This is a genomic window from Mucilaginibacter sp. P4_D1 (genome assembly GCF_056401935.1).
This window is the reverse complement of sequence record NZ_JBFUIJ010000017.1, coordinates 1-57,671: the sequence shown is the minus strand read 5'-3', so window position 1 is coordinate 57,671 and position 57,671 is coordinate 1. Positions and strand designations below refer to the sequence as shown.

General features: G+C 42.2%; 45 protein-coding genes and 1 tRNA gene (1 of these 46 running past the window's edge). 18 read left to right on the top strand and 28 right to left on the bottom strand.

Going from position 1 to position 57,671, the window contains the following annotated elements:
- The 3 genes from dcd to AC1DV1_RS16310 all read left to right on the top strand — a co-directional run.
- Positions 1 to 252: the 3' end of a dCTP deaminase gene (gene dcd / locus AC1DV1_RS16320; RefSeq protein WP_477361036.1), read on the top strand. The gene continues 285 nt to the left of window position 1, outside the view; only the last 252 of its 537 coding nucleotides appear in the window; its start codon lies off the left edge, out of view; it ends in the stop codon at positions 250 to 252.
- Between the two features lie 300 nt (positions 253 to 552).
- Entirely contained in the window at positions 553 to 3,273 is a 2,721-nt protein-coding gene (locus AC1DV1_RS16315; protein ID WP_477361034.1) for a TonB-dependent receptor, read from the top strand.
- Positions 3,274 to 3,336: 63 nt separating this feature from the next.
- Entirely contained in the window at positions 3,337 to 5,760 is a 2,424-nt protein-coding gene (locus tag AC1DV1_RS16310; protein WP_477361031.1) for a carboxypeptidase-like regulatory domain-containing protein, read from the top strand.
- Between the two features lie 99 nt (positions 5,761 to 5,859).
- Here the strand turns inward: AC1DV1_RS16310 and AC1DV1_RS16305 are convergent, their stop codons facing one another.
- Positions 5,860 to 7,287, bottom strand: coding sequence for an L-serine ammonia-lyase (locus tag AC1DV1_RS16305; protein WP_477361029.1), 1,428 nt, complete (start codon positions 7,285 to 7,287; stop codon positions 5,860 to 5,862).
- 129 nt (positions 7,288 to 7,416) lie between these two features.
- Between AC1DV1_RS16305 and AC1DV1_RS16300 the strand changes: the two genes are divergently transcribed.
- Entirely contained in the window at positions 7,417 to 7,884 is a 468-nt protein-coding gene (locus AC1DV1_RS16300; protein WP_477361027.1) for a DUF5684 domain-containing protein, read from the top strand.
- On the top strand, positions 7,884 to 8,249 hold the full coding sequence (locus AC1DV1_RS16295; protein ID WP_477361025.1) for a DUF2752 domain-containing protein: 366 nt from the start codon (positions 7,884 to 7,886) through the stop codon (positions 8,247 to 8,249). Before AC1DV1_RS16300 ends, AC1DV1_RS16295 begins: the two co-directional genes overlap by 1 nt.
- On the opposite strand, the gene AC1DV1_RS16290 is transcribed toward AC1DV1_RS16295, so the two are convergent.
- Complete coding sequence (locus tag AC1DV1_RS16290) at positions 8,231 to 8,974, bottom strand: RDD family protein (RefSeq protein WP_274209930.1); 744 nt, start codon at positions 8,972 to 8,974, stop codon at positions 8,231 to 8,233. The genes AC1DV1_RS16295 and AC1DV1_RS16290 overlap by 19 nt on opposite strands.
- A 93-nt stretch (positions 8,975 to 9,067) precedes the next feature.
- Between AC1DV1_RS16290 and AC1DV1_RS16285 the strand changes: the two genes are divergently transcribed.
- Genes AC1DV1_RS16285 through AC1DV1_RS16255 form a run of 7 tightly spaced genes read left to right on the top strand, consistent with a single transcriptional unit; the run spans position 9,068 to position 16,349 of the window.
- The gene (locus AC1DV1_RS16285) at positions 9,068 to 10,030 is read left to right on the top strand and encodes a stage II sporulation protein M (protein ID WP_477361023.1); all 963 of its coding nucleotides are present in this window, start codon (positions 9,068 to 9,070) and stop codon (positions 10,028 to 10,030) included.
- Positions 10,014 to 10,910, top strand: a complete 897-nt coding sequence (locus AC1DV1_RS16280; protein WP_477361021.1) for a hypothetical protein — start codon at positions 10,014 to 10,016, stop codon at positions 10,908 to 10,910. The genes AC1DV1_RS16285 and AC1DV1_RS16280 overlap by 17 nt, the downstream gene beginning before the upstream one ends.
- A complete protein-coding gene (locus AC1DV1_RS16275) occupies positions 10,897 to 11,679 on the top strand; it encodes a hypothetical protein (protein WP_477361019.1) in 783 nt (260 codons plus the stop codon). Before AC1DV1_RS16280 ends, AC1DV1_RS16275 begins: the two co-directional genes overlap by 14 nt.
- Positions 11,676 to 12,860, top strand: coding sequence for a DUF4350 domain-containing protein (locus AC1DV1_RS16270; protein WP_477361017.1), 1,185 nt, complete (start codon positions 11,676 to 11,678; stop codon positions 12,858 to 12,860). Before AC1DV1_RS16275 ends, AC1DV1_RS16270 begins: the two co-directional genes overlap by 4 nt.
- Positions 12,850 to 13,827 (top strand): AAA family ATPase, encoded by a 978-nt coding sequence (locus AC1DV1_RS16265; protein WP_090641457.1) that lies wholly within the window; start codon positions 12,850 to 12,852, stop codon positions 13,825 to 13,827. Before AC1DV1_RS16270 ends, AC1DV1_RS16265 begins: the two co-directional genes overlap by 11 nt.
- Before the next feature lie 10 nt (positions 13,828 to 13,837).
- A complete protein-coding gene (locus tag AC1DV1_RS16260) occupies positions 13,838 to 15,184 on the top strand; it encodes a DUF58 domain-containing protein (protein ID WP_477361015.1) in 1,347 nt (448 codons plus the stop codon).
- Between the two features lie 4 nt (positions 15,185 to 15,188).
- Complete coding sequence (locus AC1DV1_RS16255) at positions 15,189 to 16,349, top strand: hypothetical protein (RefSeq protein ID WP_477361013.1); 1,161 nt, start codon at positions 15,189 to 15,191, stop codon at positions 16,347 to 16,349.
- Between the two features lie 88 nt (positions 16,350 to 16,437).
- Here AC1DV1_RS16255 and AC1DV1_RS16250 read toward each other — a convergent pair whose 3' ends face one another.
- From AC1DV1_RS16250 to AC1DV1_RS16210, 9 genes are all read right to left on the bottom strand, one after another.
- Positions 16,438 to 17,226, bottom strand: coding sequence for a mechanosensitive ion channel family protein (locus tag AC1DV1_RS16250; RefSeq protein WP_477361011.1), 789 nt, complete (start codon positions 17,224 to 17,226; stop codon positions 16,438 to 16,440).
- A gap of 368 nt (positions 17,227 to 17,594) precedes the next feature.
- Positions 17,595 to 19,226 (bottom strand): chaperonin GroEL, encoded by a 1,632-nt coding sequence (gene groL / locus AC1DV1_RS16245; protein ID WP_477361009.1) that lies wholly within the window; start codon positions 19,224 to 19,226, stop codon positions 17,595 to 17,597.
- Between the two features lie 170 nt (positions 19,227 to 19,396).
- Positions 19,397 to 19,672: a co-chaperone GroES gene (gene groES / locus AC1DV1_RS16240; RefSeq protein ID WP_090641441.1), complete on the bottom strand. Its 276-nt coding sequence runs from the start codon at positions 19,670 to 19,672 to the stop codon at positions 19,397 to 19,399.
- Positions 19,673 to 19,913: 241 nt separating this feature from the next.
- Positions 19,914 to 20,258, bottom strand: coding sequence for a preprotein translocase subunit SecG (gene secG / locus AC1DV1_RS16235; protein WP_477361006.1), 345 nt, complete (start codon positions 20,256 to 20,258; stop codon positions 19,914 to 19,916).
- A 13-nt stretch (positions 20,259 to 20,271) separates the two neighbouring features.
- The gene (locus AC1DV1_RS16230; protein ID WP_477361004.1) at positions 20,272 to 21,729 is read right to left on the bottom strand and encodes a hypothetical protein; all 1,458 of its coding nucleotides are present in this window, start codon (positions 21,727 to 21,729) and stop codon (positions 20,272 to 20,274) included.
- Between the two features lie 21 nt (positions 21,730 to 21,750).
- Positions 21,751 to 22,260, bottom strand: a complete 510-nt coding sequence (lptE, locus tag AC1DV1_RS16225; protein ID WP_477361002.1) for an LPS assembly lipoprotein LptE — start codon at positions 22,258 to 22,260, stop codon at positions 21,751 to 21,753.
- Positions 22,261 to 22,264: 4 nt separating this feature from the next.
- The gene (locus AC1DV1_RS16220) at positions 22,265 to 23,518 is read right to left on the bottom strand and encodes a sigma-54 interaction domain-containing protein (RefSeq protein ID WP_477361000.1); all 1,254 of its coding nucleotides are present in this window, start codon (positions 23,516 to 23,518) and stop codon (positions 22,265 to 22,267) included.
- Positions 23,519 to 23,545: 27 nt separating this feature from the next.
- Positions 23,546 to 23,926, bottom strand: a complete 381-nt coding sequence (locus tag AC1DV1_RS16215; RefSeq protein ID WP_477360998.1) for a four helix bundle protein — start codon at positions 23,924 to 23,926, stop codon at positions 23,546 to 23,548.
- Between the two features lie 40 nt (positions 23,927 to 23,966).
- On the bottom strand, positions 23,967 to 25,472 hold the full coding sequence (locus AC1DV1_RS16210; protein ID WP_477360996.1) for a MiaB/RimO family radical SAM methylthiotransferase: 1,506 nt from the start codon (positions 25,470 to 25,472) through the stop codon (positions 23,967 to 23,969).
- A 153-nt stretch (positions 25,473 to 25,625) separates the two neighbouring features.
- Between AC1DV1_RS16210 and AC1DV1_RS16205 the strand changes: the two genes are divergently transcribed.
- Positions 25,626 to 27,431 carry a hypothetical protein gene (locus AC1DV1_RS16205; protein WP_477360994.1) on the top strand — a complete coding sequence of 602 codons (1,806 nt, stop codon included), beginning with the start codon at positions 25,626 to 25,628 and terminating at the stop codon, positions 27,429 to 27,431.
- Positions 27,432 to 27,527: 96 nt separating this feature from the next.
- On the opposite strand, the gene sov is transcribed toward AC1DV1_RS16205, so the two are convergent.
- The 14 genes from sov to AC1DV1_RS16135 form a co-directional block, all read right to left on the bottom strand.
- The gene (sov, locus tag AC1DV1_RS16200) at positions 27,528 to 34,556 is read right to left on the bottom strand and encodes a T9SS outer membrane translocon Sov/SprA (protein ID WP_477361198.1); all 7,029 of its coding nucleotides are present in this window, start codon (positions 34,554 to 34,556) and stop codon (positions 27,528 to 27,530) included.
- A 34-nt stretch (positions 34,557 to 34,590) separates the two neighbouring features.
- Positions 34,591 to 35,175 carry a Holliday junction branch migration protein RuvA gene (gene ruvA / locus AC1DV1_RS16195; protein ID WP_477360992.1) on the bottom strand — a complete coding sequence of 195 codons (585 nt, stop codon included), beginning with the start codon at positions 35,173 to 35,175 and terminating at the stop codon, positions 34,591 to 34,593.
- Between the two features lie 35 nt (positions 35,176 to 35,210).
- Entirely contained in the window at positions 35,211 to 37,487 is a 2,277-nt protein-coding gene (locus AC1DV1_RS16190; protein WP_477360990.1) for an NADP-dependent malic enzyme, read from the bottom strand.
- Between the two features lie 118 nt (positions 37,488 to 37,605).
- Entirely contained in the window at positions 37,606 to 38,892 is a 1,287-nt protein-coding gene (locus AC1DV1_RS16185) for a lytic transglycosylase domain-containing protein (RefSeq protein ID WP_477360988.1), read from the bottom strand.
- Positions 38,893 to 38,956: 64 nt separating this feature from the next.
- Complete coding sequence (gatA, locus tag AC1DV1_RS16180; RefSeq protein WP_477360986.1) at positions 38,957 to 40,381, bottom strand: Asp-tRNA(Asn)/Glu-tRNA(Gln) amidotransferase subunit GatA; 1,425 nt, start codon at positions 40,379 to 40,381, stop codon at positions 38,957 to 38,959.
- A gap of 100 nt (positions 40,382 to 40,481) precedes the next feature.
- The gene (gene tatA, locus AC1DV1_RS16175) at positions 40,482 to 40,649 is read right to left on the bottom strand and encodes a twin-arginine translocase TatA/TatE family subunit (protein WP_147055904.1); all 168 of its coding nucleotides are present in this window, start codon (positions 40,647 to 40,649) and stop codon (positions 40,482 to 40,484) included.
- 77 nt (positions 40,650 to 40,726) lie between these two features.
- Entirely contained in the window at positions 40,727 to 41,152 is a 426-nt protein-coding gene (locus AC1DV1_RS16170; protein WP_477360984.1) for a Sec-independent protein translocase subunit TatA/TatB, read from the bottom strand.
- A gap of 218 nt (positions 41,153 to 41,370) precedes the next feature.
- Positions 41,371 to 42,654, bottom strand: coding sequence for a murein hydrolase activator EnvC family protein (locus AC1DV1_RS16165; protein ID WP_477360982.1), 1,284 nt, complete (start codon positions 42,652 to 42,654; stop codon positions 41,371 to 41,373).
- Positions 42,655 to 42,670: 16 nt separating this feature from the next.
- Positions 42,671 to 43,459: a lipoprotein insertase outer membrane protein LolB1 gene (gene lolB1, locus AC1DV1_RS16160; protein WP_477360980.1), complete on the bottom strand. Its 789-nt coding sequence runs from the start codon at positions 43,457 to 43,459 to the stop codon at positions 42,671 to 42,673.
- Positions 43,437 to 45,110, bottom strand: coding sequence for a tetratricopeptide repeat protein (locus AC1DV1_RS16155; RefSeq protein WP_477360979.1), 1,674 nt, complete (start codon positions 45,108 to 45,110; stop codon positions 43,437 to 43,439). Before AC1DV1_RS16155 ends, lolB1 begins: the two co-directional genes overlap by 23 nt.
- A 177-nt stretch (positions 45,111 to 45,287) precedes the next feature.
- On the bottom strand, positions 45,288 to 45,722 hold the full coding sequence (dut, locus tag AC1DV1_RS16150) for a dUTP diphosphatase (protein ID WP_477360977.1): 435 nt from the start codon (positions 45,720 to 45,722) through the stop codon (positions 45,288 to 45,290).
- On the bottom strand, positions 45,719 to 47,218 hold the full coding sequence (locus tag AC1DV1_RS16145; RefSeq protein WP_477360975.1) for a polysaccharide biosynthesis protein: 1,500 nt from the start codon (positions 47,216 to 47,218) through the stop codon (positions 45,719 to 45,721). Before AC1DV1_RS16145 ends, dut begins: the two co-directional genes overlap by 4 nt.
- Before the next feature lie 39 nt (positions 47,219 to 47,257).
- A complete protein-coding gene (locus AC1DV1_RS16140; protein WP_477360973.1) occupies positions 47,258 to 47,536 on the bottom strand; it encodes an acylphosphatase in 279 nt (92 codons plus the stop codon).
- A gap of 113 nt (positions 47,537 to 47,649) precedes the next feature.
- Positions 47,650 to 48,816 (bottom strand): amidohydrolase family protein, encoded by a 1,167-nt coding sequence (locus AC1DV1_RS16135; RefSeq protein ID WP_477360971.1) that lies wholly within the window; start codon positions 48,814 to 48,816, stop codon positions 47,650 to 47,652.
- Between the two features lie 162 nt (positions 48,817 to 48,978).
- On the opposite strand from AC1DV1_RS16135, the gene rlmN reads away from it, so the two are divergent.
- Positions 48,979 to 50,040, top strand: a complete 1,062-nt coding sequence (gene rlmN, locus AC1DV1_RS16130) for a dual-specificity RNA methyltransferase RlmN (RefSeq protein WP_477361195.1) — start codon at positions 48,979 to 48,981, stop codon at positions 50,038 to 50,040.
- Positions 50,041 to 50,064: 24 nt separating this feature from the next.
- Positions 50,065 to 50,763 carry a ComF family protein gene (locus AC1DV1_RS16125; protein ID WP_477360969.1) on the top strand — a complete coding sequence of 233 codons (699 nt, stop codon included), beginning with the start codon at positions 50,065 to 50,067 and terminating at the stop codon, positions 50,761 to 50,763.
- Between the two features lie 112 nt (positions 50,764 to 50,875).
- Here the strand turns inward: AC1DV1_RS16125 and AC1DV1_RS16120 are convergent, their stop codons facing one another.
- Both AC1DV1_RS16120 and glyA read right to left on the bottom strand, forming a co-directional pair.
- The gene (locus AC1DV1_RS16120; RefSeq protein WP_477360967.1) at positions 50,876 to 54,007 is read right to left on the bottom strand and encodes a PAS domain S-box protein; all 3,132 of its coding nucleotides are present in this window, start codon (positions 54,005 to 54,007) and stop codon (positions 50,876 to 50,878) included.
- Positions 54,008 to 55,294 (bottom strand): serine hydroxymethyltransferase, encoded by a 1,287-nt coding sequence (glyA, locus tag AC1DV1_RS16115; RefSeq protein WP_477360965.1) that lies wholly within the window; start codon positions 55,292 to 55,294, stop codon positions 54,008 to 54,010.
- A 571-nt stretch (positions 55,295 to 55,865) separates the two neighbouring features.
- Here glyA and AC1DV1_RS16110 point away from each other — a divergent pair.
- The 3 genes from AC1DV1_RS16110 to AC1DV1_RS16100 all read left to right on the top strand — a co-directional run bounded on the left by AC1DV1_RS16110 (position 55,866) and on the right by AC1DV1_RS16100 (position 57,463).
- Positions 55,866 to 56,399, top strand: coding sequence for an N-acetyltransferase family protein (locus AC1DV1_RS16110; RefSeq protein ID WP_477360963.1), 534 nt, complete (start codon positions 55,866 to 55,868; stop codon positions 56,397 to 56,399).
- Between the two features lie 55 nt (positions 56,400 to 56,454).
- A tRNA-Ala gene (locus tag AC1DV1_RS16105) sits at positions 56,455 to 56,528 on the top strand.
- A gap of 95 nt (positions 56,529 to 56,623) precedes the next feature.
- Positions 56,624 to 57,463, top strand: a complete 840-nt coding sequence (locus tag AC1DV1_RS16100) for a phage integrase N-terminal SAM-like domain-containing protein (RefSeq protein WP_477360961.1) — start codon at positions 56,624 to 56,626, stop codon at positions 57,461 to 57,463.
- A 98-nt stretch (positions 57,464 to 57,561) separates the two neighbouring features.
- Here AC1DV1_RS16100 and AC1DV1_RS16095 read toward each other — a convergent pair whose 3' ends face one another.
- The gene (locus AC1DV1_RS16095; RefSeq protein WP_477361193.1) at positions 57,562 to 57,657 is read right to left on the bottom strand and encodes a hypothetical protein; all 96 of its coding nucleotides are present in this window, start codon (positions 57,655 to 57,657) and stop codon (positions 57,562 to 57,564) included.
- Positions 57,658 to 57,671: the final 14 nt, after the last annotated feature.

Below are 57,671 nucleotides of genomic sequence, written 5' to 3'. Positions count from 1 at the left end.
AGCACCGGCCGCTTGGGTATTGATATACACGCCACAGCCGGCAAAGGCGATGTTGGTTTTTGCAACACCTGGACACTTGAAATATCATGCGCCCAACCCGTGCGCGTATACGCCGGCATGCCCATTGGCCAGCTGATATATTTTGTTGTTGAAGGCGAAATTGAAACCCTGTATAACACCAAAAACAACGCCAAATACAACAACCCTACCACCCGCCCGGTTGAAAGTATGATGTGGAAGAATAAGTTTTAGGACGTTGTAAGTTGGACGTGGTACGTTGGACGTTTTTTTGGGCTAATTAACCTTTAGTCGTAAGAAATATGTTCGCTTTTTTTTCTGACTGATTAAACCTTTACCTAAACCAACAGTCAAACCGCCAACTATCCAAAACCTTTACCCATGAAAAACAAAAACCATAACTTTAAGCTCCGTTCTTTCAACGTAAAACTTATAACGTAATACGTAAAACCTAAACCGCCTGCCTCCCTTCCCGTAACACACTTGTTATAATATTATTATAATATTTTCCGTAGATTGAAAATTATTTACCTGATGAAAAACAAACGTCTTTTTACCGGTTTATTGATAACTGTTATTGCTACAGCTATATTGAGTTTTAAAGGGCCGGGCGAAGAGCTGCTGCACAAAATGGTCGACCAGCTTTATAAATGGCGGGCCGAGCATCCGCAGGAAAAAGTTTACCTGCAATTTGATAAACCAGGTTATGCCATTGGCGATGACATCTGGTTTAAAGCTTATGTAACTATCGGCAGCAAACACCAGCTCTCGGCACTAAGTGAGATTTTGAATGTAGACCTGATTGACGAAAACGACTCTGTAAAACGAAGCATCAAACTCCCGCTTATCAGCGGCCTGGCCAGCGGCGATTTTGCCCTTGCCGATTCGATGAAAGAAGGCAACTACCGCATTCGCGCTTATACCAACTGGATGCGTAACGAAAGCGATGTTTATTTTTTTGATAAAACCATCACCGTTACAAATAGCATCAGCAATAACGTTTTTACTAAAACTGCGTTTACTTATTCCACTCAAAACGGCAAACAAAAGGTAAGCGCACTTATTAGCTATAGCAACATTAACGGCGAACCTTATGTGGCTAAAGAGGTAAGCTATCACATACAACTAAACGGGAAAACCGTTTTTAAAGGCAAGGGGATTACTGATGATAAAGGCAATATTGATGCAAGCTTTATAAATACAACTAACGATTTAGCCGCCACCGGCCAAATACTAACCACCATTAAATATGCCGAGAAGAAAATGGCCGAGAAAGCCATTGCCATAAAGGCAGTATCCAACAAAATTGATGTTCAGTTTTTTCCCGAAGGCGGCAGCCTTATTAATGGGGTAAATTCAAAAATAGCATTTAAGGCTATTGGCGCCGATGGTTTGGGGGTAGATGTAAAGGGTACTATAGTAGATGAGCAAAACCAGTTAACTGCCAATTTTAATAGTACTCACCTGGGTATGGGTGTTTTCAAATTTCTGCCGACGACGGGAAAAACTTACAAGGCACGCATTACCTATCCCGACGGAACTGAAGGAATATTTGATTTGCCCAAGGCGGTTGATAACGCGTACTCCTTAGCTATTGACAATTCATATGACGACAATATTTTGATTAAAATACTGCCGGGCAAAGATTTGTTAGATAGTGCTACACCTACAGCCGGGCTTTTGCTGGTAGCGCAGGTGGGCGGCGAGATTTATTACGCAGGCAACAGTGCCGATGGCGGAAAGACTTTTACCGCCGAAGTACCCAAAAGCAAATTCCCTTCGGGTATTGTGCAATTCACTTTATTTTCAGATAAGGGCGAGCCGCTAAACGAGCGCCTGGTTTTTGTAAAAAATAACGACGATTTAAAACTGTCGTTATCTGCCGATAAGAAGAAGTATGCCCCCCGCGAAAAAGTGACCATTAGCCTGAACGCCAAAAACGTAGAGGATAAACCTGTAAGCGCCAGCTTCTCGGCCGCGGTTATAGATCTGTCGAAAGTTTCGGTTGATGAAACGGCAGAAGAAAGCATTTTATCAAACATCCTGCTTACATCCGATTTAAAAGGTTATATCGAAAAACCAGGCTACTACTTTCACAACGCAAGCGCCCAAACCGACCTTGATGCCCTGCTCCTTACCCAGGGCTATCGCCGTTTTGAATGGAAAAAAATATTGAATGACAGTTTTAGCCCTATAGTTTACAAACCCGAAAAAACTTTACAGGTATCGGGCCATTTGAAAACTTTTGGCGGCAAGGCGGTTGTGGGTGGTAAAGTGACTTTATTCACCACATCAGGAGGCATTTTTATTCTCGATACGGTATCTGACGACAAAGGAAACTTTGTTTTTAAAGACCTGGTGTTCAGGGACAGCATTCGTTTTGTAGTACAGGCACGCACGGCCAAAGACCGCAAAAACCTGGAAATTGAGCTTGATAATATTGCCCCGCAAGCCGTTGGCAAAAACAAAAACGCACCCGATGTACAGGTAAACATCAGCGATGGACAGTCAGTGTACCTTAAAAACAGTAAAAGCAAGTTTAATGAGGATATTAAATATGGTATTGGCAACCATACCATTGTTTTAAAAGAAGTGTTTATAAAAGACGTGAAGGATAAAAAAGACCTGATTAAAAACTCTAACAATTTAAATGGTGCCGGCAATGCCGACCAGGTACTTACTTACAAGGACTTTCAAAACATGGGTGGCACGTTTACCAATGCCTTACAAATGAAAATATTTGGGGTGATTTTCAAAAATGGGGTGCCCTACTCAACCCGCAGCCAAAACCAGCCCATGACCATTATGGTTGATGGCGTTGAGGTTGAAGGCGATTATTTAAATAACTTAACCACAAGTGACGTTGAAGGGGTGGAAGTTTTACGTACGATAGGCAATACGGCAATTTATGGTTTCCGTGGCGGCGGTGGCGTTTTGGTTATCACTACCAGGCGGGGCGGCGATGGCTCTGTTTACAACCGCTATGCGCCAGGTGTAGTAACCTATGCACCAAAGGGATATTATAAAGCCCGCGAATTTTATTCGCCGGCATATGACGATCCTAAAACCAATACACAGATGCAGGATTTACGCTCAACGATATACTGGAAACCTAATATTATAACGGATAAAGATGGCAATGCCACATTCTCGTTCTTTAATGCCGATGCAAAAGCCACTTACCGCATTTTAATTGAAGGGATTGATGTTGAGGGTAACCTTGGCCGGCAGGTTTATACCTATAAGGTGGAGTAAACCGGGTTGGTAGCAGTTCATTCATTGCGTACGTATCCAGAATGGTACATTTATTTTTTTAAAATGAAACTTAGCCTAACCTTCATTTTCCTGTTTACTTTATTTTACGCATTGAACAGCCTTGCCCAAACCGATTCGGCGTTTTTGGCGCGCACGGTCAATTCGCTCGAAAAATATTCATTGGCAAATCCGGTAGAGAAAGTTCATCTGCACTTTGATAAACAAGGGTATATGCCCGGCGATACCATTTGGTTTAAGGCTTATGTAGTAACCGGCGAAAACCACTCCTTATCGGCAATCAGCAATGTGGTGCATGTTGAATTACTTACGGCAAAAGATTCGGTAATAAGCCGGATGGCCATGCCTTTAAGCTCGGGCATAGGCTGGGGCGATATTGCCTTGCCCGCCTTATTAAAAACGGGTAAATATCAATTAAGGGCGTATACTAATTGGATGCGTAACGATGGTCCGGCATATTTCTTTAGCCAACAGATAAGCATAGGCGATTTACAAACGGTAAAGGCAAAAAAACAAAATATAACGGCTAAGCCCGATGTGCAGTTTTTCCCGGAGGGAGGCCTACTCATTAACGGCCTGCGATCAAAAGTAGCCGTAAAGTCGGTAGATGAAAAAGGACTGGGCGAAGACTTGGAAGGATTAGTAACAGATAATGACGACAATGAAGTAGCGGAATTTAAAACCCATCATTTGGGGATGGGGGTATTTGCTATTACACCAACAGCAGGCAAACTTTATAAAGTTAAAATAACGTGTAAAAATGGTAGCCGGTATAGCTTTGATTTACCAAAAGCACGTGACGATGGTTTTGCCATCGCCATTAATAATACACAGGCAGATAGTTTAAGTGTGCGCATAGTTGCCTCAAATAAACTATTTGAAACTCAAAAAAGCACAGGCTATTACCTGCTTGCACAATCGGGTGGTAAAATTTTTTATACAGCCGCCTTCAGGCTGGCGGCACAAAGCTTCAATACTGTTATCGATAAAAAACGTTTCCCGACGGGGATAACACGATTTACACTATTTGCTGCTAATGGCGAACCGCTTAACGAACGTGTAGTCTTTATCCAAAATAACGATGCGCTCAAACTCAACATAACACCGGTAAGCAAACCCTTAACAGCCAGGCAAAAGGTACAACTTAGCTTAGATGCTAAAACTGCCAATGGTAGCAATATTACCGGAAGCTTTTCGGTATCTGTGATCAACGAAGATTTTATACCTGTGGATGAATTGTCAGAAAACACGATCCTGAACAATTTGCTACTTACTTCGGATATTAACGGGTATATCGAGCAGCCCAACTATTACTTTACTGATATAACCGATAAAACCCGGGCCGACCTGGATATTTTGATGCTTACGCAAGGTTATCGTCGTTTTGAATGGAAACAGGTATTAGCTAATAAAGATCAACAACCGCTATTTGAAGCCGAAAAATCACTGCAGATTTCCGGATACGTAAAAACCTTAGATGGCAAACCGGTACCTAACGGCAAAGTAAAGCTGTTAACAACCAAAGCGGGCATTTTTATGTTGGATACCGTAACCAATGAAAACGGAAAATTCAGCTTTAACAGGCTTCCTGAGGATAGTGCCCGGTACGTAATACAGGCCCGCACTGATAAGGATAAAAAAAATGTAATGGTTGTGCTTGATACGCTATCCGGCTATAAATCATTGCCGTTTAGAAACACATCCGGCGAAAAGGATACGATAAAAGAATTATCTACTTACCAAAAGCAGGTTAAACAACAACTCAAACTAAGCTTAGATAAGCGCACTATACAGCTTAAAGAAGTGGTGATAAAAGACAAAAAGGATGCGCCAAAAGACATTTTTAGCCATGCAGAACATCCCGACCAGGTGATAAACGATTTTCCGAAAGAGCCGACCGGAGAAAGCCTGAGTACTTTTTTGGGCGTACGCCTGCGTGGTATCGAGATGAGGAGCTCGGCGGAAGGCGCTTCCTTTTATACTGCACGATCTATAGCTAAATATTACCCAAACCCGCCACCAATGACGGTAAAGCTTGACGGAAGTATAATTGACCCTGCCATTTTTAGCACCCTATTACTAACAGATATTGAAAGTGCCGAAGTGATAAGAACAACCGGGCAAATGGATATGACAACAGGCGCAAGGGAAGTACTTTACCTGATTTCAAGGAAACATTCGGGCGCAGTAATTAAACAATCAACTCCAGATGTTATCACATACCAATCAAACGGATTATACAAAGCAAGGGAGTTTTATTCGCCCAAATATGATAAGAACAATGAGAGCAACTCAAAGCCCGATTTGCGGACAACCATTTATTGGAACCCAACCGTTATTGTTGACAAAGGCGCTACCGAATTTGAGTTTTTTAACGCCGATACCAAAGGCACTTACCGCGTAACCGTGGAAGGAATTGATGCCGATGGTAATCTGGGCAGAGTTGTATACAGATATAATGTTGAGTAAATGATGCTCTTTCAAGCCTCCGAAATCAACCCTTTTGACCACATTGCCTCTTTATCTATCATTTGCATATCTGAAATCTGCACATTTGCACATCATTAGCTAACACTCCGGCAAACTGATAGGTATATTAATAGCCAGCCCGCCATCGGATGTTTCTTTATACTTAGAATTCATATCAAGCGCAGTTTGCCACATTGTTCTCACTACGGCATCAAGACTTACTTTAGCTTTTTCGGGATTACTTTGCAGCGCTAACTGCGAAGCCGTAATGGCTTTTATGGCCCCCATGGTATTACGTTCGATGCAGGGGATTTGCACCAGGCCGCCAATAGGATCGCAGGTAAGGCCGAGGTGATGTTCCATGGCTATTTCGGCAGCCATGAGTACCTGGCGTTGCGTGCCGCCAAGGCACTCGGTCAGAGCAGCCGCAGCCATAGCCGATGAAACGCCGATTTCGGCCTGGCAACCGCCCATCGCGGCGGATATCGTAGCCCCTTTTTTAAAGATGCTGCCAATCTCGGATGCGGTTAGTAAAAACTGGATGATCTTCTCATCGGTATTACCCTCACAAAAAACAATATAGTATTGTAATACGGCTGGGATAACGCCGGCGGCCCCGTTTGTAGGTGCGGTAACTACTCGGCCAAATGAAGCATTTTCTTCATTCACTGCCAGCGCAAAGCAGCTTACCCAATCCAATATATTTTTAAAACTATCGCCTGTTTGTCGTATAGCGATAATCCATTCCTCGTAATTATTGTAAGGCCGGTTACCCAGTAGTTTGGCATTTAGTTTGAAAGCCCTGCGGGCAACATTTAATCCCCCGGGTAACTGGCCGGTAGTATGACAGCCACGATACATGCATTCTTTTAGCGCATTAAAAATATGGAGTACACCGGCACGTGTTTCATGTTCGCTACGCCAGGCCAGTTCGTTTTCCATAACCACTTCTGAAATGCGAAGGCCGGTTTTTATGCACCAATGCAATAAATCGGCAGCAGTATCAATCGGGAACGGCAGATCGACCTCATGTTTTGACTGGGCTGATGCACCATCCTTAACTACAAATCCTCCGCCTATGGAGTAGTAGGTTTCGGATATCGCTTTGCCATTACTCAAAAACGCCTGAAAAGTGACAGCATTAGGGTGAAAAGGCAAACTTTCGTTAAACAAAAACAGCAGGTCGTCAATTACCGAAAATTCAATTTCTTTAACCCCACCCAATATCAATTTATGCGAAGAGGCAATATGGTCAATTTTCGGGGTAATCTGGTCAACCTCAAAAGTTACGGGATCATCTCCGCTTAGGCCCAGCAGTACGGCAATATCAGTGCCATGCCCCCTGCCTGTTTTTGCTAAAGAGCCATAAAGCAGTATTTGCACCTGGTTAACAACCGGCAGCACCTCCTGTAGTTGCAACGATAGTACAAACTGCTGGGCGGCACGCCAGGGCCCAAGGGTATGCGAGCTTGATGGCCCTATCCCTATCTTAAACATATCAAATACCGAAATTTGCTCCCTTACCATTGGCGTCAAATTTAAAAATAATAAGCTAACCAAGCTTTGTAATAAATATGATGGAGCGCTTAATTTTTGTTTAAAAAATTTATATTTTGCAACAACTAAAACTTATAAAAACACTCAAACCTTAAAAACATGGAAAACTACGATCCGTCAAATCCCGGGGCGCCTTTTATTTTTGCTATTATGGGTATCTTTATGATTCCCGGGCTTATAGCTGGTGTAATTTGCGCTATTGGTATGTGGAAGATATTTGAAAAAGCAGGCAAGCCTGGCTGGGCTTCATTAATTCCCATCTACAATTTAATTGTCTTACTAGAAATTATCGGGAAACCAATGTGGTGGTTAATTGTAATATTTTTTCCATGTACCAGTTTCATCTTTGCTATTTGGGCTTTGAATTTATTGAGTAAAAGTTTTGGGCAAAGTGAGGGCTTTACCGTTGGCATGATTCTGTTACCTTACATATTCTTCCCGATTCTGGGTTTCGGAAAGTATCAATACATAGGCCCCGCAGGTGCTGGTTTTGCGGGCTTCCAACCATATGATCCTTCAAAAGATTATCAGGATCCGTTTAATCCTAATACGCCACCGCAAGCTTAATGCTGCCTAATTATAGCACATTACCATTATTTTGCAGTCAGTTGGGTTTTATCCACTGGCTGCAAAATCATTTAATACCCTGCCCATTTAAATATTTAACGGGGATTGATTGCCCCGGCTGCGGCTTTCAGCGTTCCGTAGTTGCCCTTGTACAAGGCGATTTACATAAAAGCCTTGTATTATACCCTCCTGCCATTCCCCTCATTTTATTTTTTGCTTACGGCATCGCCGATAGTTATTTTAAACTCGACACCAAAAAGTTCGCGGTAAAAAAAATCTTGTTTATGATTGTTGGCAGTATAGTACTTATCAGTTACTGCATTAAAATGTATGGCATTTACCTACATTACAGCACATCTGCCTGAGCTACAATGTGGCTGTAATCTTTTATAATAGTTTGCAAAAACAACATATCGTTCATTTCGGCTGGCGGAGTTATCCCTAAAAGATCTTTGATGCGCTGTGCCATATTAAACACCAACACGCTGTTGCGATTTTTAATGTAGCTGTTTATTACCTCATTTATCAATTCAATATCTTTATCGTTAAGGCTGGCAGCAGCAGCAAAAACCGGCTGGTAATCATCGGCAGAGGGGCTGAAAGCTATATTATTGATTTTTGTACGTGCCTGGGTGCGGATGAGTGTAGTACCGGCAACCATATCGCCTACGCGCTGCGATTTATCAGATACGGCTACACTTATCAACCCACACAAATGCATTGTGCCGGGGAAAAAATCAATGATCCTGAACAGCCAGCGTAACAAGTATTGGCTAAACCTTGGCCGGGCTCCGTCAAGGCTTATCACTTTTATTTTCATGATGCGCTTACCAACACTTTGCCCGTTCATGGCAATTTCGCAAGCCAAATCATAAAACACGTATAGTGATGCATATATAATCACCAAAACGCCAATTAGTGCGCCTTCGGAATTTAGGATGTTTAACATCGACATCACGATCATTGCAGCAATGAATATCACTATAAACATGGCCATGTCAATCAGGTAAGCAACAATACGTTCGCCCAGGCCGGCAACTTCGTAGTCAATATCAATGTTTTGTGATGTGGTTATCCTTATAGTTTGCATATCATCAAATATAAACGCTAATTATGTTTTTTTTAGTTGTTATATATCGCATTTGTAATTATTTTAACAAAATATTTCAATGTTGGATAACTGATGCGCGAACCTCTTTTTGTAAAACAAAACGCTGCCAAATGGAGCAGCTTTGAACAATCGCCAACAGACGATCCTGATGAGCTTGCCGAAAGGTTTATCCAAATAACCGACGACCTTGCTTACGCCAAAACATTTTACCCAAAATCAAAAACCACAGCTTACCTTAACGGGCTGGCAGCTGGTTTACACCAATCCATCTACAAAAACAAAAGCGAAAAAAGCAACCGTTTCTTAACCTTTTGGAAATACGAATTGCCCATTTTGTTTAAAACCTACCAAAGGCCGCTGTTGTACTCATTTATATTTTTCATCATTTTTTGTTCTATAGGTGCCTTATCGGCAAAATATGATGAAAACTTTGTGCGCCTTATCCTGGGCGATGGATATGTAGATATGACCAATGCCAACATTGCCAAAGGCGATCCGTTTGGTGTATACAAACAAGGCGGCGAAACCCTGATGTTTCTGGCGATAGCAGCCAACAACATCTATGTATCGCTGGTTACTTTTGTAAGTGGTGTTATATTTTCTGTCGGATCAATATACTTTCTGTTCCGTAACGGGCTGATGCTGGGATCGTTTCAATATTATTTTTTCAGCAAGGGATTGGGCTTAAAATCAATCCTGGTGGTGTGGATACACGGCACTTTGGAAATTTCGGCTATCATGATAGCCGGTGCTGCAGGCATTATTTTAGGCAACAGTCTTTTGTTCCCTAAAACGTATACCCGCATGGTATCCTTAAAAAGAGGGGCTAAAGATGGCATGAAAGTAGCTATTGGCATAGTACCAATTTTAATTGTGGCCGCCTTTTTTGAAGGTTTTGTAACCCGCCATACCGAAATGCCCCTTTGGCTTAGCGTTACCATTTTAACATCGTCATTATTGTTTATCATTTGGTATGTAATTATATACCCTAATAAAATTTATAAAACCCTAAACCACAATGCAACCAAAAATTGAATTAGCTAAAACCCGCGATTTTGGCGAAATAATAAGCGACACATTTCTTTTTATTAAGCAAAACCTAAAACCCCTGCTTAAATACTTTTTCACGTTTTGCGGTATTTTTATAGTAGCAGCAACCATTAGCGCTTGCCTGATGCAGCTAAAAATGACCACTAATTTTAATAACCTTTCCAGCGGGGCCTATACTAACCAGTACGCGCCATCCTTTTTTAATTTTTTGGGAACCGAGTTTGTATTAACTATGGTGTTTACCCTATTAAGTATTACGGCCATAATAGTTACTGTTTTTTGCTATATGGCTTTGTATAAAGAAAAGGGCAACCAGGTGCCTGCAGCCGAAGAGATGTGGGGTTATATCAAATTTTATTTTCTGAAAATATTGGGCAGCTCAATATTGATCAACCTCCTGCTGGTGGTTGGTTTTGTATTTTGTTTGATCCCTGGTATATACATGTCGCCTATCCTGGCATTAGTGGCCCCCATTATGATCATGGAAAACACCAGTTTTGGCTACGCTTTTAACCGCAGCTTTGTTTTGATAAAGGAAAACTGGTGGGCAACTTTTGGCGCATTGATAGTTACCTGGATAATATTTTCAGTATGCCGCGCCATTATAGTTATTCCGGTTACCATAGTTAATGCTGTCAGTTTAGTAACACATGTTAAGGGAGGTGCCCATTTTTCTATTGTTGCCGCTGTAATTGGAGCGGCACTTCAGCAAGTGTGCCAGGTATTCATCATCATCCCTATAGTTAGCCTTTGCCTTTGCTATTTCAATTTAACCGAAAGTAAAGATGGCACCAGCCTATTAAACAGGATAAACCAAGTGGGCACCATAACGCCCGACAATGATTTACCGCTTGAAGAATATTAATATGCTGCGCCTGCTCTGCTTTATATTTTTTTCATTCGCTGTTCCCGTTCATTCAGTTAAAGGTGTTGTTCCTATTAAAAAGAGCACTAAACCTTTGGTACTGAAGCTGGACACCCAACAGGTAAATGTGCGCCACCTGGATAGCACAGCTATTAAAGCCTTCAGCAAACTCCCCGAGTTTAAATACGATGAAGAAATACAAAAAGACCCTTCATGGTGGACCCGCTTTTGGCATTGGTTTTGGACCTGGCTTAAAAACCTGTTTAAACCAGCAAAAATTTCGGATAATAAAGTGAACCCGTTTTTCCAGGTGCTGTTATATGTACTGCAGTATCTTTTCATAGGCGCAGGGCTGGCGGCTGTGGTTTTCCTGGTTCTCAAGCTGGCTGGTATTGATTTACTACATGTTTTCAGGCGCAAATCAATGGGGGCAAATTTACCCTACCAGGAATCATTGGAAAACATCCACGACATCAATTTTGACGACGAACTGGAGCGGGCTATCGCGCAGCATAATTACCGCCTGGCTGTAAGGCTGCTGTATTTAAAATGCCTGAAACAGCTTAGCGATGCCGACCTTATTAAATGGCAGATAGATAAAACAAACAATGCCTACATTAATGAATTAACCAACCCCAATCAGCGCCAGGTATTTAAAACCCTAACCCTGCAGTTTGAATATATTTGGTATGGCGAATTTGGCATTGATGCCTCCGTTTTTAAAAACATCAGTACATTATTTACAGATTTTAAAAAGGAGATATCATGAAGGATTTTAAAATCTACATTTCAATTGCCAGTATCCTGCTTATAGTATACCTTGTTGCGCAATACAATAAACCCAACGCTATTAACTGGCAATCAACACTTGCCAAGAATGATAAAATTCCGTTTGGTACTTATATTTTGCATAACCAGCTTGAAAAGCTTTTTCCTGACGCCGAAATTGCCAATACCAACAAATCCATTTACAACGTTTTCCACAACGATAGCCTGCAGCAGGGTAATTACATCATTATAGCCAAAAGCATAAAACTCAATAAATTTGATTTTGACGAAATGATGAAGTACGTTAAAGCAGGCAACTCGGTGTTTATGTCGGCATTTAACTGGAGTGGCTACCTTGCCGATTCGCTAAAAATTGAGTCACAGGCCGAGTATGCTAAACATAACGTATCCTTTAATTTTGTTAACGGCAAATTACGGGCTCAAAGTAGCTACCTGTTCAATCGTGATATTGCAAACCAATATTTTAGCAGCCTTGATACCGCCAAAGCAACCGTTTTGGCACAAAACTATGCTAATCACTGTACTTTTATGAGTTACAGTTTTGGCAAGGGGCACCTGTATTTATGCGCTACACCCGACTTATTTACTAACTACAGCCTTTTAACCAGGCAAGGGAACGATTTTGTCGAAAAGGCTTTCTCCTACATGCCTGCTGCCGACCATTTGTATTGGGACCAATTTCAAAATGGCGATATACCTGAAGATCTTTCGCCATTAAGGGTGTTTTTTGCTAACCCAGCTTTGCAATGGGCATACTATTTAAGCCTTTGCGGTATTTTAGTTTTCATTTTTTACGAAATGAAACGCCGCCAGCGGGTTATACCGGTAGTAGAGCCCTTACAAAATTCTACCCTGGAGTTTGTAACTGTTGTGGGGCAGGTTTATTACGAAAAACGCGACAATGCCAACATTGCCCATAAAAAGGTAATTTATTTGTTGGAGCATTTCAGAGACTATTACCGCCTTAAAACCAACAAACTTGATAACGAATTTATAGATACTTTATCAAAAAAAACGGGTGTAGCCATCGAATTTATTACCGACCTGGTGCATTCGGTAATTTTTATAGGTGCGCAACACCACGTTACCGATCATGAATTAATCAGATTAAATAAACTTATAGAGAAATTTTACAGCCAAACCGGACACAATGGAAAATGATTTTTTTGAACAACGAACTGATATGAGCAGGTTAAGCCTGGCTGTTGACCAGATAAAAGCTACACTGGGTAAAATTATTGTGGGGCAAACCGTGTCTATCGACTTGCTGATAGCCGGTATACTGGCCGATGGGCATATTTTGATTGAAGGAGTACCCGGTGTGGCCAAAACGCTTACCGCCAAACTTATTTCAAAAGCAATTGACGCCAAATACTCCCGCATTCAGTTTACCCCGGATTTGATGCCATCAGATATATTAGGTACTTCTGTATTCAACCCTAAATCAACAGAGTTTGAATTTAAGCAGGGTCCTATATTTGGCAATATCATCCTGATAGATGAAATTAACCGCGCACCTGCAAAAACACAATCGGCTTTGTTTGAGGTGATGGAAGAAAAGCAGGTTACAATTGACGGGCACACCTATAAAATGCAGGAACCCTTTACTGTATTAGCTACCCAAAACCCGGTTGAGCAGGAAGGTACCTACCGCCTGCCCGAAGCACAACTGGATAGGTTTTTATTTAAAATAGAAATTAAATACCCGTCGCTGGAAGAGGAAATAGCTATAATTACCCAACAGCATCAGCAAAAAAACACAGATCAGTTAAACAATATTACTCCTGTATTATCGGCTGGCGAAATTATATCTTTAAGGCAACAGGTACGGGCTTTGCATGTTGAGCGCAAGCTGTTGGAATTTACAGCTAAAATTGTTTTTGAAACCCGCAACCATAAATCATTATACCTGGGTGGTTCGCCACGGGCTTCGCTGGCTATGATTAGCGCGGCTAAGGCACTGGCAGCTATTAAAGGGCGCGATTTTGTTACGCCTGATGATATTATTTACGTTGCAGCGCCTGTATTAAGGCACCGGGTAATGCTTACGCCAGATAAGGAAATGGAAGGCTTGAGCCCCGACGATGTAATTGGGCAAATTATTCAAAAAATAGAGGTACCACGATAACCCATTTTTTGTGAAAAACATTTACGGCCTGTTTTATAAAGATCTTTTTTTGACCAACCGCCTGTTTACCGGCTTGGGAGTAAGCGTAATAGTTTTTGTACTATCATTCTTTTTTCCCTGGCTTGGTGTTATACCGGCATTGGTTTTCTGGGCGTTGGTATTGCTGTTTTTGATTGATGTGCTTATGCTTTATAAAACCGCCAAAGGCGTGTTTGCCAAGCGCCATGCCCCCGAAAGATTAAGCAACAGCGACGAAAACGAACTGGGTGTGTATGTTGAAAACTGGTACCCGTTTAATGTTAGCATCGGTATTATCGACGAGATTCCCTTTCAGTTTCAAAAACGCGATATCTGGTTTAAAACAACGTTAAAACCACATGAGCGCAAACTGATAAGCTATAGTTTGCGGCCCACCAAACGCGGCGAGTACGAATTTGGCGATATCCGGGTTTACGCCAAATCGCCATTAGGGCTCATCAGGCGGCGTTACACTTTTCAGCAGGCCGAGACATTGCCGGTATACCCGTCCTTTCTCCAGATGCGTAAATATGAGTTAATGGCTATCTCCAACCGACTCACAGATATCGGCATCAAAAAAATACGCCGTATTGGCCACAGCCTGGAGTTTGAACAGGTAAAAAATTATGTTGCCGGTGATGATTACCGCACCATTAACTGGAAAGCCACTGCCAGGCAAGGCAACCTGATGGTTAACTCCTATACCGATGAAAAATCGCAGCATGTGTATTGCGTAATAGATAAATCGAGGGCAATGAAAATGCCTTTTGAAGGCTTAAGCCTGTTGGATTATGCTATAAACGCCAGCCTGGTACTCTCAAGTGTTGCGCTCATAAAGGAGGACAAAGCCGGCTTAATTACTGCATCTGAGAAAATTGGCGCTGTTATTCCTGCTGATAGAAAATCGTCGCAATTGAATAAGATACTGGAGGTTTTGTATAAGGAGCGTACCCGCTACCTGGAAACCAATATGGAGTTATTATACAGCACCATACGCACGGTAATAAAGCAACGCAGCCTGGTGGTATTTTTTACCAATTACGAAAGCATGAACGCCCTTAACCGGCAGTTACCCTATCTGAAACGAATAGCCAAATTTCACCTGCTGCTGGTTGTCTTTTTTGAAAACACAGAACTTAAAACCCTAAGCGAAAAACAGGCAACCGACCTGGAAGGCATCTATATAAAAACCATAGCAGAAAAGTTTGCTTATGACAAAAAACTGATTGTAAAAGAGCTGGCCAAATATGGTATCCAATCTATATTGAGTGCACCTCAAAACCTTACGATTAATACCATAAACAAGTACCTGGAGTTGAAGGCTAAGCAAAAGATTTAAGGTTATGGCGATATTTGAATTAATCAAATTGCTTATTCATGGGGTAGAATTTGCCGCCAAGCAGGCTCAAAAACACCAACCCGAACGCCAATTAGATCCTTCTTTATATACCAGGCGGGCAACAAGTATTTTGCAATACATTGATATTGCCACCAATGCCATGATAAATGATGGAAAAAAAGAAGATGAAGTTAAAACCATATTAATTAACATGGGCCTGCATGAAGATCACCTCGACGTGGTTTTAGACCGGGCACAACGTAACTATGAAAAGTGGTTTAATGAAACCCGTAGCAGGCCAACATTAACCTCCTTTGAAATATATGAGCAATTAGCCCAAAGTCCGCGACCAATCGCAAAACCCTTGGTGGACATAGTTTTCGAGCCGGGAGAAGATCACTCATTTCATTTTTGTGCTTTAATAAATGATAAGCGATACTATCACCTAAATGGAAGAAACCTGCTATATGCAGCTGCTAACCAGGCTTTAAAGAGTGCACCCATTATACTTAATGAAGATGTGGCCATAAGGCAGTCAACTTTTGCCAGGTGGGGTGGTAATGCAAATAATCCTTTTTTGCGGGTAGTAACTATCAATGACCAACGAGAAGCTATTTATCCATATTTACAAACAGATATCAAATACAATTTTTATCCCAAACAAATTATAGAGTGGAACAATGGCCATCCTGTTATAGAAGCTGAGATTGATGGCAGCCTGGACAAAGATACGCCGTTATGCTTTTTTGCCACAGATTACGCGGTTAATAAACAAAGCTACCAAAGTCAAAGTATGATTGAAGTACAGCTTTCGGCCTTTGTATTAGCGCTTTATAAATCTGGCAGAAACAACAATGATATCGACCAGCAACCCAAAGGTTTTAAGCCAAGTGAGACTTTTAGCAACAAAAGCTATTTTTCATTTGAAGGCGTAATTCTCGAAATAAAAGGAACAGCTGTTGACTCTCTATCAATAGGTTGTGTGATGGCTGTAAAATTTGCACACAACCAAATACCAGGAAAGCATCTGATCATAAATGCGTATGTATCTAACGATAATATAAAAACGGATAAAATACATAAAGGAATGCTGGTTACAGGCAGATTGTGGTTTCAAGGCGAGATTGCGTCAACAAAAGCAGCATTACAACCAATCAGACCATAATCGTTTTCCTGTCTGGCTGATCGCCCCCTGCACAGCCATGTTTAAAACCGATGCTTTACAAAAAAGTCTTAAATCTTGACTCTTATTCTTATCCCGCCTTTGGAAACGCAACCCCATTAGCACTAAAATCTTTAAATATCTTTTCCTGCAGGGCTATTTTGGCGGTTAAAAAGTTGGCTGGCTCTACCCATACATTTATGGTTATGCGTACCGAATCTATCTCCATACTGATGATGCCTACTCTCGCGGCCGGCTCTGTAAGCAGGTCGTGGTTTAAGCTAATTGCTTCATTAATGATAGCCTTTACTTTATCCAGGTCATTGGCATAAGCAATCTTAATCTCAAAATCCAACCGGCGTTTACCCTCGCGGGTTACGTTTACAATCACTTCGTTAAAAAGCTTCCCGTTAGGAATAATTACCTGCTTGTTATCGGCAGTAATTAAAACGGTGTAAAAAATCTGGATAGATACTACTTTACCATCCTGTCCCTGGGCTATTATGCTATCGTCAACCTCAAAGGGCTTTAACAGCAAAATGAGCACCCCGCCTGCAAAATTTTGAAATGTACCTGAAAGGGCCAAACCAGCGGCAACACTAAACGCGCCAATTATTGTAGTGAAAATAGTAAGCTGGAAGCCAAAAATATTAATTACCGAAATGATAAGTAATATATAAAGACTGGTAATTGTAAGACTAAGAAGAAAAGGCTGTAACGATGAGTGTACCTGCCTTTGAAGCATCCGGTTGCGTAGCCGCGACCTTAAAAATTTGATGAACCAAAGACCGACAATTAGTACTATTAACCCGAACGAGTAACGCACCCAATTATCTACTATCCATTTGTGCGTATCAATGTAAAAATCTTTTAACTCCATATATGGAGGCAAAAGTAAAAATTAATTACTTACCGTAAATGGTTATAAATAATTCGGGGCCTTTAAACAACAACCAATCTACGATGGCGCTGTGTATTTGTTTTGATTTTTGTGTTATATTTTTCATATCATCCTACGCTATTCAAATCCTGTGCCTAAGAAACTAACTTTCAGGATTGTTACGCAAAAATACAGGTTCGCTATTAAGATAATTTTAAAAACTAATCAAATGATTAATTAATGACCATCCGTTTACGTTCAAATGACCGTAAGCGATCTTTAAAAAGCAGAAACCCTGTATACAAAAGCATACAGGGTTTCAAATAGTATATATTTTCAGACACCCCCTTCAGGGGGCCGGGGGGCTATTACATCATGCCGCCCATGCCGCCGCCACCCATTGGTGGGCCGGCTGGAGCATCTTCAGGATCATCAGCCAATACAACTTCTGTTGTTAACAACATAGCTGCGATAGAAGCTGCGTTCTCTAAAGCTACACGACCAACTTTAGTTGGATCGATAACGCCCGCTGCAATCAGGTTTTCGTATTTATCAGTACGTGCATTGTAACCAAAATCACCTGTTCCTTCTTTAACTTTTTGTACCACGATTGAACCTTCGATACCAGCGTTCTGGCAAATCTGACGTAAAGGCTCTTCGATAGCGCGACGGATGATCTGGATACCAGTGTTCTCATCTTCGTTATCGCCTTTAAGATCAGCTAAAGCAGCTACCGCGCGGATGAAGGCAACGCCACCACCAGCAACAATACCTTCTTCAACAGCAGCACGTGTTGCGTGTAAAGCATCGTCAACACGGTCTTTTTTCTCTTTCATTTCAACTTCTGTAGCAGCACCTACGTAAAGTACAGCAACACCACCAGATAATTTGGCTAAACGCTCCTGTAATTTTTCGCGGTCGTAATCAGATGTAGTTGATTCGATTTGAGATTTGATTTGGCCAACACGACCTTTGATCTCATCGGCAGAACCAGCACCATTAATGATGGTTGTGTTATCCTTGTCGATAATGATTTTCTCGGCAGTACCTAAGTAAGTAAGGTCAGCATTTTCTAATTTGTAACCTCTTTCTTCAGAGATCAAAGTACCACCAGTAAGGATAGCGATGTCCTCTAACATAGCTTTCCTGCGATCGCCAAAGCCTGGTGCTTTAACAGCAGCAACTTTCAGTGAACCACGAATTTTGTTAACTACCAAAGTAGCCAATGCTTCGCCATCAAGATCTTCGGCAATAATTAATAATGGTTTGCCTGTTTGTACTTGTTTTTCAAGGATAGGAAGTAATTCTTTCATCGAAGAGATCTTTTTATCGTAGATCAGGATGTAAGGATTTTCTAATTCAACTTCCATTTTATCAGCATTGGTAACAAAGTACGGAGAAAGGTAACCGCGGTCAAACTGCATACCTTCTACAGTTTTAACTTCAGTTTCAGTTCCTTTTGCTTCTTCAACAGTGATAACACCATCTTTACCAACTTTAGCCATAGCTTCCGCAATTAACGAACCGATGATCTCGTCGTTATTTGCAGAAATTGCAGCAACTTGTTTGATTTTGTTATTGTCTTCGCCTACAGTTTGCGATTGAGCTTTTAAATCCTCAACAACAGCTGCAACAGCTTTATCAATACCACGTTTTAAATCCATTGGGTTTGCACCTGCAGCTACGTTTTTAATACCTGCGGTAACAATAGCTTGTGCTAAAACGGTAGCAGTAGTAGTACCATCACCTGCAATATCAGCAGTTTTTGATGCAACTTCTTTAACCATTTGGGCACCCATGTTTTCTAAAGCATCTTTCAGTTCGATTTCTTTAGCAACAGTAACACCATCTTTAGTGATTGATGGTGAGCCGAATTTTTTATCAATAATTACGTTTCTGCCTTTAGGGCCTAATGTTACTTTAACCGCATTAGCTAAAATATCAACACCGCGTTTTAAGGCGTCGCGTGCTTCAACATTGTATTTAACTTGTTTTGCCATGATTTTAGTTTTGAATTATTGAATTACTGAATTATTGATCTGGCTGATCGCCTAATCTTTTTTTCAGCATCCAATAACTATTTTCGTTTTAACTTTTGATTGTGAGTTGAAGAATTATTGTTTGTGCCGGATAATTCAATAAATCAATCCTTCAATAATTCAATAATTAGTTACAGTACCGCGTATACGTCAGATTCGCGCATAATTAAATACTCTTTTCCTTCGTAAGTAATTTCGGTACCGGCATATTTACCATATAAAACCTGGTCACCAACTTTTACTGTTAAAGGCTCATCTACTTTACCGTTACCTACTGCAACGATAGTTCCACGCTGAGGTTTTTCTTTAGCGGTATCAGGGATAATGATTCCCGAGGCGGTTTTCTCTTCGGCTGCTGCAGCCTCTACAACCACTCTGTCGCCGATTGGTTTAATGTTTAATGACATAGTTATAACTGTTTGTTTATTTAAGTTTTTCAACCACCAAATCCTCATCAATTATGCCAAGGCCGGGCAATGGCAAATATTGACATACATAACTGTTGTAATGGCAGCAAAAACGTTTTTTTACTTTTTACCCTTAACAGTATTTTAACCTGCCCGTGCCATCGTGTCAGTTAAGCAGGCCACAAAAAAACGGCTTTGGAACAATCCAAAGCCGTTTTTTTACTATTTATTAAGTGTAAGCTTATTTCGTTTTATTGGGAGTTTGCGCTGCAGGAATATTCAACGGCTGCGATACAGGTGCGGTTGATGAAGGTTTTGAAGCTTTATCAATTTGGTTTTGCAAAGGATTTGCAGTACTTGCCGAACCACCTTTGGCTACCACGTTAATGGCTAATGCCAATACCATTACGGTAATTGCCAATACCCAGGTGCCTTTTTCTAAAAAGTCGCCTGTTTTTTGAACGCCCATCAGCTGCGATGAACTTGAAAAATTAGATGACAAACCGCCGCCTTTAGGGTTTTGGATCAATACGATTAGCCCTAACAGAGCACATACAATAACAGTAAGGATAATTAAAATGTACATTTCTTTATTTATATTAATTCGTTTTCTTTTCTAATTGTTCAATTTGGTGGGCAAAGTAACGGCTTTTTTCCGGGAATTTCAACATCAATTTTTTATAAGTAGCAATCGCTTTGTGATATAGCATCTGGTCGGCATATATCTGTGCCAGGGTTTCGCTTACCAGCTCGTTTTTATCTTCCGAACTTTTTTTGGCTTTATTCTCATTATCTATCTTGTTTATTGATGGCGGTCTTATTTGTGGCTCTTCTTTAATAAACTTTTCAATAATGATATCTTCTTTGCGCTTTATCTCGGGAGCATCTGGAATGGGGGCATTTTCAAGGTCAAGAAGCGATTTATCATGAAATATATTTTCAAAATATTGCTGCTGCAATTCATCAGCAGCATGTTCCTTTTTTTCTTCGTTAGTTATCCCCTGCGGTACCGGCTGTTGTATCGGCGGCAAATATGGCTGATAGGTTGACGCGTACTCTTTACGTGTTTTATCAAGCCACCACATGAAAGAATAAGGCATCTTTTCATCATGATACTTTGATACCGTTTCGGCTTCCTGGGCAATATCTTCGGTTTTGGCCAGTACCGGAAGTTCCTCAGCTTCAACAGGTACAGGCTTGCCGACACCTTTTTGATCGGCAATCGAATTATCAAACATAAAATAATCGGTAGCAGCAATACTGCCAATGATCCATTTTTCTGTTTCAAAATTAATATCGGCCGACTTGCTTTTAGACTCGGCAGCGGTTAATTTATCAGCAGCGACCGGCGTTTCTTCCGCGGCTTCTATCTCTTCAACAGCTTGCTCTTTGATGTCCGACGCGTTGCCGCTAAAGCTGATATCTTCGATACCTACAATTTCGTCAAAAATCTCGTCTTCAATATCTTCTTCGTTTTTGCCTTCAGCTATCTCTGGCTGTACAACGGATGGTGCAGTTTCTTCAACAGTCACCGCTGCTTCACCCCCTGTTTTATCATTTTCCAAAGATAACTCTTCAACAGCCGGCTCTTCCACCACCTCGGTTATAGCATTGGCCTCATCTTTTATTACAGATTCAGGCTCTGGTTCCCCAACCAATGTCCCAAATTGATTTCCCGGTTCGTTGATGCCTTGCGGCTCCTCAGTTATTTCGGTGGCGGTACCTATATTAAAATAGTTTTCGCTTTCAGCGGCGGGCGGTGCATAAACGGGTGCAGCACCGTTTTTTAAACCGGCAATTTGCCCGGCCGAAACTACAGGCAGGCTCTCAGGATCATTAATAAGTTTGTGCAGCAACCGGGGATTAAAGTAAACAGCGGCGTGTTTTAAGTCGGTTCCGTTACCTGCGTGGGCAAGCATGGCCCTTAATATGCCACTTTGCGGAAACTCATCAACCAACTGCTGCAAATCATAATTATGCAACTGGCCATTATCGGCCGGATTGGCCAACAACTCCCATAATATCTCGTTTTGCCTGTTATTTAAATATTGATCCACGTGGTTGAAAGTACGAAATGCCTACCAATTAGAAAAGGCCTTGTTATAAATATCTTCGGTTAATTGCTTGGTAATATTCTGGATCAGGTTTTGTTCCTGCGATCCTATGTCACCTTTATAATCGGCAAACCTCGTCATACTTTCATCAAAGTTAATCTTTTTGTCCTTATCATAAACAAATTTCACCTTTACGGTTATGCTTAACCTGTTTGCACCGGCAATAGGCGCAGTATTAGTTGAGGTAGCCTCTATAGACACAGGAGCGATGGTATAACCAACAATACTTCCGGACAGGGTTGCATCGGCCTCGCCACGTACCAGGCTCAACCGGCTTTGGGTACGTACACGTTCTTTTAAAGCCTCGGTAAATGTTTGGCTTAAGTTGTTTACCACCAGCGGTGCGTTATTTTCAAAAAACTGGATGTTCAGTGTTTTCAAACCGGGTGGAATAGCTTCATTACGGAGTGTATAACATGATGAAAGCAAACCTAAACTTAAAACTATAATTACAGAACCGATTATTCTTTTCATCAACCTATAAATTTAACTCTTTTATTTTTCTGTACAATGTACGCTCGGATATGCCCAGCTCGTTGGCAGCCAGTTTGCGTTTCCCTTTATGTTTCTTTAAAGCCTTACGGATCAGGTCTGATTCTTTTTCAATCAGCGATAGCGATTCTTCTACCTCCTCGGCTTCGTGGGTTATGTTATACGCATCGTTACCGCCAATATTGTTGCTATTATTATTTGTATTAACGGGTTGCTGCAAAGTAAATTGTCCCTCGGGGCCGCCCGGAATTTCAATATCGCGGTACAACTGGTTAATCGTTTGTGAGTGATTGGCGTAATTGGTTGATACGCCGCCGTGTTCAATAATATCGGCCACCAGCTTTTTCAGTTCAACCATATCACGTTTCATATCAAACAGTACTTTGTACAATATATCGCGTTCCGAAAAATCTTCTTTACCCGGGTTACCTACACGCATAGGTAAATTGCGGCCGTTAGCCTCCTGCGGGATATACGTTAACAAGGTTGGCCCTGTAATAATACGGTCCCGCTCCAATACAGCTAACTGCTCGGCCATATTTTTAAGCTGACGCACATTACCCGGCCAGCTGTAGTTTATCAGCACTTGCTGTGCCTCTTCATCTAATTGAATCGGCGGTGTACGGTATTTATCGGTAAAATCTGATGTGAATTTTCTGAACAGCAGGTAAACATCCTCTTTCCTGTCTCGCAAGGGCGGGATTTTTAAAGGCACCGTATTTAAACGATAGTAAAGATCTTCCCTGAACTTACCGCTTTTTACAGCATCGTAAACATCAACATTGGTAGCGGCTATAACGCGCACGTTGGTTTTCTCTACCTTTGATGAGCCTACTTTAATGTACTGGCCAGATTCCAGCACCCTGAGCAAACGGGCCTGGGTACCTAAAGGCATCTCGGCAATTTCATCCAAAAATATAGTACCTCCGTTTACGGTTTCAAAGTAACCCTTACGTTCGCCAACAGCACCGGTATAGGAGCCTTTTTCGTGACCAAACAATTCCGAATCGATAGTTCCTTCAGGTATAGCCCCACAGTTCACCGCGATGAAAGGCCCATGCTTACGCGGACTCATCTGGTGTATAATGTGCGAAAACACTTCTTTACCGCTCCCGCTTTCGCCGGTAATCAGTACCGAAATATCTGTAGGCGCCACCTGGTTGGCTATATTTATGGCCCGGTTAAGCAATGGCGAATTGCCAATGATACCGAAGCGTTGTTTTATTTCTTGTATTTCCATGTTTGAAAAAGAGTCAAGAATCAAGAGTCAAGAATTAAGACTTTTAACTTCCGTTTTTAAGATATACTCTCTGAACGAAAATAACATCCTTTGAACTTCAGAAACTAAATCTATACATTCCTTTAGTTTACCTACCGACCCATATTTTCTACGCTCACATATTAATAATTGTGTTTCCAATTCAAATGAAGATGAAATTGCTATCGACAAAAATTCGGCAAAATGTTTATCGGTATTTTTTCCAGATCCCTCGGCTATATTCGAGGGGATGGAACAACAACTCCTGTTTATCTGATCAATTAAATTATATCTTTCATTAGCGGGTAACTCCCTGCTAAATTCAAAAACCATATCTGTCAAATCCATTGCCTTTAGCCATATTTTCAAATTCTTAAAATTATGCCGCATATGCGCTTCGGTCTTGATTCTTGACTCTTGATTCTTGACTCTATACAACCTTCCCTATCAACGTAGCCGTAGTAGTCCTTTCAATCAAAACGTTCACGTATTGGCCGGGCTTGTAGTTGTCGGCTACAGGGAAAATCACCATGGCGTTTTGATCGCTGCGGCCACAATAATCATTTTTTGATTTTTTGGAGAAACCTTCAATCAGCACTTTTTCTGTTTTGCCAACGCGTGCCTGTGCACGGTAGTATGAGTACTCCTGCTGTTTTGCTACTATCTCGGTTAATCGTTTTTGCTTTACTTCCTCGGGGATATCATCAGCATAGCGTTTCGCGGCCAATGTTCCGGGGCGTTCGCTGTATTTAAACATGTAGGCAAAATCGTATTTCACGTAATCCATCATACTTACAGTTTCGGCGTGTTCCTCGTCGGTTTCGGTACAAAAGCCGGTTATTACATCTGTAGAAATTGCGCAATCGCCAATTATCCTGCGGATAGCGTCAATCCTGTTGATATACCAATCGCGGTCGTAAGTCCGGTTCATCAAATCAAGGATGCGGGTATTACCCGATTGTACCGGCAGGTGTATATAGTTGCAAATATTATTGTATTTGGCAATAGTATATAAAACCTCATCGGTAATATCCTTCGGGTGCGACGTAGAAAAGCGCACGCGCAAATCGGGATTAATGAGCGCCACCATTTCCAAAAGGTTAGCAAAATTGGTAACGGGAGCCTCACCTAAATCCTCTCCAAAGGAGAGGACTTGCTTAGCATCTCGTCCATCCTGCTCATCAGAACCCTCTCCCTTGGAGAGGGCAGGGTGAGGCGTTTTCCACTTATACGAATCCACATTCTGCCCCAACAAAGTAACCTCGCGGTATCCTTTTTCAAACAGATCGGTGCATTCGGCTACTATTGATTGCGGGTCGCGACTGCGTTCACGGCCACGGGTAAACGGTACCACGCAAAACGAACACATGTTATCGCAGCCACGCATAATAGATACAAAGGCGTTAATACCGTTGCTGTTTAAACGTACCGGGCTTATGTCCGCATAAGTTTCCTCGCGGGATAGCAATACGTTTACGGCTTTTTGGCCGCTATCAACCTGGTCTATCAGGTTAGGCAGGTCGCGGTATGCATCAGGGCCAACAACTACGTCAACCAGTTTTTCTTCTTCTAAAAATTTCGATTTCAGGCGTTCGGCCATACAGCCCAACACACCTACCACCAGGCCAGGGTTTTTAACCTTGGTAATGGCAAACTCCTTCAAGCGATTACGCACACGGGTTTCGGCATTCTCGCGGATAGAACAAGTATTTATAAATATAACATCGGCTAAATTATGATCGCCGGTGGTTTCAAAGCCCTGTTCAGACAATATGGATGCAACAATTTCGCTATCGCTAAAATTCATTGCACAGCCATAACTTTCAATATAAAGTTTACGGCCGTTATTTTTACCCGTCACCGGCTGCTCTAAAACTAAAGCCTCGCCTTGCCTGCTCTCATCATGTACCTTATCCGGAAGAACCAAATCCATCATTCAATTAAAAATTAGTTTGCAAAAATACACAAAATTTAAATACACGGATGACATATTGTCAGTATTTAACAAAATCGAAATTTTATTGTTATATTTCTGATTCTATACGTATAACAGTACCAGTAACACCATAAAGTAAACGGATATCTTTAAATGAAGCTTAAATTTTTAAGGCATAAGTGGCAAAAAATAGCATTTAGTTTTGTGTTGGTACCGGTACTTATAGTATTTATTATTGCCCTTATCCTTAACCATTACCTGGCCCCTATTTTGGCCACGCAGGTGCGCGACGCTGTTTTAACCGGCAGCGACAGCCTTTACCGGGCTGATTTTACTAAGGCTGAGTTGCATTTACTGGAAGGAAAAGTTACCATATACGATATTAGCCTTATCCCCGATACCGCGCTGTATAACCGAAAAAAGAAGCAGCACCTGGCACCCAACAACCTGGTAACCCTGCATGTAAAAAAGCTCATTTTAAAACACATACACCCATTCAGCTATTATTTCAGGCAACGGCTAAAAATAAATGAAATAATTTTGAACGAGCCCGAACTGAACGTTAGCTATGCGCTTAACCATACGCAGGATACCGTTTTAAAAGATCATCGCACAGCCTGGCAAAAAATTTCAAAAAGCCTGCACTCCATAAGTGTCGGCCATATTTATTTTAACGACGTAAAGTTCAAGTACGAGGATTACTCGGGCCATAAGGTAGTTATATCAACCCTTAAAGAAATGAACCTGAGCGCTACCGACCTGCTCATTGACTCGGCAACGCAGACTGACAAATCGCGGCTTTTATATTGTAAGGATATTGTTACCGAGCTAAATAATTATAGCGGCAAAACAGATAACGGGCTATATGATTATAAAATAAAATACCTTAAGCTATCAACCATGTACGCGCGGCTCAATATCAGGGGACTGCAATTGCAAGCCGCAAAAAATGACCTGTTTTTTAACAAAAGTCAAAGCGATAGCTTTACGCTGGGCATAGATTCAATACAACTTAACGACTTCGATTTTTTGAATTATCATAAATACCGGCGCGTACAGGCATCAAGTCTTGAACTTGCCAATGGCGCATTAAAGGTATTTGGCAACCCCAATAAGGCTAAGCAGGTACCGGAAGACAAAGTATCCACCTTCCCTAATGTGCTGGTACGCAATACCGATGCCGACCTGACTATAGATACCATCCGGTTAAAACACATCAATGTATCCTACTCCGAATATAATGCCGAGACAAAAAAGACCGGATCGGTTGAATTCGACAACACGGAAGGTGAGTTTCATAACGTAACCACAAACAAGGCCTCCATAGTTAAAAATAACATCACCGATGTACGCCTCAGCAGCTACTTCATGAACCGCGGGCGATTGGATGTTCAATTTCTGTTTAATTTAACCGATGCTGATGGCTCATTCAACTATAAAGGTTCCCTAAGCCCGATGGTTGCCAACAAACTCAACCAGGCCACTGTACCGCTGGCGATGCTCAAGATAACATCGGGCAATATCAAACAATTTAATTTTGATATCCATGCCAACCGCAAGGCCTTTAAGGGGCGGATATCTTTATTATACAACGATTTAAAGGTATCAATCCTGGAAGCCGACACAGCCAACAACCGTTTAAAAAAGCAGCAGCTGATATCCATATTTGCCAACCTGTTTGTGATAAAACGGAACAACCCTGATGCTATTGGCAAGGCGCCCCGTTTTTCTGATGTTAATTATTTACGGCCAAAGGACTCGCCATTTTTTAAGACCGTTTGGCGCACATTGTTACAGGGCATAAAAGAATGTGCCGGCCTGGATGAAAAATCGCAGCAGGCCGCGATGGGACGCTTAACCGAACACAAAAAAAACAAGCAGGAAAGATTAGTGAGGAAAGCCGAACGCAAACAGCATAAAGCTGAAAGAAATGCAGCGAAGGAAATGGATTCACATTAATTTGAGAATTTGAAGATTTGAGAATTTGAAAATTAACGGGACTTACTATGCATTTTCAAATCTTCAAATTCTCAAATTTTCAAATCGGCTCCAATTTTATTGGAGCAACAATTTCAGGTTGATGCCGAAATTGGTAAAGGCGGTATTAAATGTTTGCGAGGTGTACGGGCGGGTAATGTTTGAATCGTAAAACAGGTTGAGGTTAAAACGCTGGTTTATCACATAGTCAATTGATGGCCTCACGGTAATATTTTGTGCGCCTGATGATATTTCGGCGGCTGCTACATCGGCACGGTAAATAAGGGTTTTATTATCGCGCAGCGAGAAATCAAGCTTAAAGTTTACATCCTTCGGGCTGCCACCGGGGAACAGGCCAAACGGGAAATGAAAGTTTTTGGTGTGATAGCCAAAGCCAAAAACCATGATCTTTTCATTTTGCTGCGCCAACTGGCTGTTAAGCAGGCTTAGGCTAAGGGTACGACTCTGCCTGAACTCCACGTTGGCGGTCATGCTGTTTTTAAACCTGGCGCTTGCTCCCAGTAAAGGCACAAACTGCTCAAAAATGGTAACCTGCGAAAACTGGTAAAGCGGTAAAAAGTCGTTATTTAAATCGCGCGCGCTGCTGGCGCCGGCGGCTTCCTGGTATTGCAGCAAGGTGGTAAAACCGTTTACGTTATATGACGACCGGTAACCGTGGCTCAGATCGAATGAGTCGAAAATATCGGCGAAGAACGGAATTTTGGCCAGGCCGCTGTACCTGACATCCCAGTTGGGGATAGGTATTTTAGGAAACTGAGATGTACTGGCCTTCGCTGCTTTTTTACCTGTATAGGCAGCCAAAAATGCTGGCACCAGCACGTTTTGTGAGTTTTGGCCGTAACCATCTCTAAGCCCAACAGAATCTACCAATTGCGTTGAATTAGGGTTTTGCGCGGCAAGCCTTTGCGATATAATGGAACGGTTGGCAAGCATTTGCTGAAACAGCGGCGATGTATTATTAATACCGGTAGTTTTTTTGAACGCCGTGCCTATAGTTAAATAAGAGACACTATAATTACCCGTGGTAACCGGGCTTAACGATTCTATACTATTGGTTGCAGCCAGGTATTTAAAGTTAGATTGGTAGTTATTATCCTGCGTTTTAAAGGCGATGAGGTCAATTTTAAGGCCAGGAATTGGTTCAAGAACAGCCCTGAAGTGCATATCCTCGTTAAGCGATTTTGTATATAATTGGTTTTGCAGGGTATCTGTAGATATCCATCCATTGGCCACCGCCCTGGCACGGATATCGGTTTGGCTGCCCAATAAAAAGCCAATGCCCGGTGCGTTGTAATCAGAGTTTTGGCCAAAAATACCTGATTGGGGCAGGTAGCCCGGTAAATAGATGCCCTGCTTGCGCGAGTAAGTAGCGCTTACATTTTTAACACTGGTAAGCAGGCCAATTAACACCTTGCTAATGCCACCCGGCGAATTAGGGTTACCGGCCTTGCGTATAAAAGGGAACTTGTTATATAACGATACCATGTTAAAAGTCGGGTTCACCTGGATTTCGCGCAGGTTGCTGATGCTGTTACCCACATCATACGAAGGGTCATTAATGGCAAACAACGGCTGGGTTTGCCAGTTAAAGTGGGTGCTGTAACGGGTGGTTACCGATGTCCAGTCCAGCCCCGGAATTTTGTTGATAGGCAGGGTATAGTTGATATTGATAGTGTGGTTGTAGTTAGTGGTACGGCCCAGCTTTTTCAGGTTATCCCAAAGGGTATCGCGCTTTAAACCATTAACACGCCCGGCTGGTTCATCAACAACCGAAAGGTTGGTGGCATCAATATCTAATGATAAGGATTTCGACAAATTCCAGCCTATACCGTACACCCTGGTAATGTTAAAGTATTTATTAAAGGTAGTTGTTGGTATGGGGATAAAATTATTAGGGTCGTTATCCCGCAAGGTGTTTTCAGAGTAAAACCGATCAAAATTAATACTGAAATTTAGCCTTGATGGTAATATGCTAAAGTTGATATCGCGCGCCAGCGCCAGCAAATTACTTTTAATGATTTTTGCAAATGGGTTATAGTATTTGGGCGCGTTGGTATAATTATAGGCAAAGGTAAAGTGATAAGTTTTTTCTAAATCACTTTGGGTTGTAAAATCATGATGGGTAAACTGTGTAAAGGCATAGCTGGCGCTCAGGTTCTCGATATCCCAAACATGATTTTTGGCGGTAGGGTCGAGCTTTGTTTTATGTACGTTGGTAAAATTGAAGCTTTTTCTGAATGTGTAATCAACCGCCGCGTTCCTTATCGAATCGCGCTCTTTGGTACTTGTGGCTGCGGCAAGTGATTGCTTCAATTCTATATCCGGCGCCCCCGGATCATACTGAGGCAAGCTTGTTTGCGACGATACATTGATGTAGGCCGGTATGCTTATCCCGCTTTTAGCCGGAAAAAACTTTCCTAACTCGGCAGTGGCCGATATATCATAAACCTGGTTATCGCTTTGGCTCCTGTCGTTCAGCCGTGAATCCAGCGTACCAAAGCCTATACTGGTTTTGCTGCCCGATACGGTAACGTCGGCAAAATCGGCCAGCTTAGTATCCAGCCTCGCTGTAGCTGCCCAACCACCGCGCTGGTCAAAGTCCGTTAAGCGCAGTTCATCAAACCAAACCGTGCCTGTTTTATCAAGCCCATCATCTGTGCCCGTTGCCTGGCTGCCTTTTAAAGGGTTACGTACACCAATCATAATTGTACGCAGGCGGCTTAAGTCGGGCTGGCCTTTTATATAAACAGTTTGGGTGCCTTCGGTATATTTAAATACCTGGTTAAAGGATACATTGCTGTGGTTACGGGCAAGTTTTGCACGGGTAAGCAAACCAAGCTCCAGGTCAATGGCGTTGGCGTCGGGCCATATAGCATCAGGGCTACTGGTGCCCGGCTGCGTAATTTTTAAAGGCACTTCGTACTCGTAATAGTTATCCTGGTAATCAACGCCAAGGCGTAAAAACGCGTTCAAGTCATCGTCTTTCAATAGCTCGCCTTCAGCGTGCACAAACATTTGTACGCGTTTGTATTTGCGCAAATCATTATAAAACGTCCTGAAAGCCGCCCTTGAATAGCCATCCCGAAGGCTTTTTACATTTAATGACAGCGATTGCTCGTTCAGCTTAGTATTTGTTTGCAGGTTGTTGTAATTACGCTGGCGCTGAATGCCTGGTGGCACCACGTAAGGGATGGGCGTACGGTTACCATTCTCTTCGATGTTTACCGCCTGCACATCAAGCGTCGAGTTATCCACTGGTGGATTGCTGATAGATGGATCGGCAATAACATTGAGCGGATTTCTCTCGATGTTAAATGCCCGCCATTCGCCGCGCACCAGTTCCAGTGTCGCGAAACGGAGGATGGCGGTATCGGCAAAATTGGTCATGAACATCCGCATAAAACGAATGGCCTTAAAATCACCAATATTACCAACCTTGCTTTGGTAATCGGTAATCGGGATCCTGAACTGGTACCAGTTTACCGATTGTGTTGTACCGTCGGGCAGTTTAACATTTGCGGTTACCTTATCGCTGATGTTGTTTTGCCCAACAACCATATCGCCGGGGCGGATAGATACTTTGTATTGAAAGTATGAATCTTCCTGGCTCATGTTATTATCCCGGTTAATATCCTCGCCATCGGGCAACGAGGTTGATGCCGAATTCTGGATCCCAAGTTCGGCCTGCGATTGCTGCGATGTTTTGGAGTTGCCATCGGTACCATTGTATTTGCTATAACGGTCAAGGATACCTAACCTTGCCTGGTCAAGTGCCGATCCCTGGTAGTACTGGTAATCATCAGACGATGGGTCATTTGCAAAATTGGTTGCGGCCTGTCCGCTCAGTTGCCCTTTAACCTGGGTAACTACCGGCGCAAATTTCTTCTGCTCGTCAGCATCATTTAATCCATCCAAACCCACATCCTGCAAACGGCGCGCATCGGGATTATTGTCAAAGGCGTTAATTACGGGTTGCAGTTTGGATACCCGGCCCCAATTGGTTTCGTCAACCTGGGTAACGTCACCATTCACGGGCAAGCTGTTCTCCAGGCTTTTCCGGCCATCTTTCAATATATCTTCAGATACGCTGCCTAAGTTAAAATACAAGTCGCCACCTGCCGAGTTGGGTTTGTAAATAAAAGGATCGAGCACCCAAAACTCAATATATGATACGTTTAACGATTCAAAATCATTGGTTTCGAGCTTCCTGAACATACCGCCCCAGCGTGTTTTTGGATTTTGTAATGTACCATCGGGATTAAAGCCCGTAGTTGTATAATTATACGGCCCGCGCACATTTGGATAAAACGCCATATTCAGTGTAGCAAGGGTTAATGGCTGCCCTGTGCTCGACTGCTTATAAGGGAATACTTCCTGCTCCAGAACCTGCCTTGCGTAATGATTAGACAGGTCGGCCCTGGATATGGCGATGTTATTTGAATTGGTATAAAATATAGGGTCGATATTATAAAATGCCAGGCGGGCGCGGTTGTAACCATAGCTTAGGTCATCAAACCGGCTGGCTTCAGGGAATAACTGCGGTGTACCCGAAATTTGCCAGGCATTGGCACTTTTTATATCGATGATGGATTGGCTGTTTTCAAAATCATCCAGGTACGACGTACCGTTTTTTGAGCCTGCAAAATTTAACGCGCCGGGGCTGCCGGGCAATAACTGTGCAAACTCGCCCGAAAAGGTAACCGACGATGGCGCCTTGGTGTGAATCAGCGGTATTTTATCAACCAGGCGGGTAAGCATGCGCGAATCCGAACTGTAGTTAACATCAAAACCCCATATGGTGTTGGAGATTGATTCCTCGCCTGCTGTTTCATTTTGAGTAATAGGTTGCTCGGTAAGGTGCATCAGCGTACCGCCTAAATTCAGCTTATCGTTCACATGATAATCAAACCTCGATCCGTATAATGATTTTTGCTGAACGCCAAACAGCTCATTGTTTTCCAGCTTTACGCTGATGGTTTGGCCAGACGACAGCAAGGCCTGGTTCAATATCCTTATCCGGCCGGAGTTGTAATCAACCGTATAATCTGTGCCCTCGGTTAATTTAAGCTGGCCAGCCGTTACCGTTACTGATCCCTGCGGAATATTCACAGCATTCAGCTGGTATTCGGAGCCGCCGGTTGAGGTGTAAGTACCTTTAATTACATAGCGGTTTAAGGCCGGAAAATATTGTTGTGCTATGGTTTTTGTAGAATCGTACAGTGGCTGATATACGTAACGCTTGGTAAGGTCCGTTTCGCCGGCGGTAAACTTGGCAGCCAAATCAGAGCCGAAAGGTTCAATAGTAGGGAACGAAATGCGGCCGTTTTGCGAGTCGATAGTAACTCCTTCCAAAAAGTCGAAATACCCATCGGGCTGTTTGGCGCTTTGCTGGTCAAGATTATCAAGCCCTGCAACCTGCAGCCACAGTTTACCTTTCAGGTTGGCCCCCTCCTCCATCACCGTTTTTTCGATACCCGATTTATCGTCCAACCGGGTCACTGTCAGTTTAAAATTAGTTGGAGCAATTTGGAACGCGCCCAGCGAGTAGATGTTTTTCATCATCAAATCCCAGGATGGCAAATTGGTTTTCAGCAGTTCGTTTTTTAGCAATTTCACAAATAACACTTTAGGCGTATTGGGGTCAACCGCTACATCGCTGCTAAATTCACCCACCTGGTATTGTACGCCATTAATGGTATATTGATAAGCAACCGCCAAAACTTCATCGTTATTTAAAGGATAATTAAGCGAGATATAGCCCAATTGCGGGTGCAGCGTATATTCCTTATCGGTGAGTTTGCGGGCGTAAGTGAGCTTGGCATAGTTATCCGTGTTACCTGTTGATTGAAAATAACTGGCTACTGCGTTTGAGTTTGTTTGCCTTGCATCGGCAGGCAGGTTTGTTAATAACGAGTTGGATTGCTGCGCAAAACCAGGCCCCTTAAAACCGGCCGGCAAGCCGCTAAAGCCAGCCCCGCCTTGTATTCTTGATGTGTTGTAAGGTTTATTTTCGCCAAGATCAAGGAACGCTAATATATCCCTCGAATCGGTGGTTACGTTGGTACGGTTAGTTGTCCAGACCTCAATTTTTGTTATGTTGATATTGGAACTGATAATCGGGATATTGGCCAGCGCCTTGTTATAGTTATTGCGGAAATACTGCGATAGAAAGAAGTGCTTATTGGCCTCGTAATCCGCAGGTGTAAGCCTGAACTCGCCCTGCTGCGAACCATTGGTTATCGTAATAGTTTTTGACTGCGACCGCTGCTGCGATAAAATACTGGTGATATCCAACCTTCCAAATTTCAGTTTGGTTTTTACGCCGAAAAGCGCCTGGCTGCCTGTTATCAGCGTTGTGGGCAGGGGCATACTCACCGTACCGGCTTCTATTTTCTGGATGATCTCGTCGGGCGAGCCGGTATAGTCCAGCTTTACCTGGTTTTCAAACTGGAATTGCGCATCGGTATTGTAGTTAGTGGTAATCTTCAGCTTATCGCCAATATTACCAGTAACATTAAGCTGAATCTTTTGGTCGAAATTAAAATTAAACTGGCTCCGTTGCCTGGTATTAAATAATGGGTTTTCGTTTTTATTAACCTGCCCGGCCAATATCATTTCTGCCGATCCCTGTGGGCGGATATCAATGTTCTGGCTACCAAAAATTTGCTCAAACGTGCGGCTCCTTACTTTTATAACAGGAATAAAGCCTGGCTGCTGCGAATCGTAGGCATAATTATCTGCCAGCTGCTTATAGTAATTGCGCTGTTTTGATTTATCTGTAAGTTTTAAATACTCGGCAAAGGTGAGGTATTGCGGCGGCCGGTATAGCAAATCGCCCACCCGTTCGTACAAAATATAGCGGTTTGTGGCCGCATCATATTCAACCGTACGCACAAGCCCCGGAGGATCGGAACTAAAAATACCTTCCCTGACCCTAACATTTTTGGGTTGGGCTAAGTCAAGCGGTACACTTTTCCGGGTCGTATCGGTCCTTATCTTCGGTATTTGCTGCTGCGCATAAGCGCCGTTAAGAACACCGAAAGTGAGAATTACCAATACACTTATAATAATATTATAAGTAAATATTCTTATCAAAAGTCAAGTCGAAATTTATACGTAATTATAGGGTTTTTAAAGCAAATTTAATTAGTTGTTCAACAGTTAAATCGCCGCTATTTTTATTCATTTCCTGCTCTAATACTTTTTCGACAGTATTGCGGGCAAAGCCAAGCATTACCAGGGCGGTAAGTGCTTCATCCTTAGCAGTTTTATTTATTGGCACAACGGTTAGGGTATCCGGGCCTTCCTTGCGCAGTTTATCCTGCAATTCTAAAATTATTCTTTGTGCCGATTTTGGACCTATCCCTTTAATACGCTGAATAAGGGAAACATTACCGCTTACAATAGCGGCCTGAATCTCGGCCGGCGTTATAGAAGATAGCATCATGCGGCCTGTATTTGGCCCGATACCGGATATCGAGATCAGGTGCATAAACAAGCGGCGCTCACCATCATCGGCAAAACCGTACAGGGTAAGCGCATCTTCTTTTACATGTTGCCATATATATAGCTTGCAGCTTTCATCGGCGCCAAGCCTTGAATATGTATTTACCGATATATTGATATGATAACCTACACCACCTGTATCAATAACAACATGCGATGGGCTTTTAAAAACCAGTTTACCACTAATATAATCGTACATAAATATTATTTTATTCTTTTGTTTATCAAAAAAAACTATTGGTTCTCTGCTTTAGCCTGTGCCGTAATTACCGCAATGGTAACCATGTTCACAATCTCGCGAACCGAGCTGCCTAACTGCAGTACGTGCACCGGCTTTTTTAAACCTAACAATATGGGCCCAACCGCCTCGGCACCACCAATTTCCTGCAGCAATTTGTAAGCAATGTTACCCGATTCAAGATTAGGAAATATCAGCGTATTGGCCGGCTTTCCGTTTAACGTAGAGAATGGAAAATTATCGGCCAGCAGATCCGAGTTTAGGGCAAAGTTTGCCTGCATATCACCGTCAACAACCATATCGGGATATTTTTCGTGCAGTATTTTTACCGTTTCCCTTGTTTTTTCGGGAATTGCACCCTCATTTGATCCGAAGTTGGAGTACGATAATAAAGCTACCCTGGGGGTGATGTTGAAGCGTTTTACCGAGCGCTCTATGAGTACAGTAATATCTACCAGTTCTTGCACCGTTGGGTTCACGTTTACAGTAGTATCGCCAAAAAACACAGGACCCTTAGGGGTTATCATCATATACATACCCGCCACGCGGTTTACGCCTTCTTCGGTGCCAATAATTTGCAGTGCCGGTTTTACGGTACTCACGTAATCTTTTGTCAAACCCGAAATCAGCGCATCGGCCCGGCCAAACTGCACCATACTGGCGCCGTAATAATTACGGTCGACCATCAGTTTTTTGGCCTCGTACAAGGTAATGCCGCGGCGCTGGCGTTTATTGTATAAATAATTAACGTATTCGTCCATGTTTTCGCAGCCCTCGCGTGGATCGATGATCTGCACATCGCCAAGGTCAAGCTCGTTTTCACGCAGGATTCGTTTTATCTTTTCTATGTTACCCAATAATATCGGGGTAGCAATACCTTCGTCCTTTACTATCTGGGCCGATCTCAGGATCTTATAATTATCTGCTTCGGCAAACACTACCCTTTTAGGGCTCTGCTTAGCCTTATTGGTAAGGTTGCGCAGCAGTTTATCGTTGTTACCTAAACGTGATCTTAGCTCCTCTGCATAGGCATCCCAATCGGTAATTACCTTACGGGCAACGCCCGATTCGATAGCTGCTTTAGCAACCGCCATAGATACTTCAGTTATCAACCGCTGATCCATCGGTTTCGGGATGATGTAATCCCTGCCAAATTTAAGGTTGGTGATATTGTAAGCCAGGTTCACCGCTTCGGGCACCGGCTTTTTGGCCATTTCGGCAATAGCGTGAGTGGCGGCTATCTTCATCTCCTCGTTAATGGCGGTAGCCCTTACATCCAGCGCGCCACGGAAAATGTACGGGAAACCCAACACGTTATTTACCTGGTTAGGATAATCTGACCGGCCGGTTGCCATGATAATATCCTCACGGGCGGCAGTTGCCAAATCATAATCAATCTCGGGAACGGGATTAGCCATTGCAAAAACCACCGGCTTTTTAGCCATCGATTTCAGCATGGCCGGGGTAACCACATTACCGGCAGACAGGCCAACAAATACATCTGCATCTTTCATGGCATCCGATAATGTTTTTACATCGGTACGGGTGGTGGCAAACTCCATCCTGATATCGTCAAGATCGGTACGGTGCTGATCGAGCACACCGTTGATATCAAACATCACCAGGTTTTCTTTTTTGACCCCTATGGAAAGGTACATTTTTGAACAGGATACCGCGGCGGCACCTGCACCATTAACTACCAGTTTTATTTTATCCAGTTTTTTGCCTTGAATTTCGCAGGCATTCATCAAAGCAGCGGCCGATATAATAGCCGTACCGTGCTGGTCATCGTGCATTACAGGGATGTTCATTTCGGCTTTAAGCCTGCGCTCTATCTCAAAACAGGTTGGGGCCGAAATATCCTCAAGGTTTACACCACCAAATGTAGGCTCAAGCGCTTTTACTATCGCCACAAACTCATCAACACTTTTGGCATTCACCTCCAGGTCAAACACATCAATATCGGCGTAAATTTTAAACAGCAGGCCCTTACCTTCCATTACCGGTTTACTGGCCTCGGGACCAATATTACCTAAGCCTAACACGGCGGTACCGTTACTGATAACAGCTACGAGGTTACCTTTGGCGGTGTATTTATATACATCGTCAACGTTTTCGGCTATGCGCAGGCAGGGTTCGGCAACACCAGGCGAATAGGCCATGGTTAAATCTCGTTGCGAATTGGTAGGCTTGGTGGGCACTACCTGTATCTTACCAGGGCGGCCCATGGAGTGGTAATTCAGCGCGTCCTGTTTACGGTTGTTCTTGTTCATCTTCTCAAAATTCAAGCGCCCAAAATTACAATTCTTTTTATGGTAACCTGAAATAAAATAGCCCGGTTTTGAAACATGTCAAAATCGGGCTATTGTTTAAGCGGATATTATCCTGTGTTTACAGCGTCGGTTTCGTATCGGCAGATACACTTGCCGAGATATCACCGCCGGCGGCAACCCTTATTGTTTTACCAACGGGAGCTCGGTTGCTCTCCAGGTTGTTCCAAATTTTAAGATCGTGTACCTCGCAGCCAAACAAGTCGGCTATACCCGCCAGGGTCTCCCCTTTTTTTACTTTATGATAGGTAGTTATCTTTCGATCAGATTTTGGCACATCCACATAAGCCGGATGGGCGGCAGGGGCCGCTACCGCATAAACCGGGGCTGGCCTGGCAAACTCCATAGGAGCCACCGCATCACCGGCACTATTTAATACATTATATAAAGCAGCAAAGTTCTCTTTAGCGGTTTGCGGCAGGATAAGCCTGCGCGGGGCTTTTGGCGTACCGTTTACAATTAACCTGCGATAAGCCGGGTTAAGGATGGTTATTTCACTGATGCCTACATTTAAAGCACGGGCAACATTACTTAACGATACAAACTTTTTAACCATAACAGTATCCGTCTTCAACGAAAAGTTGCAGGCTTGCGCTACGATGTTGTGCTTACCAAAATAGTTCATCACATAATTCATGGCAATAAAAGCAGGTACATAACCACGGGTTTCGGCAGGCAAATACTGGCGTATAGCCCAAAAATCGCTTCCGCCACCTGCTTTTTCCATAGCATGCTCCACATTGCTTTTCCCGCAGTTGTATGATGCTATGGCCAACAGCCAGTCACCAAATTCCTGGTAGGCATCCTTTAAATAGGCTGCGGCGGCGTAACTTGCCTGGATAGGATCGCGGCGTTCGTCAACATACTCATTCATGTTAAGGCCATATATTTTTGCGGTAGTGCCCATAAATTGCCACAAACCTGTTGCCCCTACCCTTGATACCGCGTTTGGATCAAGTTTGGATTCAACTATCGATAAAAATTTTATCTCGTCGGGAATCCCGGCATCATGAAAAGCCTTTTCATAAATTGGGAAGTAATACCTGGTAAGGCCGGCAACCTGGCCCATTTCATCGCGGTTGTGCATGTATAGCTCAATGTAGCTTTGTACATACTCATTGTAATCAAGCTGAATATCCTTCTTGATCGAGTCAAGACGGCGCTTATAAATATTGCCTTGCGCGCCCATTGGCAGCGGGTGATTTATAACCGGCAAAATGATGGTATCGGCATTAATTTCGCCATGAAAAGCAGCAAAATGATGACTTTGCTTTGCAGACGGGAGGGCATTAGCTTGAATAATTTGTAACAGCGACAGGCAGATGGTAAGCGTAAATAATCTCTTCATTCGTTGGATTTGATTAAGTAATGATGCTTCCTGCATCGGTTAATTTTACTAAAATATGGCTTTTTTACAGCTTTAAGAAATATTCAGCAAAATCTAACAGTTGTTGTTCGTTAAAATGTTTCGTTAATAATTGTAAACCTAACGGCAAACCCTTGCTATTATTGCCGGTGGGCAATGATATGGCAGGTACACCGGCTAATGATGCTTGTACGGTAAAAATGTCATAAAGATACGTTACCACCGGGTCTTTTTCTTCAGCGCCTATCGGAAAGGCTGGTTCCGGAGCGGTTGGGATCAATATAAAATCGTATTCGTTTAGTATCTCTTCGGTTTTTTCTTTTATTAATCTGCGTACTTTTTGGGCCTTAGCATAGTAGGCATCATAATAACCGGCGCTTAGTACAAAGGTGCCCAGCATAATACGGCGCTTCACTTCTTTACCAAAACCTTCGGAACGCGACCGTTTATAGGTTGATTGCAAATCATCAGCTGCCGGGCTGCGGTAACCATAATGCACGCCATCAAAACGCGCCAGGTTTGATGAGGCTTCGGCCGTAGCCAATATATAGTAAGTAGGCACCAGGTAATCTAATTGTTCAAAGGCTATGGGTTTTACCGTATGGCCTTCGGCGCGTAATTTGTCAATGTATTGTACCAGAACGTCCTTAACCTCGGCATTAACGCCGGGGCTTGACAGGGCTTCCTGTAAATAGGCGATTTTTTTCTTTCCCGGTTTTTGAGTATCCACGGTTATTGGCGATACCGGCTGCTGAATTAATGTGTTATCGTAATCATCGGGGCCTGCCATAACTTCGTATAACAAGGCGGTGTCTTCAACCGACCGGGTAATTGGCCCAACCTGGTCAAATGACGAGGCGTAGGCTATAATACCATGCCTGGAGATGCGGCCGTAAGTAGGTTTAAAACCTATCACCCCGCAAAATGCAGCCGGCTGCCTAACTGATCCGCCTGTATCGGTACCAATGGCTGCGTGGCACATATTGGCCTGTACAGCAACTGCCGAACCGCCTGATGACCCACCCGATACCCTTTTTTGATCGGCGTAGTTTTTTACCGGACCATAAAATGAGTTTTCATTGGAGCCGCCCATAGCAAATTCATCGCAATTGCAGCGGCCTATAATTATAGCATCTTCTGCAAGCAGGCGTTCAACTATGGTTGACGAATATATTGAAGTAAAACCTTTAAGGATTTTGGACGAGGCCGTTACCTGGTGCCCTTTGTAGCAAATGTTGTCTTTTATGGCTATAACCATACCGGCCAGTTTGCCGGCTGTTCCGTTTTTTATTCGCTCATCAACATTTTTGGCATTGATAAGCACTTCTGTTTCAAACACTTCATTAAAAGCGTTTAAGTGGGCGTTCTTCTTAATTTCGCCCAAATAGTTTTTTACCAAACCCTGAACAGTAATTTCCGCACGCTGCAACCCGCTCTTTATTTCGGTTAAAGAGGAATAAAATTTAGCCATGGGGCTAAAATAAAAAACTTATCCGTTGAAATAACAAATTAATTCAACAGATAAGTTTATATGGTAAATAAAGCTGCTAAAAGTATTACCTCTTAAGGTATTATACTTTCGGTTTTTCTTCTGTAGAAGTGCCTTCGTTGTTTTGCGCGTCTTTAAATTCTTTAACGCCTTTTCCTAAGCCTCTCATTAGTTCGGGTATTTTTTTACCGCCAAATAATAAAAGAATTGCCAAGATGATTAGAATAATTTCTGGTGCCCCTAAACCCATGATTTTAAGTTTTTATATAAGTTAATATTATTATTAATGATAGAATGCTCTTTTATTAAACTGCCAAGGCAGTTTTTTTAGTGTTTGCTGAGGTCGATTTTTGATTCGGTAACCGTTTCCTGATCAGTACCTACGTGAAACTCGGCCGCAGGGATTGTATTCGGAACTTTATTTTCGGCAATCACCGGGTTTGGATGATGTTCGATGCTTTCGGCAACAGGTGTTTCATCAACCGAATGTTCTTCAATAAGCGGTGTTACATGCTCTTCAATTACCGGCTCAACGGTTTTAGTAGCCTCCGGTTTTTCCTGGAAATTATTGATCTGGTTATTGATTTCGCGCTTAACATCCTCAGATGCATCTTTAAAATCGCGCAGGCCTTTACCTAACGTGCGCGCCATACCCGGAAGTTTTTCGCCTCCAAATAGCATTAATGCTGCAAAAAGTATCAGTACCATCTCGCCTGTACCAATATTTAAAAATAAAAAAACTGTACTTAGCATTGCATTTTTTTTAAGGTTACAAATATAAACAATTAATATCTTTATAATTAAGAATCAAAAGTTAAGAGCCAGGAATCAAGACAGCTGCAAAAAAGTTTTATACTAATTTACCGCCTTGTAAGCTGTCTCTTCAGCTAAGCTGAGCATAACTTAGCCTATTATTATTTTCTGTCTTGATTCTTGACTCTTAATTCTTGATTCTTCTTTTTGATTCACAACTAATTAGGCGCCAGCCAAAACTTAGGATTTTGCGCTTCTTTAGCTTTATATATATCAAAGTTAATCTCAGTTTCGCCGGTTGATGGATCGGTTGCAACAACACCTAAATTTTGTTTTGTTGACACCTTTTGCCCCCTTGCTACCGTAACCGAGCGTAAGTTGCCGTATACTGTAAAATACTCCCCATGCTTAATCATTACCAGGTAAGTACCGCTTACGTCAACTACCCTGATTACTTCCCCCTCAAATACTGCTCTCACAGCACTGCCTGCATTCGTCCTTATATCAACCCCGGTATTTTCACTCTTGATTCCTTCTGTTGTATACTGGCCAAATCCCTGGGTTATTATCCCATTGGTAACCGGCCATGGTAAGCGCCCTTTGTTGCCTAAAAAGTCGTTAGATAGTTTGGCCGCCTCTGGTGTGGCGTTCAAATATCCTGAACTTGTTTTTACAACGGCTTTACGTTCTACAGGTGCCGGCTTATTTTCGGCTTTGGCTTTAGCCGCGGCCAATCTTGCTGCCTCCCTTGCCTCTGCCTCAGCCTTACGCTGCGCTTCCTCTATCTCCCGGCGAATAGCACTTGCAATCTCGCGGTTTGTTTTGGCCAGCTTATTTTGAACATCTTTTTGTTGTTGCTTTAACAAGCCCTCATGTTGCGACAAGTCTTTAACCACTTTAACCTGGTCGTTCTTTTGTGCTCCCAGGGTTTTCTTTTCCTTTTCCTGATCTTGGAGCAAATTGCTTTTTTCCTGCTTGGTTTTATCAAGCTCGTTTATTTTTACATGCAGTTCTTTTTGCGTTCCCTGTATGTAACCAGCCTGGCGCTCACGATAGGCACCAAACTGCTGTAAATACTTCAATCGTTTGTAAGCCTGGTTAAAATCTTTTGATGCAAAAATAAACATCAGCTTATTGTAAGCGCTTTGGTTACGGTAGGCAAAAAGTATCATCGCCGCGTACTCCTTTTTTAGCTGATCCAACTGGCTTTGTAAGCTATGTACGGTATTATTGCTTTCGGAGATTTGGCTATCCAAATTTCTTACCTCCGAGTTAATGTTATTTATCTTCTCTTCCCTCAAGTTTATCTGCGCTTTTAATAAGCTCAGTTGTTTTAATGTAGCTCTTTTATTATTTGATGTTTCCTGGTAATCCTTATTTAACTGGTCAAGCTCTTCTGATAATTTATCGCGCCTGCGCTTTAGCTCGGCACTGCTTTGTGCATGTGCGTCAACGGCAATAAGTACTGCTATAAAAAAGAGAATTGCTTTTAAAAATTTCATCAAACAAAAATAGGAATTATTTGGCCGGCTCATATCTATCCGGAATACTAAATGGATATTCCAGTTGCTGGTCAAAATCGACCTTGGTATAATGCAGGTTTACGTGGATCTTTTTATCTTTTACTACTGATGCAATATCTATCTGTGATGGCAGTATACGGTTATTGGCCTGTATAAATGTATTATTAGCCACTTGTAATGATTGCCCTTCGTTTTGGTTGTTCAGGTTGGTTTGCGTTACTTTATTATCGGCCCCAACTATCAATTTGTAAAGCAAATCATCAAGGCTGCCGCTTAAAGTAGTATTGCCGTTGGCGGTTGCAAAATCAGCGTTTTCGGTAAGCAGCTCGGGTATCGCATTACCTATCAGCAATGATTCGAGAGTTTTATAGTTCACCTGTTTGCTGGCATAGGCATAAACGTAGTTAAACGGCTTTTTCAGGTAAACACCCTCCAGCCGGTTTATTAGTAAAATGCTATCCGGCGTAATTACAGCACGGGCAACCTCAACGCCTAATATCGCTGTAATTGATACCCATATTTTTTTGCCTTTGTTTATGCGAATATTAAGTGTTACATCATTGCTGTTGCCGTTAATATCCAGGTTTGTTTTGGCCTTACCCGAAAACGTATTAAAGTTTACCTGCTGTGCTTTAATAGCAGCCAGTTTTGTATTTATCTTATTATCAGGTTTGGCTACGGTATCGGCTTTGCGGGTTACCATAACCTGCTTGCGTGCTTTACAACTTACTATGGCCAGCAAAGCGAAAACTATCAGTAACCTATTCAAAATATTTTTTTTCATTTATCTTTCGATCTAATACCGGCGATTGATCGCCGTAGCCTTTGGCCTTTTTCCAGTTATCTACAGCTTCATCTGTTTTACCAAGGTAAAACAAAATATCGCCATAATGTTCGTACTTAACCGCACTTTTATCTTTATCGTGTGTTAATGCCTTTTCCATCCACACCCTAGCATCGGGGTATTTTTTCTGCATAAACAGTATCCATGCATATGTATCTTCAAATGATGCCGTATTGGGCTGCAGTTGGGTTGACCGCGCAGACATTTGCGCCGCTTTATCCAAAGCTTCATTTCTTAACGATAAATAATAAGCATAATTGTTTAAGGTATATGCATTATCGGGATTAACAGCCAGTGCCTTATCATAAGCATCGTCGGAACTTTTGTTGTTCTTCATGTCATGATAACAATCGCCTAATAACGAAAAACTGAGCGAAAGTAGTTCCTTATCCTGAATTTCTAATGAAGTTGCATTTTTAACATAGCCCAGCGCTTTGTTAAAATCCTTTTTCTGTGCCCATGCTACGCCTACCAAATAATTCATCCAGGCCTGGTTCGGAAACAGGGAAAGTGCATTCTCTCCGTCCTTAACAGCGCCATCCAAGTCGTTCATACTTAATTCAATGCGCACCAGCTGCTCATGTACCTGGTATACCTGCCCGTCCAGCTCTATCGATTTTCGGTAAGCATCTTTTCCTTCCTTCAATTTATCACTTTGCAGCAGCATATCGCCATACATGGCAAAAGCTTTACTGTCCTTAGCGTGCGTAATTGTAAGTATCCGGCTTAATTCAAGCGCGCTGGCTTTGGCATTAGGATCCGGAAATTTGGGGTAATAACCGGTTATAATCCTTATTTTTTGATCGATGCTTACTTCGGGAATGGCAAAGGCCTGTGTAAGCTCTTTATAGCTTGCATCGTTATTCTTTTTTTCGCGGTAAATATCGGCAAGCGCCAGGTGTACCATGCCGTTACCCGGATCAATCTTCTCGGCTTGCAGCAAAACTTTTAAAGCCTTATCGCCAAATCCGTTTGAGTTATATATCTCCGAGAGTAACAGGTAGTAGCGAATTTGACCGGGGTTATTGGCTATCGCTTTTTCAACATCGGCCGCGGCCTGGTCAACTTTGCCTTGTTTGAGGTAAATTTTTTGACGGCTACCTAACAAGTCATCGCTGGGCCCGGTAATTTGCTCTAACTGATCATAAACTTTTAGCGCATCGTCATATCTTTTCAAGATGACGAACGCGTTGGCTTTATCAAAATAATACTCGGGCTTGTTTGGGTTAAGGCGGATAAGCTGGTTAAACACGTTCTCCAGTTTGCTAATGTTATTACTTTTTTCGTAACTATCGGCAAGTGCGCTCCAATACCATTCGTTATTGGGTTTTACGGCAACAGCGCGTTCAAGCAGCGGTTGTGCGCCGGTATAATCGTTTTGTATTTTTTTCAGGTTAGCCAGTTCGTATAGCGATGCATCATTCCCCGGATCGGCCTGTATTACCCGTTCAAACAACTCCGAAGCGTGTTTTAGGTTTTCTACCGTTTTTTCGCGCAAAGCCGAGAAAAATAACTGCCTGATTTCGCTGCTATCCAGGCTACCCATTTGTTTTGGGGCAGCAGTGGTTTGAGCCGTGAGGTGAAGAGGCAAGAAGCAAGAACCAAGAATCAAGACAGCTGCAATTTGCAAGTGCCATGTCCTGTTTATTGTATTTCCAAATCTTAAATCCTTATCCCTCATATTCAAATCTACACTAAAATTACCGCTCATTACCCCTTGCCGATTTTCAAAAAGGCTTAATTCTTGACTCTAATCTCTTGCTTTATTTCACTTTACCGCTGTGTGTCCAAAACCACCTTCGCCCCTGGTGGTATCATTCAATACCTCAACCCGGGTCCAGCTTACGGTTTCGTGTTTGGCAACTACCATCTGGGCTATCCTGTCGCCATGGTTAATCTCAAACGATTCTACACCTAAATTAATCAGCAATACTTTTATTTCGCCCCGGTAATCGGCATCAATGGTCCCCGGCGAATTAACAATACCTATCCCATGTTTAAACGCCAAACCACTACGTGGCCGTATCTGCGCCTCAAAACCTACTGGTAATTCGATATACAGACCTGTTGGCACCAATTTACGCTCCATGGGGTTTAACCGGATGGATTGCTCCAGGTTGGCCCTTAAATCCATACCTGCGGCATGCGCCGTTTCGTAAGCAGGTAAACTATTGTTCGATTTGTTAATTATGCTGATGGTCATCTTTTAAAGATAATCTTTAGTTCCTTGCGTTCAAAATAAAATGTGCCTAAGGCAAATAACAGAAAAAGTACATTCCCCACAAAAATATTATGATTGAATACCGAAAATGAAAGGTATACCAACGTTATCGATATTAAAACGTATGCCAGGCATTTTTTAAGATTATAGGGAATAGGATAGTTTTTTTGCCCCCACAGGTATGATAAAACCATCATGGTTGCGTAGGCAATTAACGATACCCAAGCCGATGCCATATAGCTGTATTTTGGAATAAATATCCAGTTTAAAACAAGTGTTAATATAGCGCCGATTCCTGAGATGTAAAGGCCATACTTTGTTTGATCGGAAAGCTTATACCATACCGAAAGGTTTACATAAATACCCAGGCTCACATAGCCAAACAACAATAGCGGCACAACGCCCAACCCCAACCAATATTGATTATGCGCAGTGTGCCTGCCAAATATAAAAGTGGCTAAAATATCGATGTTGGCTGTAAGTGCAACACAAATCATTGCCATTGCAATTACAAAATAAGTCATGATACGGGCGTAGGTATCACCGGAGTTTTTATTTTTTGAATGGCTGAAAAAGAAAGGCTCGGCACCTAACCGGAATGCCTGTATAAACAAACTCAGGAACAAGGCGATTTTTGCACAGGTGCCATAAATGCCTACCTGCTGATCGCTAATTGCTGTAGGGAGCATTTGTTTAAGCATCGCTTTATCTACCGATTCGTTGATGATAAACGAAATGTTGGCTACCAATACAGGCCAGCTGTATACAAACATATCCTTGAACATGGTACCATCAAATTTCAACCGCAATTTCAACACTTCGGGAAGTAACAAAACAATAGTTAAAATACTGGCAATAGCATTGGCTAAAAAAACATAACCAACCCAATGCGGCCGGTACCAGCCAACCATCCAGTGAGCGCCAGGTAGCTGATGCTTAATAATAAAAGGCACGCCAAATAAAAAGAAAAGGTTAAGCAACATTACAAACAGAATGTTGGTGCATTTAATAAATGCATACTTAACCGGCCGCCCATCTGCCCTGATCTTGGCGAATGGTATAACACAAAAAGCATCGCACACCAGTATCACCAGGAAATTTTTAACATAGAAAGCATAGTCTGCATGGTCGGCTTTTACGCCCGCCTGCATATAGTTAATAATACTATCTAAAAATAAAAAGCTAAAAAGCATGAAGATTAGCGCAACTACAATGACTACGCCAAACGCATTATTATAAACCTGTTGCTTATCATCGGCCCTTTTTTGCAGGTACCGGAAGTAGGTGGTCTCCATACCAAATGCCAATACAGCATTTACTATTGAAGCGTTACCATACATTGTAGTAAATATGCCATTACTGCCTACCGAAAGGGTGCGGGTATAAATTGGCGTAAGCACAAAATAAATCATCCGGGAAATGATGGTGCTTAAACCGTAGATGGCCGTTTGCCCGGCAAATTTTTTAGCGGTTGACAATGTTGATGTTCAATGTAATTAATTTGCTATCCGTTACAATTACGGGCGCCTTTTTACAACCTCAAAATTACGATAGTTTTTTAATTCGCCTTCATAGGTTTCTACAGAAGTTACTTCGCCATACTCGGGGCCTTCGTTGCACCAATCCATAAACATCTCCATCGCAAAATCGTCGCCCTCGGCTTCAATAAATACATCGCCGTTCGGCTCATTTAAAATAAAGCCCTTTACGCCCAACTGATCGGCCGTTGCCTTTGTTGATTTACGAAAGGAAACGCCCTGTACCTTGCCTTTAACTGTTATATTGAGATGTTTCATTTGTGGTTGATTGAGTTAGATTAAGTTGATTAGGTGAATAGTTAAAAACTTTAAACGACTAACCGTTCTCAACATGCAAAATAACTTAATTCAACTCAATCAACCTAATCCAACTAAATCAACTTCTTCACTTTACTCTCCGGCGTTATCTTCAAACCATCAAGTCCGGTTATTAAGTTAAGGCCGGGGGTTTTGCCAACTTGTAACGAGCCTTTTTCATCATCGATACCTAAAAACTCAGCGCCGTTAAGGGTACCCCATTTTATTAACCTTTCGGTACTCAAAGCAGGGAACTTTTTTTGAATAGCACGCATTTCGCTCAATATACATAAGCTATCGTTGGATGCCAGGCTATCGGTGCCCAGGGTAATATTAAAGCCCTGATCAACAAAAAGTTCAATTTTAGGCAGTTTGCCTTCAATATATATATTGGCGTTAGGGCAAAAGCAAAAATTCACTTTACGGTCAAAACGTTTGATAAAATAGATGTCTTTTAAATTGGTGCAGGTGTTATGCACAAGCAAAACCTTTTGCTTATTGGTAAGCAGCGGTATTATTGATTGTACAGAGTTGCGCGCCTGTGGCTTAAAAAAACTGATATCGATACCAAAATGCTGGTACAGGTCTAAAAATCCGCCGAGTTTATAGCGATAAAACTTGTTTTCGTCTTCGCACTCCTGGTTGTGAATGCTAATAAGGTTATGCCCCTCTTCACTATGTTTCCTGATGAGCTTAAACAACTCCTTCGAAACCGAATAAGGAGCATGTGGTGTTACAGAAACCGACTGAGGTTTAAACTCATTAAGCAATGCCGTAGCCTTATCAAAAACATCAGCGGCATTTTGCGGTAAAAAACCAAAAGTTTCTACAAAAGTGTGATAATATAGTTTGCTTTTGGCTTTAACCGGAATACTTAAATTGGTATTTGAAATATCGCCAACAGCTACAATGCCATTATTGTACATTTCCTGATCGGCCTTTTCAATAGCGTCGGCTACCTGTTGCTGATCGGAGTTTCTGAAGGCCTGAACCTCTTTTATAAAAGAAACCAGGCCACCGCCTGTTTTAATTTTGTTTTTTAGATGAGAAAGTTCAATGTGGCAATGGGTGTTTACAAACCCGGGGCAAATAATACCGGTAACATTTTCTATCGGGCTATCTGGCGGGTTGTTTGAATCTGTAACCGAAATTATTTTACCAACATCATCAACGGTAACAATTCCATTCTTAATCGGATCGGCATAAACTGGAAAAACGTAATCGGCTCTAAAACTTTTCATTCATCTGTTAAACTTTGGTATCTGTCTAAAAACGTTTTTCTAAAATATGCCCAGTTCAAATTAATACAATTAACTTTTAGTTATTGTTTTTTTACCGTCGAAAAGAATGACTTTAAAAAAAGAAAAACATTTTTTTAAATTAAGTACCTTTGCAACRTGAATATTGCAAAAAACAAAATAGACATCCGCAGCCTGAGTTTGAATGCTTTACAGGAACATTTTATTCGTATGGACGAAAAAAGTTTCAGAGCTAAGCAGGTTTATGAATGGCTTTGGAAAAAATCATGTTTCTCATTTAATGAAATGAGCAATATTTCAAAAGAACTGCGCACTAAACTTGATGAAAACTTTGTTATCAACAACGTTAAAATAAACACATCACAGGTTAGTGCTGATAAAACTATAAAAAATTCTTTTATTTTACACGATACTCACCTAATTGAGGGCGTTTTAATTCCAACTCCGGGCCGAATGACGGCTTGTGTGTCGTCGCAGGTGGGTTGTAGCCTTACCTGTAAATTTTGCGCTACGGGTTATATGGAGCGTAAAAGAAACCTTAATCCCGACGAAATATACGATCAGGTGGTACTGATTGACCAGCAAGCCCGCGAAAATTATGGCATCCCGCTATCAAACATCGTATACATGGGAATGGGCGAACCATTGCTTAATTACAAAAATGTAATGGACTCGATAGAGCGTATTACTGCCGAGGACGGCCTAAACATGTCGCCAAAGCGTATCACTGTATCAACTGCAGGTATTGCCAAAATGATAAAAAAACTGGGCGATGATGAAGTAAAGTTCAATCTTGCACTTTCGTTACACGCCGCTAACGACGAGAAGCGTAACACGATTATGCCCATTAACGAGCAAAACTCGCTAAAAGCGCTTGCCGAAGCTCTTAAATACTATTACGCCAAAACCAAAAACCCGGTAACATACGAGTATATTATTTTTGATGGTGTAAATGATGGCATCCAGGATGCTATGGAGCTTGCCAAATTCTGCAAGCACCTGCCTTGCAAAGTGAATATCATAGAGTATAACCCAATTTCTTTTGCCAGCTATATTAATGCCGACGAGGATAAAGTGGAGGCTTTTGCCAATTATTTAACTAAACAGGGAATCAATACCCATCTTCGCCGTAGCCGCGGTAAAGATATTGACGCGGCCTGCGGTCAGCTTGCTATTAAAGAAAAATCAAAAACTGTAGAAGTTTAAAAAAATGTGCCTTACATTAAGGCCATGAAATTACCAGGCGGCTACCTTGCCGATTTTGTTTCGTTGTTTTTCCCCCAGCTTTGCCCCGCGTGCAATGCCAGCCTGGTAACCGGTGAGCATATCATTTGTTCGGATTGCCGGTATAATTTACCATTTACCAACTTTCATACACAGCCGGATAACATTGTTGCACAACAGTTTTATGGTAAAATAAAGGTTGAGGCTGCCTATGCCCTCTATTTTTTTAACAAAGGCGGCAATGTACAAAACCTGATGCATCATTTTAAATACAGCGGCATGAAACAGATTGGGAACCTTACCGGAAACATTGCCGGCGCCCAATTAAAAGAGAACCCGATTTTTAATACTGTAGATTATATTATCCCCGTGCCTTTGCATAAAAAACGTTTAAAAGAACGCGGCTATAATCAAAGCGCTTGTTTTGCCGATGGATTGGCTGATAAGTTGACAGCTCCCATTGAATTGGATAACTTAATACGGAAGGTTGCCACTGCAACTCAAACCCACAAATCGCGCTTTGCCCGGTTTGAAAACATGCAGGAAGTATTTGCAGTTGCCAAGCCGGAAAGACTGGAAGACAAGCACGTTTTACTGGTAGATGATGTTGTAACTACAGGATCAACCCTGGAAGCTTGTGGGATTGAGTTATTGAGGGTGCCTGGCCTGAAGCTGAGTATTGCTACAATTGCCTATGCGGTTTAGCCTGCCAGTAAGTTCAGCTGAAAGCTGAAACCATGTGCAACCACAAGCTGGAAGCTCGCGGCAGCTATTTGCGGCGGTGTTCATTTAGCTCCCCCTTTAGGGGGCTGGGGACCTATTGATGCTGATACCTGCTCAGCTTCTCGAAAAGTATTTTTGGATCAAATGGTTTCAGGATATAGTCGTTCATGCCTGCATTGTCGATCTCGCCCATCTGGTTACTTAACATAGATGCGGTTAAAGCGATAATAGGTAATTGCTGAAAATACGGTTCGGGATTTGAGCGGATAACCTGGGTGGCTTCCAACCCACCCATTTCGGGCATGTGTATATCCATCAATACCACGTTATAGTTTTGGTTGGCTGTTACCTTATTTACTGCCTCAAGCCCGTTTTCGGCAAAGTCTGCATCGGCGCCCCATTTTTTAAGGATTTTATTAATTAATAACCGGTTTATCTGGTTGTCATCAACTACTAAAACGTTAATTTTTAGTCCTTCTTCCACTTTATTATTATTGGTATTTAATTGCTTATCTGCTTTGTCAAAAGTAATGGTAAACCAAAAGGTGGAACCTTGTCCCGGTACACTATCCACATTTATACGCGAGTCATGTAGTTCAATAAGACGCTTACTAATGGCCAGCCCTAAACCAGTGCCCCCATACTTACGCGTAGTATCAGCTTCAGCCTGTTTAAATTGCTCAAATATCACATTTATTTTGTCGGGCGCTATACCTATCCCCGTATCTGTGATCGAAAACCTGATCCTTACATCCTTATCAGTTTCCTGGATAACCTTCAGATCGACATTGACACCACCTTCTTCGGTAAACTTAACCGCGTTGCTCACGAGGTTTAAAATTATCTGACTTAAGCGGGTCCGGTCACCCAAAACAATTGATGGTACATCATCGTCGACGCTTCTGCTAAGATATATATTTTTTTCGACTGCTTTGTATTGCAATGAATTGTTGATACTTTGTACCATATCGCGCAGGTCAAGACGTACACGCTCAAGCTCCACATTGCCTGTCTCCATCTTGGCAAAATCAAGCACATCGTTAATCAACGTCAATAAATTCTCGGCCGAAAATTTAAGAATAGCCAGGTTTTCTTTCTGCGATTCCAGCGGGTCTTCATCCATCAGCAGGTGCGACATACCAATAACAGCGTTTAAAGGCGTGCGGATTTCGTGGCTCATTACCGAGATAAACATATCCTTGGCCCTACTCAGTTGCAACGCCTCTTCCTTGGCAGCAATTAATTGAATCTCGGCCTTCTTTTTCTCAGTAATATCAATAATTACCTCTACGTATTTATCAACTTTACCTTTAGCATCCAATATTACCGAGTTGATGACAGATACCCACAAAGGTTGTCCGTCTCGGCGGTAAACAAGCAAATCTACCTCAAAAGATTGTTTATTTCGTGATAGCTCTCGCGCCCGTTCAATAATTGCAACGTCTGTTAGCGCGCCCTTCAATACGTCACCCAGGTGGTTCCCTCGCACCTCTTTTATCTGGTACCCGGTAATTTTCTCAAAAGCTTCGTTAACCCACTCAACCCGGCCCTCGCTGTTATTAATAACAATGCCGCTGGTAACCTTACTTGCCACAAGGGATAAAAGGGTAAGTTCTTCCTCGGCCTTCTTACGTTCAGTAATATCAACCATCACCCCTATCTGCCGGTCAACTTTACCTACCTCATTAAATATCGGGCTGTTTGATAGCCAGACCCATATTGGTGTACCGTCTTTTTTGTATACTTTTATTTCAACCTCATAAGGCCGGTTTTCTTTTACGGCCTGCACAGCGCCTTCAAAAACGCTCAGGTCCGAGTCCTTACCCAACAACGATGTACCAATTGCCTTGCCTTCCAGCTCGGCAAACGAATAACCGATAATATCTTCAAGGGCCTGGTTCATCCACATAAACCGCCCCTCGATATCCCGGATAAATATCCCTCCGGGCGATTTCCTTGCTGCAAACGATAATATCTCCAGGTCCTGCTCAACTTTTTTACGTACCGATATATCAATAATCACCCTGATATATTTATCAACATCGCCCCCACTGTTACGTATAACAGAATTAATAATTGTAACCCATAAAGGCTTACAGCTTTTTGGAGTTATTAAAAGGTCAACCTCATATGATTCCTTATTTTTTATCGAAGCAAGCAATTTTGCCTCTGCGGCGGCATCTACAACGGTACCTTTGAGCGTGGCACCCAACCATTTATTTTCAACCTCGGCTAAGGTAAAGCCGGTAATGTGTTCAAATGCATCATTCACCCAAACAACCTCATCGGCGGCGTTACTTATTACAACGCCGTTACTAACTTTACTGGCTACCAGGGCCAATTGTTCCAACTCGTGTGAAATATGTTTTTGATAACTAATATCACGTCCACTGGCAAACCATTTATCACCACTAAATTTAACCGACCAGCTTACCCATTTAATAGCTTCTTTGGGTGCCAAAACAATAGTTTCTATATCAAATTTACGTTGTTGCTTACTTAGCCCTGTTTTAAGCACATTTAAAGTGCGAAGCTTTTCCTCTTCAGGAAAAAAGTTCCAGATGGGCTGCCCAATGGCGCTTTCGGGGTCAATACCCAAAACCGTATAAACCGAACGATTAATTTGTTCAATATTAAAGTCCCTGTCCATAATGCAATGAACATCGGGCGAACTATCAAACAGGTTGTAAAAATCTTTATGAATTTGCAGGTTGCGCTCCAATTCGCGCTTTTGCTTGCGCAACTCAAGGTGCGACATCACGTCTTTGGCAAGCGTTTTTAACGCATCCTCCTGCTCGGCGTTCAGAACCTTTATTTTCTGATCAAAAACACAAAGCGTTCCTATGCGGTAACCTTGTGGGTCAACTAAAGGGGCGCTGGCATAAAACCTAATACCCATATCGCCTTTTACCAGGTCGGTATTGGCATATAAATCATTTTTGGTAGCATCCGGAACGATAATTATATCATCGCCCAAAATAGTGTGGCGGCAAAAAGATTCAGTTTTGGGGATATAATCAACCTGCAGGCCAACTTTTGATTTAAACCATTGCCGGTCATCGTCAATAAAAGTGATAAAAGCTAAAGGCGCCTGGCATATATAGGATGCCAGGCGCGTTATAGCGTCATATTCTTCTTCGGGCAGGGTATCAAGCACATGGTATGATTGCAGCGCGGTTAAACGCTCTTTCTCATTATCTATAAATCCACGCTGCTCTGCTGCCATTTATTCTGATCCTTCTTCGCGATATAATGGAAAATCGTGCATCAGCTTGTGTACCCTTTTACGAATTTTCTTGATAGAATGTTCGTTTTCAGGGTCAGAAAGTACTGCATCTATCAGCTCCACAATCTCCTCCATGTGCTTTTCTTTCATATGGCGGGTGGTGATAGCCGCTGTGCCAACACGGATACCAGATGTTACAAACGGCGACTTATCATCATAAGGCACCATATTTTTATTTACGGTAATATCGGCGCTAACCAAAGCATTCTCGGCGGCCTTGCCAGTGATGTTTTTATTACGCAAATCAATTAGCATCAGGTGATTGTCGGTACCGCCTGAAATAATCTGGTAACCACGTTTCACAAATGCTTCGGCCATAGCTTCGGCATTCTTTTTTACCTGTACAATGTATTTCATGTAGCTATCACTCAAAGCCTCGCCAAAAGCAATGGCTTTAGCCGCAATGATGTGCTCCAACGGACCGCCCTGAGTACCAGGGAACACAGCCATATCTAATAATGACGACATCATCCGGGTCTCGCCTTTTGGGGTTTTAACACCGAAAGGATTTTCAAAATCTTTGCCCAGCAAAATTAAACCACCGCGCGGCCCGCGTAAGGTTTTATGTGTAGTTGTAGTAACGATATGGCAGTGCGGAAGCGGATCTTTCAGCAAACCGCGCGCTATAAGACCTGATGGATGCGAAATGTCGGCCAACACCAAAGCGCCAACTTCATCGGCAACGGCACGGATAAATTCATAGTCCCAATCGCGTGAATAGGCAGAAGCACCGCAGATAATCAGTTTTGGTTTTTGCTCCAAAGCCACTCTCTTTAGCTGATCGTAATCAATTAAGCCGGTTTCTTTAACTACACCGTAAAAATGAGGCTCGTATAATTTACCCGAAAAATTTACCGGCGAACCATGTGTTAAGTGGCCACCATGCGAAAGATCAAAACCTAATATTTTATCGCCAGGCTGTAAACAGGCAAGCATTACAGCAGCATTAGCTTGCGCACCAGAGTGTGGCTGCACATTTGCCCACTCGGCATTAAACAGCTGTTTTGCACGCTCAATAGCAATGGTTTCAATTTCATCAACTACCTCGCAACCGCCATAATAACGTTTGCCCGGCAAACCTTCGGCATATTTGTTGGTAGCAACAGAACCTGCCGCTTCCATTACCTGACGGCTTACAAAATTTTCAGATGCAATCAGTTCAATACCCTCTTCCTGGCGTTGCTGCTCTTCATCCAAAAGTTTAAATATCAGTTTATCTCTTTTCATTGTGTGTTTTTAACGGCGCTAAGTTAAGTAATTGATACAGAATTGAGATGTGAGATATAAGATTTGAGGCAAAAGTAATCTGAGATTCTACTGGTCATAAAATTAGCGCAATATAATTTGCTATACAAGCTATAATAACTAATATATTTTTGCAACAAGCTCATTCTACATCCCAACAATACGAAATTGTTGATTAAAAAAATTTACGATTATGGTATTTGCTCAGAAAACGCCTCTTATGGCTGCTATTATCTGATGATCCGGAGCTTCATGGCACCGATAAAACATTCTTTTAGCTTTTCAGTCAGCCTACTCACCATAGATGTCAGGAATTAATTTACAAACTGATGGCGAAAGGTGCATGTGCCAATGCTAACGAGCGGGGTTGCAGACGAATGAGCCTGCGCTTAAATAATCAATTTTCGATATCGCCCTCAACCGAGTAAATGTCCATTATTCTCCGCGATATTTAGCCCCAGGGTTCATGCCATCCATTTTAAAGTTTCACTTAAATTATTCGCTTGTAATTCACAATGTATATATTTATGTAGCCTCCCATGAATAAAGATATATGGACAACAACATCAACGGTCTGATCATTCGACCGGCATCAATAAAAGATGCCGGTGATATTCTTGATATCTATAATGACGCTATTTTAAATACAACTGCGGTTTATAGCTATAAACCACACGCCATTGACATGAGACTGGAATGGATGGAAGAAAAAAACCGACATAACATACCTGTTTTTGTTGCCGAAGTGAATGGAAAGATTACAGGCTTTGCAACTTACGGACCGTTCAGGGCCTGGGCAGCTTATCAATATACCATAGAGCATTCGGTATATGTGCACAAAGCTTACAGGCAGCAAGGGATAGCAAGGAGCCTTTTACTACACCTTATTGAAGCCGTTAAGCAAAAACCAATACATACCATAATTGCCGGCGTAGATGCCAATAATATAGCAAGCATTAGCCTGCACCAAAAATTGGGCTTTGCAGAAATAGGTACCTTTAAACAGGTGGGCTATAAATTTAACAACTGGCTCGATTTGAAATTTATGCAATTAATATTGGATAATGATTTCAAGCCCGACAACTAATTTTAAAATCAAATTCTTTTTTAATACTTAAAATTATATATTTGCCACCCGAAACGGGGGATTAGCTCAGCTGGCTAGAGCGCTTGCATGGCATGCAAGAGGTCATCGGTTCGACTCCGATATTCTCCACTCAGACACTTAATGCACCTGGTAATCAGCTACTTAGCTACTCACCAGGTGCTTACTCTGACAGAACTCTGCCACAGCCCCTCAATTTCGGGCCTATGAAAACGGCAGAAATCACCTACACAACCCCCAAATTATTCAAGGGAAAAAAGATTGATTCGGTTCCGAAAGGCTCTACAAAAGCCCGCGAGGAAGCCAAACAAAGCTGGTACGTCGAATTTTTCTTTTACGATCCCGCGACCAAAAACATGGAGCGGTTCAGATTCAGCAAAAATCTGAACAGGGTAAAAGACCCCAAAGAAAAACTCAGCCTTTTCAACGAACTGTTGGAAACCTACTGCGAAGCCTTAGACGGCGGCTGGAGTCCTATTGACGAAAGAAGCAACGAAAAACTAAAGCGACAGGTCGTGTCACTATCCATAGAAGAAGGTAAAGTTCTTTTTGAAGCCTACCACCAAGCTAAAGGCACCCGAAAAAAATCAATTCAATCCTATCTTTCTAAAGTTAAAATGTTCATCACCTATTACGGGGAACATAAAAAAGCTAATGAGATCAGCGATTACGAGATTACCCACTTTTTAGACCACCACGAGCAAAAAGAAAAATGGCTGGGTGTTACTTATAACAACGCCCGTATATCGCTCAACAACTATTTTCGCTACCTTAAAAAGAATAAATACATCGACATCAACCCGGTAACGGATACCGAAACAAGGCGGAAATTAGCGACGGAATCACACCAGGTATTTTCAGATGCTGATTTTAAATCTATTATGGATTGGCTACAGGCCAATGATCCTTACTGCCTGCTATTCGTCAGGATGATATACTACACCTGTATCCGGCCCAAGGAGTTAAGATACCTGCAATTGAAGTTTATCAATTTAGAAAGCAACACTGGATATACCACTGATGTTGACCCCTCTTCGCCAATCTAAAGTGACCCCTCTGAGTTAGGGTTTGAAAGAGAGTAAAGTTGTTGTACAGATAGGCTCCTGAGAGCGGATGTTTTTGTCCGGTTTAACAACTATTATTTTTACAAAAATACATTTTCTGATTTAGAGTTTCTTCTCCTTAGTGATTCGCCATACAATTCGACCCTTAATGAGTGGTGAACAATGCGGTCAAGTATCGCGTCAGCGATGG

What these genes read in the sequence shown, in the direction of transcription:
- AC1DV1_RS16315 (WP_477361034.1), top strand. Translation starts at nt 553, where the DNA reads ATGAAAAACAAACGTCTTTTTACCGGTTTATTGATAACTGTTATTGCT.
- AC1DV1_RS16310 (WP_477361031.1), top strand. Translation starts at nt 3,337, where the DNA reads ATGAAACTTAGCCTAACCTTCATTTTCCTGTTTACTTTATTTTACGCA.
- AC1DV1_RS16305 (WP_477361029.1), bottom strand. Translation starts at nt 7,287, where the DNA reads ATGGTAAGGGAGCAAATTTCGGTATTTGATATGTTTAAGATAGGGATA.
- AC1DV1_RS16300 (WP_477361027.1), top strand. Translation starts at nt 7,417, where the DNA reads ATGGAAAACTACGATCCGTCAAATCCCGGGGCGCCTTTTATTTTTGCT.
- AC1DV1_RS16295 (WP_477361025.1), top strand. Translation starts at nt 7,884, where the DNA reads ATGCTGCCTAATTATAGCACATTACCATTATTTTGCAGTCAGTTGGGT.
- AC1DV1_RS16290 (WP_274209930.1), bottom strand. Translation starts at nt 8,974, where the DNA reads ATGCAAACTATAAGGATAACCACATCACAAAACATTGATATTGACTAC.
- AC1DV1_RS16285 (WP_477361023.1), top strand. Translation starts at nt 9,068, where the DNA reads ATGCGCGAACCTCTTTTTGTAAAACAAAACGCTGCCAAATGGAGCAGC.
- AC1DV1_RS16280 (WP_477361021.1), top strand. Translation starts at nt 10,014, where the DNA reads ATGCAACCAAAAATTGAATTAGCTAAAACCCGCGATTTTGGCGAAATA.
- AC1DV1_RS16270 (WP_477361017.1), top strand. Translation starts at nt 11,676, where the DNA reads ATGAAGGATTTTAAAATCTACATTTCAATTGCCAGTATCCTGCTTATA.
- AC1DV1_RS16265 (WP_090641457.1), top strand. Translation starts at nt 12,850, where the DNA reads ATGGAAAATGATTTTTTTGAACAACGAACTGATATGAGCAGGTTAAGC.
- AC1DV1_RS16255 (WP_477361013.1), top strand. Translation starts at nt 15,189, where the DNA reads ATGGCGATATTTGAATTAATCAAATTGCTTATTCATGGGGTAGAATTT.
- AC1DV1_RS16250 (WP_477361011.1), bottom strand. Translation starts at nt 17,226, where the DNA reads ATGGAGTTAAAAGATTTTTACATTGATACGCACAAATGGATAGTAGAT.
- groL (WP_477361009.1), bottom strand. Translation starts at nt 19,226, where the DNA reads ATGGCAAAACAAGTTAAATACAATGTTGAAGCACGCGACGCCTTAAAA.
- groES (WP_090641441.1), bottom strand. Translation starts at nt 19,672, where the DNA reads ATGTCATTAAACATTAAACCAATCGGCGACAGAGTGGTTGTAGAGGCT.
- secG (WP_477361006.1), bottom strand. Translation starts at nt 20,258, where the DNA reads ATGTACATTTTAATTATCCTTACTGTTATTGTATGTGCTCTGTTAGGG.
- lptE (WP_477361002.1), bottom strand. Translation starts at nt 22,260, where the DNA reads ATGAAAAGAATAATCGGTTCTGTAATTATAGTTTTAAGTTTAGGTTTG.
- AC1DV1_RS16220 (WP_477361000.1), bottom strand. Translation starts at nt 23,518, where the DNA reads ATGGAAATACAAGAAATAAAACAACGCTTCGGTATCATTGGCAATTCG.
- AC1DV1_RS16215 (WP_477360998.1), bottom strand. Translation starts at nt 23,926, where the DNA reads ATGCGGCATAATTTTAAGAATTTGAAAATATGGCTAAAGGCAATGGAT.
- AC1DV1_RS16210 (WP_477360996.1), bottom strand. Translation starts at nt 25,472, where the DNA reads ATGATGGATTTGGTTCTTCCGGATAAGGTACATGATGAGAGCAGGCAA.
- AC1DV1_RS16205 (WP_477360994.1), top strand. Translation starts at nt 25,626, where the DNA reads ATGAAGCTTAAATTTTTAAGGCATAAGTGGCAAAAAATAGCATTTAGT.
- ruvA (WP_477360992.1), bottom strand. Translation starts at nt 35,175, where the DNA reads ATGTACGATTATATTAGTGGTAAACTGGTTTTTAAAAGCCCATCGCAT.
- AC1DV1_RS16190 (WP_477360990.1), bottom strand. Translation starts at nt 37,487, where the DNA reads ATGAACAAGAACAACCGTAAACAGGACGCGCTGAATTACCACTCCATG.
- AC1DV1_RS16185 (WP_477360988.1), bottom strand. Translation starts at nt 38,892, where the DNA reads ATGAAGAGATTATTTACGCTTACCATCTGCCTGTCGCTGTTACAAATT.
- gatA (WP_477360986.1), bottom strand. Translation starts at nt 40,381, where the DNA reads ATGGCTAAATTTTATTCCTCTTTAACCGAAATAAAGAGCGGGTTGCAG.
- tatA (WP_147055904.1), bottom strand. Translation starts at nt 40,649, where the DNA reads ATGGGTTTAGGGGCACCAGAAATTATTCTAATCATCTTGGCAATTCTT.
- AC1DV1_RS16170 (WP_477360984.1), bottom strand. Translation starts at nt 41,152, where the DNA reads ATGCTAAGTACAGTTTTTTTATTTTTAAATATTGGTACAGGCGAGATG.
- AC1DV1_RS16165 (WP_477360982.1), bottom strand. Translation starts at nt 42,654, where the DNA reads ATGAAATTTTTAAAAGCAATTCTCTTTTTTATAGCAGTACTTATTGCC.
- lolB1 (WP_477360980.1), bottom strand. Translation starts at nt 43,459, where the DNA reads ATGAAAAAAAATATTTTGAATAGGTTACTGATAGTTTTCGCTTTGCTG.
- dut (WP_477360977.1), bottom strand. Translation starts at nt 45,722, where the DNA reads ATGACCATCAGCATAATTAACAAATCGAACAATAGTTTACCTGCTTAC.
- AC1DV1_RS16140 (WP_477360973.1), bottom strand. Translation starts at nt 47,536, where the DNA reads ATGAAACATCTCAATATAACAGTTAAAGGCAAGGTACAGGGCGTTTCC.
- AC1DV1_RS16135 (WP_477360971.1), bottom strand. Translation starts at nt 48,816, where the DNA reads ATGAAAAGTTTTAGAGCCGATTACGTTTTTCCAGTTTATGCCGATCCG.
- AC1DV1_RS16125 (WP_477360969.1), top strand. Translation starts at nt 50,065, where the DNA reads ATGAAATTACCAGGCGGCTACCTTGCCGATTTTGTTTCGTTGTTTTTC.
- AC1DV1_RS16120 (WP_477360967.1), bottom strand. Translation starts at nt 54,007, where the DNA reads ATGGCAGCAGAGCAGCGTGGATTTATAGATAATGAGAAAGAGCGTTTA.
- glyA (WP_477360965.1), bottom strand. Translation starts at nt 55,294, where the DNA reads ATGAAAAGAGATAAACTGATATTTAAACTTTTGGATGAAGAGCAGCAA.
- AC1DV1_RS16110 (WP_477360963.1), top strand. Translation starts at nt 55,866, where the DNA reads ATGGACAACAACATCAACGGTCTGATCATTCGACCGGCATCAATAAAA.
- AC1DV1_RS16100 (WP_477360961.1), top strand. Translation starts at nt 56,624, where the DNA reads ATGAAAACGGCAGAAATCACCTACACAACCCCCAAATTATTCAAGGGA.